This window comes from Teichococcus aerophilus (assembly GCF_014490485.1).
GTDB classification, from domain to species: Bacteria; Pseudomonadota; Alphaproteobacteria; order Acetobacterales; family Acetobacteraceae; genus Pseudoroseomonas; species Pseudoroseomonas aerophila.
Genome location: NZ_JACTVA010000002.1, coordinates 1 through 57,475, shown reverse-complemented (window position 1 = coordinate 57,475; position 57,475 = coordinate 1). Strand labels below are relative to the sequence as shown.

Sequence of the window (57,475 nt, the reverse complement as noted above, 5' to 3'; positions counted from 1 at the left end):
TCGCGCGACTGCGTCCGCAGCCGGTAGGCCAGCCGCTCCCGCGCCAGATCGACCGAGCCTTCGCCGATGATGATGGCGTCATCGGTGTCTATGATCAGCGCCTTGGTCTGCAAGGTGCCGCGCCGCAGCTCCAGATCAGCGATGAAGCACTGCAAGTCCGTCCGCTGCGGCACGCCCAGGGCGGAGAGGATGGCGTTGGCCAGCCGCAGCCCGGAGAGGTCGACCAACAGGGCCGAGAGGTTGCCGCCGGCGGTGCTCAGCGTTATCCGCCCATCCCCGCGCGACAGCAGTTGCGCCAGCGAGGACCCGGTGGAGCGTAGCTCCGCCCGGCCATTCAGCGCACCGCCACCCTGCGAGCCGGCGGCGCTCATCAGGCGCGAGATATCCAGCCGCTGGAACCGCGCCTTCACATCCGCCCGCAACCCGCCATTCTCCACCGGCGCCAGCGTGCCCTCGAACAGCATGTTGCCACGCCCGACGCCGAAGCCGATCGGGTGCAGGGTGATGGTGCCGTCGACGACATCGAACTCGGCGCGAAGGTCATCCAGCGGCATGGTGCGGCCGCCACGGATCTGCTTGGCGCGGTAGGTCACATGCACGTCCGCGGCCGTCAGCCGGGGAATGTTCACCGGTGTGTCCGGCAGCACCCGCTCATTCGCTCGTGCCGGCGCGCCGTTGCCGGGCGTCTCGCCGATGAAGCCGGCCAGGTCGTCCAGGTCGACGCGGTTGGAGGTCAGGTTGATGGTCACGTCGGGCCGTGGGTCGCGCGGCAGCACTGACACGTTGCCCGCCACGTCGCTACGGCCAACCACGCCTTCGATCCGGTCGAAGCGGACCCGGCCTTCCGCATAGTCCAGCGCCCCGGCAATCCGGTAGCGCGGCGTGCGGGGGATGGGCACGCCGGTCAGCGGCGTTAGCAGGCTCATATCCGGCCCGGCCAGGACCAGCTTCAGCGCGGCGCCCTGGAAGTGCAGAGGGTCCCGTAACGTGCCATCGAGCAACACATTGGTCGGGCCGTTATCGATGCGCAGCTCGACCGGCCAGGGCTTCTCCGCATCGCGCAGGGAGAGCAGCGCGCCACCGACGAGGCGTCCCGTGATCGGCTGTCCGGCATAGGTGCCTTCCGCGCTCGCCACGATGCGCGGCTCCTCGCCCGCCGGTTCCTCCGTCGCCATCCGCAACGCAAAGTCAGCGCGGAGCTGAGGCAGCGTCACCTGTCCCTGCCCGTCGCGGATGCGCACCACGCCGATCTGCGGCGCCGGCGAAGCCGGCTCCGCCGTGGCCCCTGGCTCCTGCTGGGTGGAGGTATCGAACAGGTAGTTGGCCTTGCCGTCTTGCGTGGCGGCGACATGCAGCACGGGCCGGTCGGCCTCGATCCACGGCAAGGTCAACGGGGCGCCGCGCCACCAGTCCCAAGCATTGATGGCGGCGCTGAGCCGGCCGACGCGGGCGAAGGGCGTAGGGTCCGGAAAATCGTCGGGGTTGCCGACCACCACATCGTCGGCGGTCACGACAACGGTACGGCCAAGGGAGACATGAAGATGCGCCAACGTCACCGGCCTGCCGATGGCGGCCGAGGCCCGGGGCTCGACAAACGGGATCAGCCAGTCCCACCGGAACAATGCCAGGAACAGGCCGATGATCAGGACTGGGACCCCCAGCCCTATCATCCATTTGCGCCCGCGCGACAACGCCATGGGCCGATGCTCCATCCTTATCCGCAATGAAACGCCGCGGCGATGGTGGTGGTTCCTCCGTTCAAGCTATGGTGAGGCTGTTACCCCGGTTTCGACCACGATCCTGGCCGTGCTGGCCCGGGGCGGCGGATGAGGATGGTGTGGATGGCAGCCGAGCACGGCAGTGACTTATCGAGCGTGGTGACGGTGTTGGCGGCGGGCGTCGTCGCGGTTCCGTTGTTTCGTTGGCTTGGGCTTGGCTCGGTGCTGGGCTACCTGGCCGCCGGGCTGGTGATCGGCCCGTTCGGACTGGCCGTCTTCAGCGACCCACAGGCCGTGCTGCATGTGGCCGAGCTCGGCGTGGTGATGTTCCTGTTTATCATCGGATTGGAGATGCAGCCGAGTCGCCTCTGGGGTATGCGGGGGGACATCTTCGGCTCCGGCCTGACGCAGGTGGCCGTATGCGGCGGCCTGCTTACGCTGCTGTGCTGGGCGGTGGGCCTGTCCTGGCCGGTGGCCTTCGTCGCCTCCATGGGCTTCGTGCTCTCCTCCACCGCCATCGTGATGCAGATCCTGGAGGAACGGGGCGAGACCAACGGGCTGGCCGGCCAGCGCATCGTCTCCATCCTGCTGCTGGAAGACCTGGCCATCGTGCCGCTGCTGGCCGTGGTCGCACTGCTGGCCCCGGTTTCGGTGGGCGAGGGCCGGACGTCGCAATGGGTCACGGTCGGCATCGCCGTCGCGGCCATTGTCGGCCTCGTCACCATCAGCCGCTGGCTGCTGACGCCGGTCTTCTCCCTGCTCGCCAAGGCACATGCGCGGGAGGTGATGACCGCCGCCGCGCTGCTGGTGGTGCTGGGCGCGGCCGTGGCCATGCAGGCGGCCGGGCTCTCGATGGCCATGGGCGCCTTCGCGGCCGGCGTCATGCTGTCCGAAAGCACGTTCCGCCGCCAGCTCGAGGCGGATATCGAGCCGTTTCGCGGCATCCTGCTCGGCTTGTTCTTCATCAGCGTCGGCATGTCACTGGACATCGCGCTGGTGGGGCGGGACTGGCCGCTGATCCTGGCGGGCGTCATCGCCATGATGGCGGTCAAGTCCCTGGGCATCTTCCTGGTGGCGCGCTTCACCTGCTCCGGCACCCGGGGCGCGCTGCACCGGGCCGCGCTGATGGGCCAGGGCGGCGAGTTCGCCTTCGTGCTCTACGCCGCCGCGGCGGCCACAGGGCTGTTCGAGGCCCGGCTGAACGCCGTGCTCACCGCCATCATCGTGCTCTCGATGGCCCTGACGCCGCTGGCCGTGCTGGCGCTGCGCTTCCTGCCCGCTGGCAAGAGCGACCAGGACATGACCGGCGTGGAGGGTGCGGACCAGATCGGCACCGTCAGCGGCCATGTGCTGATGATCGGCTTCGGCCGCTTCGGGCAGGTGGCCAGCCAGTCGCTGCTGGCACGCGGCATCGACATCACCATCATCGAAAGCGACACCGAGATGATCCAGGCCGCCGCCGGCTTCGGCTTCAAGGTGTATTACGGCGACGGCCGCCGCCTGGACGTGCTGCATGCCAGCGGCGCCGAGCACGCCCGCGCCATCCTGGTCTGCGTCGACGACCGCGAAAGCGCCACGGAGATCGTCGAGCTGGTGAAGGGCGAGTTCCCGCTGACCCCGGTGCTGGCCCGTGCCTATGACCGGCCGCACGCACTGCGGCTGATCCGTGCCGGCGTCGATTACCAGATGCGCGAGACCTTCGAGTCCGCCATCGTCTTCGGCAATGCCGCGCTGCGCCAGTTGGGCTTCGAGGAGGACGAGGTGGCGGAGCTGGAAGCGGATATCCGCCGGCGGGACCGGGCGCGGCTGGAACTGGAGGGGATTGGCGACCGGCAGGCCTCCATCGCCCTGATGCATGGCAACCAGATGACGCCGACGCCGCTGGTGCGCCCGAAGCAGGAAGGCCAGGGCCTCAGCGAGGAAACCATCGCCGTGATCCAGGAAGCCGCCCGGCGCGAAGCCTTGCACGCGGACGGACGGCCGATTTAACGCCGTCCGCCCGGGATGGGCTGTGACGGAAGCGCCGCTGCCGCGTTGAAGCTGCCAGACATCGTGCGGGGTTGCTCTATGCGTGGATGGTTCAGGCCGGCTCTGGCCCTGGCTTTGGTCGGCTGGCTGGCTGGTTGTGCCTCATCGCCACCGCCGCCGCCGACCGCACCGGCGTCGACGCTGGGCCCACAGCGGGCACGCCTGGTGCAGGCCGCGCTGGCGGAATGGAATCGCTGGGGGCAACTGACCGTCGATGGCTGGCCCATCGCCCTGCCGCAGCAGGCCGCGCCCGAGCATTACAGCAGTGTCCTGGCCTATTGGGAAACGGTGCCGGAAGGCCCCGCCGTCATTCGCCGGCACCAGCAGACGCATGATGCCCTGCTGGCCGGGCTGACAGAGATGCTGCCCGAGGGTGCGCCCCCGCCGGCCCTGCCGTCCATCTCGCTCTGGGCCTATCCGGCCTGGTCGGCCGCCTTCGTCAGCTATGTCATGCAGCAGGCCGGCGTGCCGGGCTACGTGTTCCCACCCTCCGCCGCCCATGCCTTCTATATCGATGCGCTGATCGCCGCCTCGGCCGGCAATCCGGAGGGCGCAGCCTTCCGGCCGCACGACCCGGCCGAATACGCGCCGGTGCCGGGGGACCTGATCTGCGCCGACCGGTCGCGCAGCCCGCTCTATCACTGGCAGGAACGGGCCATGGAACCCGGGCAGTTCCGGCCGATGCATTGCGACGTCGTCGTCGCCACCGGCGGCCAGTTGGTGCAGGCCATCGGCGGCAACGTGCTGGATGCCGTGGTCCTGCGCCGCTTCCCGGCCGACCGCGCCGGCCGTGCCCTGCCACCGCCGGTGGACAAGGCGCCGTTCTTCGTGGTGTTCGAAAACAGGATGGACCTCACCCGCTGACGCATGGCCCGGCGGGTTACGCCGTCAGCACGGGCGGGTTAGAGACGCCGGCCTGGAGCGTGATGGCCCGAGGTGGAAACACCGAAACCCTGAATCACGCGACTAGGCTAAGGCATGGAGCATGGTGCGTGAACGAATGTGCACGCAGCATGCTCTAAGGAAAGCAGGTATCGCCATGACAGCACAGGCCGGCGCGGCGCCCGTCGCAACTTCTGGAGCCCAGCCGCATCCCGGCATGGGTTTCCGGCAATTCGTCGCCATCATCGCGGCCATGATGGCCACCAATGCCCTTGCGATCGATTCCATGCTGCCGGCCCTGCCGGCCATCGGCGACGCCCTGGGCATCGCCACCGACAACCAGCGGCAATGGATCATCACCGCCTACCTGCTCGGCTTCGGCACGGCGCAGATCGTCTATGGCCCGCTGGCGGACCGGTTCGGCCGCAAGCCGGTGCTGCTGGTGGGGCTGGCCATCTATGTGATCGGCAGCCTGCTGGCCAGCATGACGGGTCATTTCGACACCATGCTGCTGGCGCGGATCGTGCAAGGCGTGGGCGCCGCCAGCACCCGCGTGCTGGCCGTCTCCATCGTGCGGGACTGCTATTCCGGGCGGAAGATGGCGCAGGTCATGTCGCTGGCCTTCATCGTCTTCCTGGCCGTGCCGGTCATCGCCCCCTCGGTCGGCCAGTTGATCGTGCTGTTCGCGCCGTGGCGCTGGATCTTCCTGTTCCTCGCCGTGTTCGGCCTGGCCATCGCGCTGTGGGCCACGCTGAAGCTGCCGGAGACGCTGCACCCGGACGACCGCAACCCCATCTCGCCCCGGCGCATCCTGCAGGCCTTCAAGTTCGTGCTGACCAACCGGATGGCGGTCGGCTACATGCTGGCCATGACGATGCTGCTGGGCGGGTTGTTCGGCTTCATCAACTCGGCGCAGCAGGTGTTCGTGGACACGTTCCAGGCGCCCGGGCTGTTCACCACCATCTTCGCGCTGGTGGCCGTGGCCATGGCGGTGGCCTCGCTGCTCAACGCCAAGCTGGTGGGGCGCTTCGGCACGCGGCGTATCTCCCACACCATGTTGCTGGGCTACATCGCCTTCGCCATCGCCCACGCCGCCCTGGCCCTTTGGGGCTACGAGCAATTGTGGAGCTTCGCCGTATTGCAGGCGGCGATGATGTTTTGCTTTGGCCTGACGGGACCGAATTTCGGCTCGATGGCGATGGAGCCGCTGGGGCACATCGCCGGCACGGCATCCTCCGTGCAGGGCTTCGTCACCACAGTGGGCGGTGCGCTGACCGGCTTCATGATCGGCCAGCAATTCGATGGCAGCACGGTGCCGATGAACCTGGGCTTCGCCGGCTGCGGCATCCTGGCCCTGGTGATGGTGCTCATCGCCGAGAATGGCAAGCTGTTCCGCCCCCACAACAGCCCCAAGGCCCCTGGTTCATAGGAAGCCCGTCGCTACACGAGACGTGAAAGGCCGAGGAAGACATTCCCCGGCCTTTTCATTCTCGGCGCCGGAGCCTTGGTCGAAGGCCACGGCGGCACTAGGTGCTTCGCCTGACCCAGGCTCAAAGCGGCGGCGGACCCAGGCTTCGCCGCCACACGGCCGCAGAACGGCTCAAGCCAATCGGAACGGTCGGCCAAAAGCCCGCATCAAGACGCCAGCAGCTTCAGCCCAGCCGTTCCATCGAGACCCGCACATCCAGCGGCGGCGCGGCGTAGGGGGCGGACGTCACCAGGATATCCGCACCGGCCAGGGCGTAGGCGCCCGCATTGGCCTCGTCCACGCCACCGGTCGCGGCGAGCAGTGGCCGGGACGGGTGGTCGGCCATGGCGCGTGCCACCTCGGCGAATTGCTCGGGGGAGAGCTTGTCGCACTGGACGATATCGACGCCGGCATGGGACAGCAGCACCGCCTCGTCCACGCTCTCCGCCTCGACCACCACCTTGCGGCCGGGCTGCGAGGCCCGCAGGCGGGACACCCAGCGATGCGCCGGTTCCCGCCCCAGGAAGGCACGGTGCTGGGCAAAGACCAGCAGGCTGTCGGAAAGGCCCAGCCGGTGTGGCACGCAGCCAGCTGTCGTGATGGCCTTCAGCATGACATCCTTGGCACCGGGCAGGTGCTTGCGGGTGCACGCCACGACGATATCCGGCCGCGCCGTTCGGGCATTGGCGCGGATGCGGGAAGCCCGCGTCGCCACACCGGAGGAAATTTCCATCAGGGTCTGCGCGGCCTTGGCGGCCAAGTGCAGCGCGGTCGCGGGGCCGATCGCCGTCAGGATCGTCCCGCCCTCTTCCAGCAGCGCGCCGGAGGCGGCGACGCGGTGCACATCGGTGCAGCCCGCGAGGCGGAACATCGCCTCGGCTTCCTCGGCACAGCAGAGCACCATGGTCGCACCGGCCCGTAGCACAGCCTGGCCACGGGCATCGCCGATGCCCAAAGCCAGGGTCGTCAGGTCGCCGTAGGGGGCATCCTCACGCAGCATCGCCTCCAGCCGGGCGGTGGTGATGCGGAAGGTCATGCAACGTCACACGAGATCATGGGGGCATCTCCTCAAGCGTCTTGCCCGAGGTTGTACGATAAGCCTCCCCCGCGCCCAAGCGGGCCCGAGACAACGGGCGGCACACATGCTCCGCGCTCATGCCTCGGGCAGCGGCGTCAGTCGGGCTGGAAGTTCATCGCGACGCCGTTGATGCAGTAGCGAAGATGGCTCGGCGGCGGGCCGTCCGGGAACACGTGGCCCAGGTGGCTGCCGCATGTCGCGCAGTGGACCTCGGTCCGCACCATGCCGTGGCTGCGGTCGGTGGTGGTCTCCACCGCGCCTTCCAGCGGGTCGTCGAAGCTGGGCCAGCCGGTGCCACTCTCGAACTTGCGGCCAGAACGGAACAGCGGCTTGTCGCAGCCGGCACAGGTGAAGCTGCCGGCGCGCTTCTCGGCCAGCAGGGCGCAGCTGCCCGGCCGCTCGGTGCCGTGAGCGCGCATCACGCGGTACTGTTCGGGCGTCAGGCGCTGGCGCCACTCGGCATCGGTAAAGGTCACGGGGTAGGTTCGGGTCTGGGTGTCCATTGGGACTCTCCCTCCATGGCAGGTGAGGAAGATGGGGGGCCGGACCGCCCGCGTCTACCCGGCCCGGCCGATGCCACCGGGCTGCGCGGCGAGCAGCACTGCCCGGCGGCGAATGACGGCGGCAAAGGCTTTGCCGCGGCCCCGGCTGGGCCTATGTGCCTGTGAAGACACCAGGGTGCGGACAAGTCGGATGACGCGGTCGGATTGGCGCAAGAGAACAGACCCGCCCCATGTCTGAGGCTTTGATGCTCCCGGTGCCGATCGCACCGGCAGAGGCGATCGCACCGGATGCCCCTTATGCCCGGGACGAGCTGCTGCATGAGATCCTGGCCGCCACCGCCGCACGGGACCCCGCCGCGCCCGCGCTGCGCCTGACCGACCCCGACCCGGAAATCCCCCGCCGCAGCGTGCTGACCTATGGGGAGCTGCGCCAGCGCGCCTCCCGCTTCGCCCACTACCTGCGCGGGCGCGGCATCCAGCGGGGCGACCGGGTGCTGATCTGCCTGCCGCGTGGGCTGGACCAGTACCTGGCCTTGCTGGGGGTGCTGGAGGCCGGCGCCGCCTACGTGCCGATGGACTGGTCCGTGCCGCAGGACCGTGCCGACTATGTCTGCACCGATGCCGCCGTGGCCCTGGTCGTCACCGGGGAGGAGCGGGCCGCGTCCTTCCGCGCCCACGGCGCACCGGTTCTCGACATGGGGGCCGAGCTGGGGGACATCGCCGCCTCCCCGGACACCCCGCTGGGCCGGGTGGAAACCGGGGCGGAACCGGCCGACCTCGCCTACATCATCTACACCTCGGGCTCGACCGGGCAGCCCAAGGGCGTGGCCATCCGCCACGACAATATCTGCCACCTCGTCCGCGCCGAGGGCGCCATTCTCGACCTGAGGCCCACGGACAAGGTGTTCGGTGGCTTCTCGCTGGCCTTCGACATGTCGATCGAGACGATGTGGTCGGCCTTCCTGGCCAGCGCCGAGCTGCTGGTCGGCTCGGAGGCCCTGAACCGCGCCATCTCCGACCTGCCGCAGGTGCTGGAGGAACAGGGCGCCACGGTCTGGCACGCCACCCCTTCCCTGCTGGCCGTGGTCGAGGCGCCGTTGCGTGGCATCCGTCTGATCAATCTGGGCGGCGAAGCCTGCCCGCCGGATTTGGTGCGCCGCTGGGCGGCGCTGGACCGGCGGCTGCTGAACACCTACGGCCCGACAGAAACCACGGTCACGGCCACCTGGGCCGAACTGCACCCGGGCGAGCCGGTGACCATCGGCCGTCCCCTGCCCGGCTACACCGCCTGGATCGTCGACGAGGCGCTGCATCCGGTGCAGCCCGGCGAGGAAGGCGAATTGGTGATCGGCGGCCCGGGCGTCGGTGCCGGCTACCTGAACCTGCCGGAGCAGAACGCCGCCCGCTTCGTGGCGCTGCCCTTCCCTGGCGCGCCGGAGCGTGCCTACCGCACCGGTGACCTGGTGCGATTGGATGGGGACGGCCAGATCGAATATCTCGGCCGCATCGATACCCAGGTGAAGATCCGCGGCTTTCGCGTCGAGCTGGGGGAGATCGAGGGTCTGCTGGGTACCGACCCCGCGGTCGCGCAGGCAGTCGTGAACCTGTTCCAGGAAGCGGACGGCACTGGCCTGCTGGCGGCTTTCGTGGCGCCCCGCGCCGGCACCAGCATCGATGTGGCACGGCTGCGTAGCCTGGTGCGCGAGCGCCTGCCCACCTACATGCGCCCCGCCGCCTACGAGGTGCGGGACAGCCTGCCCACCCTGGTCTCCGGCAAGGTGGACCGCAAGGCACTCGCCCGCCCCAACCGGCTGGATGCACCGGGGCGCGCCCTGGCGGCGCCAGAGACCGAGATCGAGGAAAAACTGCTCGGCATCTGGAGCATCGTCTTCGCGCCGACCGAGGTCTCGGTGCTGGACGATTTCTTCGAGGATCTCGGTGGCCACTCGCTGCGCGCCGCCCGCATGGTCTCGCTGGCCCGGGCGGAAGCGGGGCTGGAGCGGCTGTCGATTCAGGACCTGTATGCCGCGCCCAGCATCCGCAAGCTGGCAGCGCGGGTTGAGGACGCGGCGGCCGCGCCCGCGCATGCCGCCGTGCCGCCGCTGCCCTTCGCGCCTGTCTCCAGTTGGCGGCATGCGGTGTGCGGCGCGGCGCAGTTGCTGGCCCTGCTGCCGATCTATGCCTTCGCTGGCATGCAGTGGCTGCTGCCCTACCTGGCCTATACCGCCTGGGATTCCTGGTACGAGAACCGGTTGCAGGGCATTGCCGTGGCAGCTCTGTGCTTCGTGCTGCTGCCGCCGCTGCTCATCCTGGTCTCGATCGGGGTGAAGTGGCTGGTGCTGGGCCGCGTGCGGCCGGGGGATTACCCGCTCTGGGGCAGCTACTATTTCCGCTGGTGGCTGGTGCGGCGGGTGCTTTCCGTCATCCCGACCCGGTACCTGGCCGGTACGCCGATGATGCGGCTGTATTACCGCCTGCTGGGCGCGCGGATCGGCAAGGACGCCTATCTGGGCCTGCCGCAGATCGACGCGCCGGACCTCGTTTCCATCGGCAGCGGCGCCATCGTCAGCGAGGGCGCGGTGCTGGCCACCACATCGGTCGAGCACGGGCGGCTACGGATCGGCACCGCGACGCTGGGCAACAATACCTTCGTCGGCGTCATGTCCGTGGTCGGCCGCAATGCCAGCCTGGGCGACGGCGCGGCGCTGGAGGATCTCTCTGCCCTGCCGACCGGCGAGCATATCCCGGCCGGCGAGTTGTGGAGCGGTTCACCAGCCGCGAAGCAGGGGCAGTACGGGGCCAAGCAGCCGCCGATGGTCGCGGCATGGCGGCGGGCGGTGGTCACGCTGGGGCTGTTGCTCTCCGCGCCTTTGTTGCCGCTGGCAGCCGTGTTGCCGATCATGCCCGGCGTGGTGGCGATGGTGGAGTGGCAGGATTCCAGCAGCAGCCATACCTACCTGGTGGCCGCGCCGCTGCTGGCGTTGCTCTACGTCGTGCTGATGTGCGGCCTGACCATCGCGGCGAAATGGCTGCTGCTCGGGCGGGTAAAGCCCGGCACGCATTCGATCTGGAGCTGGTTTTACGTCCGCTACTGGTTCGTCCGCCAGTTGGGTGAGCTGGCACTGGAAATGCTGCACCCGATCTACGCCACGCTCTACGTGCTGCCTTGGTACCGCGCGATGGGTGCCAAGGTCGGCGCGCGGGCCGAGATCTCCACCGCCACCGCCGTCATCCATGACCTGATCAGCATCGGGCCGGAGAGCTTCATCGCCGATGGCGTGGTGTTCGGCGCGGCGCGGTTGGAACCAGGCGCGGTGCGGCTGGCGCGCACGCGCATCGGCCACCGCAGCTTCATCGGCAATTCCGGCCTGCTGCCGACCGGCGCCGCCGTAGGGGACGATGTGCTGATCGGCGTCCTCTCCAAGCCGCCGGAGGAGCCGGGACGCGCGATGGAGGCCGGGACCACCTGGTTCGGCTCCCCCGCGCTCCGCCTGCCGCGGCGGCAGAGCTTCGCGCTGTTCGACGAGGGCTCCCGCTTCCGCCCTTCCCGCCGCCTGGTGCTGATGCGGCTGGCCATCGAGTTCGTGCGCGTCATCCTCTCCACCACCGTCAGCATCGCCCTGTTCGTGCTGATGCTGGATTTCGCCAGCGATGTGCTGGACGAGGATGGTGGCGGCTGGTTGCTGACCATGGCCTTCCCCTTCCTCTACCTGGGCATGGCGCTGGCGGCGGGGGCCTTCGTGCTCGCGCTGAAATGGCTGGTGGTGGGCCGCTACCGCCCGATCACGGCGCCGCTGTGGAGCCCGTTCGTATGGCGGTCCGAGCTGGTGACCTCCACCTACGAGAACTTGGTGGTACCGCTGCTGCTGACGCCGCTGCGCGGCACGCCGTTCATCAATATGTATCTCCGCCTGCTCGGCGCCCGCATCGGCCGCCGCGTGTTCACCGACACCACGGACATGACGGAGTTCGACCTCGTCTCGGTCGGCGACGACGCCGCGTTGAACGAGGATGCCGGGCTGCAGACCCACCTGTTCGAGGACCGGGTGATGAAGGTTTCGGCGCTGGAGATCGGGCCCCGCGCCTCGGTCGGCTCGCTCGCCATCGTGCTTTATGACAGCAGGATGGAAGCGGAAACGCAGCTGGGCGACCTCTCCGTGCTGATGAAGGGTGAGACCTTGCCGGCGGGCACGTCCTGGGAAGGTTCGCCCGCCCGCCCGGCGCGCGCATGAACCTGCGGGGCCGGTCTTGCGAGGCCGGACCCGCATCGCGATCTAAGGGACATGTCCCATGCAAAGGCCCAGGACCGGACGGCCCGCTTCCGGTTCGACAACAGCTACACCCGCCTGCCGGAGCGCTTCTACGCCGCGGCGTCGCCGGCCCCCGCATCCGAGCCTCGGCTGATCCGTCTCAATAGCGCCTTGGCGGAGCAGCTGGGCCTGGACCCCGCCGCCCTGGCGCAGCCGGAGGGCGTGCAGGTGCTGGCGGGCAACAGCATGCCGGAAGGCGCGGCCTCGGTCGCTCTGGCCTATGCCGGGCATCAGTTCGGCCAGTTTGTGCCGCAACTCGGCGACGGCCGAGCGCTGCTGCTGGGCGAGGTGGTGGACCCTGAGGGCCGGCGCTGGGACCTGCAACTCAAAGGCTCCGGGCCCACCCCCTTCTCCCGCCGTGGCGATGGCCGGGCGGCGATGGGGCCGGTGCTGCGGGAATACATGATCAGCGAGGCCATGGCGGCGCTGGGCGTCCCGACGACGCGCGCTTTGGCGGCCGTTGCCACGGGAGAGGCCGTGATGCGAGAGCGTGTGCTGCCGGGCGCCGTGCTGACCCGGGTGGCCGCCAGCCATATCCGCGTCGGCACCTTCCAGTACTTCGCCGCGCGGCGGGATCTGGAAGCGCTGCGACTGCTGGCCGACCACGCCATGGCCCGCCACGACCCAGCTGCCGCCCAGGCGGAGAAGCCGTATCAGGCATTGCTCACGGGTGTCGTGCAGCGGCAGGCGGAGTTGGTGGCGCGCTGGCTGCACCTCGGCTTCGTCCACGGGGTGATGAACACGGACAACACCTCCATCTCCGGCGAGACGATCGACTACGGCCCCTGCGCCTTCATGGAAGCCTATGACCCGGCGACGGTGTTCAGCTCGATCGACCATACCGGGCGCTACGCCTACGGTAACCAGCCGCGCATCATGCACTGGAACCTCGCGCGGCTGGCGGAAGCCATGTTGCCGCTGCTGGGCGAGGACGAGGACACTGCCCTGGCCGCCGCGCATGAAGCGCTTAACCATTTTGGCCCGCGTTTCGAAGCCGCTTGGCTGGGGGGCATGCGCCGCAAGATTGGCCTGTTCACGCAGGAGGATGGCGATGCCGCGCTGATCCAATCCTTGCTGGACGCCATGGCCGCCAACGGGGCCGACTTCACCTTGACCTTCCGCCATCTGGCCGATGCGGCGCTGGGGCCGCAGGGCGACGCGGCGTTGCGGGTGCTGTTTCAGGACCCCGCCGCCTACGACGCCTGGGCACAGCCATGGCGCCAGCGACTGGAACGCGAGGGCGAAAGCCCTGCCGCGCGGCGCGACGCCATGCGGGCGGTGAACCCCGCCATCATCCCGCGTAACCACATGGTCGAGGCCGCGCTGGAGGCAGCGATGGAACGGCAGGATTTCGCGCCATTCGAAGCCATGCTCGATGCGACGTCGCGCCCGTATGACGACCGGTCGGGGCTGGAGCGTTACACCGTGCCGGCCCAGGCGGAGGAACGCGTCCTGCAGACCTTCTGCGGGACCTGAGGGCGGGAGCCCGGGCTGAAGTCAGTCCAATATCGAGGCGTCCACTTTCAGCCGACCGGCCCAGTCCCGCAGCGAGGCGACGGCCGGCGGGGAAAGCGGCACGCCATCCGCCTCGGCCCGCGCGATGTTGCCGGCTGCCTGCTCGCCCGGCAGGCGTACGGGCCGCGCGGGGTCGATCGGTGCGTTGGCATGGCACTGATCGGCCAGGAAATCCATCTGCGCCATGAAGGCCTCCCGGCCGGCGAAGGCCTCCGGGTCGATGAGCTGCAGGTAGACGCTGGCGCCCCACTGCTTCGGCGCGTCCCGCCGGCCGTGGCCGGACAGGCCCTGGGTCAGGGCCTCGACCATCAGTGCCAGGCCGAAGCCCTTGTGGCCGTACTCCTGGCCACCCAGCAGCAACAGGCTGCCCTTGTCGGTCTCCCGCTCCATGACCGTCGGATCCCGCGTGGGGCGGCCTTCGCTGTCCATCAGCCACGGCTGGTCGAACTGCGTTCCGGCCGCCGCCTTCTCCCGCGTCATCGACACGGTGGTGATGGAGGCGGAGATATCCACCAGCACCGGGAACTGCGTCGCCGGGAAGCCAACGGCGAAGGGGTTCGGGCTGAACAGTGCTTCCTTCCCGCCGTAAGGCGCGACGATGCGGCTATGCGGGCCGGAGGATGCGAGGAAGGCGAAGTAGCCGCGTTCCGTCGCCATCCGCGCCAGTGCCGCCAAGCAGCCGATATGGTGGCTGCGGCGAATGGCGAAGGTGACGACCCCATGCGCCGGAAGCCGGGTGAAGCCGGTGTGCAAGGCCTGCTCCACCAGCCAAAGGCCTGGCAGGTAGCCGCCATCCCACACAAGGGTGGAGCCACGGTCCTGCAGCACCTCGGGCTCGCCCGATTTGGCCATCAGCCCTTTTGCGACCTGGTCCAGATAGGACCCGCACTGGGCCAGGCCGTGGGTGTGGCGCCCCATCATGTCGGTCAGCACCAGCAGGCGGGCGACACTCTCCGCCTTGTCCCGCTGCATGCCGACTGCGGCGAACAGGTCGGCGGCAAGCCGGGTCAGCGCTGCTGCGGGACGCAACAGCGGACGCGGCGGAGAAGCGGTGCTCATCATCAAGGCTCTTTCTGGTCTCGGTCGCCGGCTTATTCAGGCCGGATGTTGTGCTTGCGGACGATGGCACCGTAGGTCTCGGTAGCCTGGGTCAGCCAGGTGCGGAAGGCATCAGGGCCTTCCGGCCGCGGCTCACCACCCAGGTCGGTCAGGCGGGTTACCATCGCCGGCTGGCCGAGGATGTCACGCAATTCCTTGTACAGCCGCTCCACCAGCGGCCTCGGCGTATTGCCCTGCACCATGATGCCCTGCCAGGTGCCGGCATCGGCCATCGGCCATCCCAGTTCCTTGAAGGTCGGCACATCCGGCAGCGCCGGCAGGCGCTTGTCGCCGGAGACGCCGATACCCTTCATCTGGCCATTGACCAGATAGGGCTGGGTGGCCGTGGCGCCGTTGATGATCATGTCGGCCTCGCCGGCCGCCACCGCCATCAGCGCCGGGGCACCGCCGCGATAGGGCACCTGCGTGCCTTCCACCCCCAGATGCGCCAGCACTTCCACCGCGGTCAGGTGCGTCAGGCTGCCGACGCCTGCATTGGCGATGTTCAGCCCGCCGCCATGCGACTTGGCGTAGGCGACGAGGCTGGCGGCATCCTGCACCGGCAGCGCCTTCTTCACCGCGACCAGATAGGGCGCGTAGATCACCATGCTGACCGGCGCCAGGTCCCGCTGCACGTCGAACGGGATACGGGGGAACAGCGCGGGGTTGATGGCCAGGGTGGCCACGTCCATCAGCAGCAGGGTGTGGCCGTCCGGCGCGCTCTTGGCCACGGCGTCGGCGCCGATATTGCCAGCGGCGCCGGCGCGGTTCTCGACCACGACGTTCTGGCCCAGCGCGCGCGTCAGCTCCGGCGCCAGCAGGCGGGCCAGGATGTCGCTGGTGCCGCCGGGGGCATTCGGCACGATGATGCGCAGCGTATGGTCGAAGCCTTGCGCCCGCAGGGCCGGGGCGGCCAGCGGCGACAGGGCGGGCGCCAGCAGCGAGGCGCGCAACAGGGTACGGCGATTCATGGTTCGGCTCTCCCAACAGGCGGGCTTGCCGCATGAGGCGGTGCCCGGGCCGCCCTTCGGCGATCATTACCTCGGCGTTACGCCACGGACGCGACACCCGTCCACGCTTGATTCGGCATCGGCTGATACTCATGCTGTATCAATGATCGGCCTTACCCAGCTTCGCTGCTTCGTCGCCGTCGCCGAGGAACTGCATTTCCGGCGCGCGGCGGCCCGGCTGAACATGACGCAGCCGCCGCTGAGCCGGCAGATCCAGCTGCTGGAGCACGAGCTGGGCGCCATCCTGTTCGAGCGTGGCAGCCGCGGCGTGACGCTGACCGCCGCCGGCGATGCGCTGTTCCGGGATGCGCGCCGGCTGCTGTTGCTGGCGGAGGAAGCCGCCCGCACCGCCCGCCGCATCGCCAGGGGTGAGGCCGGGTCGGTGACCATCGGCTTCACCGCCGCCTCCAGCTACCACGTGCTCCCCGGCCTGGTGTCGTTGATCCGGGAGAAGCTGCCGGAGGTCGCCCTGACCTTGCGGGAGAAGGTGTCCCACGAGCAGATCGAGGCCCTGCGTACCGGACAGTTGGATTTGGGCCTGCTGCGCCCGCCCGCATCCCTGCCCGGCATCCGCGCCGTCCGGGTGCATCGGGAACGGCTGATGGTCGCCCTGCCCCGCCACCACAAGCTGGCGGCAGCGGCGCAGGTGGAAGTCACGGCGCTGGAAGGGCAGCCACTGATTACCTACCCACCGCTGGATGGCCGCTATCTGCACGACCTGGTGATGGGCGCGCTGCGGATCGCCGGCGTCTCCCCAGGGCCGGTGCAGCATATCAGCCAAACGCATTCCATCCTGGCGCTGGTCGGCGCCGGCATCGGCATCGCGTTGGTGCCGCAGGCGGCGGAGCGCTTCTGCCCGGTGGAAGTCGTGCTGCGGCCGCTGGACGCCGCCGCCATGGGCCATGCCGATCTGCTCTGCGCCTGGCAGGACGATGCCAGCAACCCGGCCCGCCAGGCCGTGCTGAAGATGCTGCGGCAGGAATGGCCGCCGCTGCGTGCCGCGATGGAAGCGGCCCAGGGCACCGCGACGCCGTAAGTCACACCGGAACGAACCGGCGCCGGACAAGGCTCAGCAATGAAGCGGGATGCGCACCCGCATCCCGCTTCCTCAGTCGGCCGCTCCGGCCCGGGTCAGTTCCAGCGCCTGCCGCTCGAACAGCCGGCGGTACAGGCCGCCCTGGCGCTGCACCAGGGCGTCATGCCGGCCCTCTTCCACCACCGCGCCACGGTCGAACACCAGGATGCGGTCCATCGCCCGCACCGTGGCCAGCCGGTGGGCGATGACGATGGCGGTGCGGCCGCGCAGCAGCCGCTGCATCGCCTCCTGGATCGCCGCCTCGCTCTCCGAATCCAATGCCGAGGTCGCTTCGTCCAGGATCAGGATCGGCGCGTCGGCCAGGAAGGCGCGGGCCAGGGCGACACGCTGCCGCTCCCCGCCGGAGAGCTTCACGCCGCGCTCGCCCACCAGCGTCGCGTAGCCACGTGGCAGGCGGTCGATGAAGTCATTGGCATTCGCCAGCGCCGCCGCCTGCCGGATCTCGGCCATCGTGGCAGCCGGCCGGGCATAGGCGATATTCTCGGCCAAGGTGCGGTGGAACAGCACCGGCTCCTGCTGCACGATCGCGATGCGCGTCCGCAGGGATGCCTGCGTTGCCAGGCGGACATCCTGACCGTCGATCGTCACCCGGCCATCGGTCACGTCATGCAGGCGCTGGATCAGCTTCACCAGCGTCGTCTTGCCGGAGCCGGACGGACCGACCAGCCCCACGCTCTCGCCACTGCGGATACGCAGGTTCAGGCCGCGATACAACGGCGTCGTGTGCCCGCCATACTGGAAGGTGACATTCTCGAACGCGATCTCGCCGCGCGTGATGGCAATCGGCTGCGCGGTGGCCTGGTCCTCGATGCCGAGGGGCGTGTCGTGCAGCGCGACCAGTTCCTCCATCTCGTTGATGCCGCGCTGGAGATTGCTGATGTGGAAGCCGACATCGCGCAGATAGCCCTGCACCATGAAGAACATAGTCAGCACCGTCGCCAGATCGCCCGCGCTGGCCTCGCCTTGCCACCAGAGCCAGAGCGCCGCGCCGACGATGGCGATGCGCAGCAGCAACAGGGTAAGAATCTGCAAGGCTTCGGAGCCGGTGCCGCGCCGCCATGTGCGCGTCGTGCGGTGCCGCCACTTGCCGATCAGCGTGGCCAGGCGGGCATCTTCCCGCGCTTCGGCGCCGAAAGCCTTCACCACGGCATTGGCACCGACCGCATCGGCCATGGCACCGCCGAGCTTGGTGTCCCATGCGTTCGACAGGCGCGCGGCCGGCGCCACCCAGCGCAGCGACAGCAGCATCGTCAACCCGACATAGAGGATGCCGCCACCCGCCACCAACGCGCCCATCAGCGGCCATTGCCAGCCCAGCAGCAGCGTTGCCCCCAGCAGCACCACGGCGGACGGCAGCAGCGCGATGAGGATGGTGTCGTTCAGCAGGTCGATGGCCCACATGCCGCGGCTGATGCGGCGCACCGTGGAGCCGGCGAAGCTGTTGGCATGCCAGTCTGCCGAGAAGCGCTGCACGCGCTGGAAGGCCTCGCCCCCCACCGCGCTCATGATCCGCAACGTCAGGCCGATGACGCCGAGGATGCTGGCGATGCGCCCTGCCAGGACCAGCACGCCCAGCGCCGCCAGCATTGCCAGGGCATGGAGCGCCTGCGCCAGGGCGGTATCGCGCGAGGTCTCCTCCACCCGGGCCACGGCGTCGACCAGCCGGCCGGCAAAGATGGGCACCAGGACGTCGGCCACCGTGGCCAGCAGCATGCCGCCCAGCACCGCCACCAGCATGGCCGGATGCCGGCACCAGTGGCGCCAGAGGAATGTCAGCACGGCACGAAAGGGATTCGCGCGCTTCTGTTGGGTCACGTGTGTCATCCGCCCGCCACAGCAGGCAGCCCTGTCAGGCCAGCGGCATCGTGGGGATGCCGGGCTCGGTCAATCTCGAACGGGGGAAAAGGTCCGGCGGCGGCAGCCGCGGAAACCTAGTGGCGCGTCACCAGCACCGGGCCGGGACGGCCGCATGGTGGCGGGAGAGGCGTTTGCGGATGACGGAATGCGATCATGCTGCCCCTCCCTGCACGGATGGTTACGAGGTGGTCACGTATAGATGAGGGGCGGCCAACGCCGCAAGAGACATCGTGAACACGCAGTCGGAAGCAACAGCGTTCGGTGCGGCAATGGCGCAGCACTGGCACGTGATGACGCAGCATCACGCGGATGCTTGCACCCCGAGCCAGGAAGGCAGGAACGCGACCGCCGCAACGGGTAAGTTCCTAAGGCGCCAGACCGCGCAGGATCAGGTCCAGATGTGCGTCGCGCATGGCCGTTGCCGAGGGGGCGTGATCCGGGCCCAGCATCATGCGCCAGACCGACCCCATCAGCACGGGCGCCAGCAGGACATGTGCCAGGCCGGGCTCATCGGCCGCGCCCGGGCGGAAGTCGCCGGCGGCGGAACCGGCTTCCACCACCTGCCGCGCCAGGTCCAGCGCCGGTTGCAGCATAGCGGTCCGGTAGAGTTCCGAGAGTTCGGGGAAGCGGTCGGCCTCGGTCAGCAGCAGCTTCATCAGGATGTGCTCACGCGCCTCCATCTCCTGCCGGCCGTAACCGAGGTCGATCAGCGATTCCAGCAGGGTGCGCCGGCTGCCGGTGAAGCCATCGGCCAGGCGATGCGCTTCCTCCAGCAGCGGGTTGACGCAGCCGGCAATGGCAGAGCGGAACAGGTCCAGCTTGCCGCCCGGGAAGTAGTGGTACAGCAGGCCCTTCGTCACGCCCGCACGCGTGGCCACCGCCGCCATGCGGGCGCCCGCGAAGCCCCGCTCGGCGAATTCCTCCACCGCCGCGTCCAGGATCTGCGCCTGCCGCTCGGCGGAGGGCAGGCGGCTGGCGCGGGCGGGGGCCGTGTCGGAATCGTGTGGCGTATCGGTCATTGTCTGCTTCAAGTGGTTATTGACCATTTGGTCAACAAGAACGATATAGCGGCACAGGCCAGTTCTCCGCTGGCATGGCAGGAAGGGCAGTGCAGGTCCATGCTTGATAGCCCGTCGACCGGGATCGAAGTCCGAGACACCCCGCGCCGGCGCTGGCTGCGGCCCGTCCTGGTCGTCGCCGTGCTGGGCGGTGCCGCCTGGCTGGGTTGGCACGTCCTGGCCCCGTCCGGCACGCCTGCCACGCCCCCCACCGCGGCGGCGCAGCCGGTTGCGCCGCCTGCCCTGACCGTGGCCGTCACTCCGGCGCGGCCTCGCGCGTTGATGCGCACCGTCTCCGGCGACGGCAGCGTCGTCGCGTGGCAGGAGCTGGTGCTGGCAGCCGAGACCGGTGGGCTTCGCGTCGCCGAAGTCGCTTTCGAGGAAGGCGACCACGTCACCGCCGGGCAGGTCCTGGTGCGGTTGGAGGACGCCGTGCCCGCCGCCCAGTTGGCCCAGGCCGAGGCCGCTGTTGCCGAAGCCGAGGCCGCGCTCGGCATCGCCCGCGCCGACCTGAACCGTGCGGTGGAGCTCTCCCGCACTCAGAACACGCCGCGCCAGGTGCTGGACCAGCGCCAGGCGGCCGCGCGGCAGGCGGAAGCCCGCCTCGCTTCCAGCGGCGCCGCGCGCGACGAGGCCCGGGTGCGGCTGGAACAGACCCGCCTGCGCGCGCCCTTCGATGGCATCGTGCTGAAGCGTGCCATCCTGCCCGGTGCCGTCAGCGGCGTTGGCCAGGAAATGGTCCGGCTGCTGCGTGATGGGCGGCTGGAGCTGGATGCGCGCGTGCCGGAGCTGGACCTCGCCACCGTCACCCCCGGCCAGCCGGTGCGTGTCCTGCACGGCGCGCGCGAGATCGTGGCCACCGTGCGCGCCATCGCGCCCACCGTATCCGCCGAAAGCCGCCTGGGCGTGGTGCATGTGGCGCTGCCGGCCGATTCCGGCCTGCGCCCCGGCATGTTCGCCCGCGCCGAGATCCGCGCCGAGGCGCCATCCCGCATCGTCGTGCCGCAGGAGGCCGTGGTGTTCCGGGACGGGGCGCCGAGCGCTTTCGTCCTGCGGGGCGAGCAGGTCGCGCTGCGCCGCCTGACCACCGGCGCGCGGCAGGACGGCGTGGTGGAAGTGCTGCAAGGCCTGGCGGAGGGCGATCAGGTAGTGACCACTGGCGCCGGCTTCCTGGCCGAGGGCGACCGCGTGCGCGTCGCCGCACCCGTGGCGGGGCGCTGAGCCATGCAGACGCATGACCACCGCAACATCTCCGCCTGGGCCATCAACAACCCGGTGGCCACCATCGTGCTGTTCCTGCTGCTGACGGTGGCCGGGCTGGTGGCCTACCCGATGCTGCGCATCAACAACATGCCGGATATCGACCTGCCCGTGGTCGTCGTCACCGTCATGCAGCCGGGCGCCGCGCCGTCCGAGCTGGAGACGCAGGTGACACGCCGGGTGGAGGATGCGGTCGCCGGCCTCGGCGATGTCCGCCACATCATGTCCACGGTGATCGACGGCACGTCGACCACCGCCATCGAATTCGCGCTGGGCAAGAATGTCGACCGCGCCACCAATGACGTTCGGGACCGCATCGCCCGCATCCGCACCGACCTGCCCGCCGATATCCGCGAACCGGTGGTGACGCGGGTGGAGGCCACGGGCGGCGCCATCCTGACCTACACCGTCGCGGCCCCGCGCATGAGCGAGACGGAGCTGAGCTGGTTCGTCGAGGACGTGGTGGCCAAGGCGCTGCTCTCGGTGCGCGGCGTGGCGGAGATCAACCGCATCGGCGGTGTGGCGCGCGAGATCCGCGTAGCGCTGCGGCCGGACCGGATGCTGGCGCTGGGCATCACCGCGGCGCAGGTGAATGAGCAGCTGCGCGCACTGAATGTCGATCTGCCCGGTGGGCGCGGCACGCTGGGCGCGGCGGAGCAGACCATCCGCACGCTCGGCTCCGCCGCCACGGTGGAATCGCTGCGGGACCGTAGCATCGTGCTGCCGAATGGCCGCACCGCGCGGCTGTCGGAACTCGCCGAAGTGACCGACGCCAATGCCGAGATCCGCACCGCCGCCCGCCTGGATGGCCGCCCGGTCGTGGCGTTCGAGGTGCTGCGGACCAAGGGCTCGTCCGAGGTCTCGGTGGCCGAAGGCGTCGCCACCCGCGTGCGGCGACTGATGGCGGAGCATGAGGGTGTGGAGGTCAAGCTAGTGGCCTCCACCGTCACCTTCGTGCTCGATGGCTACCACGCCGCGATCGAGGCGCTGGCTGTCGGCGCTGGGCTGGCCATGCTGGTGGTCTGGATCTTCCTGCGGGACTGGCGGGCGACGTGGATTGCCTCCATCGCCATGCCGCTCTCCCTGATCCCCACCTTCGCGGTGATGTGGATCCTCGGCTTCTCCCTCAACAACGTCACCCTGCTGGGGCTGACCCTGGTGGTCGGCGTGCTGGTCGATGACGCGATCGTCGAGGTCGAGAACATCGTCCGCCACCTGCGCGCCAACCCGGAGCGCGGCGTGCGCCGGGCGGCGCTGGATGCCTCGGCCGAGATCGGCCTGGCGGTGGTGGCCACGACCGCCACCATCCTGGCGGTGTTCGTGCCCGTGGCGTTCATGCCGGGCATCCCGGGCCAGTTCTTCCGCGAGTTCGGCCTGACCGTCGCAGCCGCCGTCGCCTTCTCGCTCGTGGTGGCCCGTTTGCTGACACCGCTGCTAGGGGCGCATTTCCTCAAATCCAGCGGCCAGGCGCATGACGAGGACGCTCGCGGCTGGTTCGGCCGCCGCTACCTGCCGCTGCTGCAATGGTGCCTGCGCCACCGGTTGGTGACGGTGGTGGCCGGCATCGGCTTCCTGGGCGTGTCGATCGCACTGGTACCGTTCATCCCGCAGGATTTCGTGCCGGGGGCCGACCGTGGGCGCACCGCGCTCTCTATCGAGTTGGCACCGGGTTCGACCCTCGCCGACACCGAGGCGGCCGTGCAGCAAGCCACCGCCATCCTCCGCGCGCGGCCGGAGACGCGCAGCGTCTTCGCCTCCCTCGGCACCAACAGCGATGGCCAGATGGGCATCGGCAGCGTGACCCATTCGGGCGACCCGCGGCAGGCCAACCTGATCGTGACGCTGGCGCCGCGCGGCCAGCGCAGCATCACCCAGCAGCAATACGAGACGCTGGTGCGGCCGGCGCTGGAGCAGATTCCGGGCGCCCGCGTACGCTTCGGCGCCGATGGGCAGAGCGGCTCCAAGCTGGAAGTCACCCTGGTGGGTGAGGACAGCGTGGCGCTGGCGGCCACGGCGCGGGAGCTGGAGAGGCAGATGCGCGGCCTGCCCCAGTTGGCCGGCGCCCGTTCCACCGCGAGCCTCGCCCGGCCGGAGATTCAGATCGTGCCGCTGGAAGGCCGTGCGGCGGATGCCGGCGTGTCGGCCGCCGCCATCGCCGCCACCGCGCGCATCGCCACCACCGGCGACATCGACCAGAACCTGGCGCGCTTCAACCTGCCGGACCGGCAGATCCCCATCCGCGTCATGCTCGATGAGCAGGCGCGCGGAGACCTGGAGCGGCTGCGGGCACTGAAGGTCGATGGCCGCATGGGCGGCGTGCCGCTGGGCAGCGTCGCGGAACTGCAGCACGGCTCCGGCCCCGCGCAGATCGACCGGTTGGACCGGGTCCGTAAGGCCACCGTGCAGGCAGAGCTGAACGGCCTGCCGCTGGGTGCCGCCACGGCGCTGGTGAACGGCCTGCCAATCCTGCGGCAACTGCCGCCCGGCATCCGCCAGCAATCCGTCGGCGATGCCGAAGTGATGCGGGAGCTGTTCTCCGGCTTCGGCATGGCCATGGGCGCCGGCGTACTGATGGTATACCTGGTGCTGGTGCTGCTGTTCGGCGGCTTCCTGCAACCGCTGACCATCATGTCCGCGCTGCCGCTTTCCCTCGGCGGGGCGCTGATGGCGCTGCTGATCGCGCAGAAATCGCTGGGCGTCTCGGCGGTCATCGGCGTGTTGATGCTGATGGGTATCGTCGCCAAGAACTCGATCCTGCTGGTGGAATACGCCATCCTGGCGCGGCGGGACCGTGGACTGGGTCGCGATGAGGCGATCCTGGAAGCGGCGCGCAAGCGTGCCCGGCCCATCGTCATGACCACCATCGCCATGTGCGCCGGCATGGCGCATATCGCGCTGGGCCTGGGTGCGGATAGCGAGTTCCGCTCCCCCATGGCACTGGTGGTGATCGGTGGCCTGATCACCTCCACCCTGCTGAGCCTGGTCTTTGTGCCCGTCGCCTATTCCTACATGGACGGGGTGGAACAGTGGCTGGAGCGGGTAGTGCGGCGCCGCCGTGGCGTTCCAAAAATAAATCCTGCCTCATAAAATTTACGTTTTAAGACCACTCGTTTTTTCTCTCCGGTAATTTATAAGGGCGGGCGTGGCCACGCGGTCATCAATCAGCGAGGCCTCGACCCATGCCAGCCGGACCGCCTTCCAGCCCGACAGAAGCCGCCCGCCTGCGGGCGACATGCCGCGGAGAAGCGCCACCGGCCCGGAATAGCTTTGGCGGGAACGGAAGCGCGGCATGATCTTCGCCTCCTTCGAGTTCGTCTTCCTGTTCCTGCCGGTCTATTTTACCCTCTATTTTCTGACGCCCGCGAAGTGGCGAAACTGGCCGGTCCTGATCCTCTCCTGGCTGTTCTATGCCTGGTGGCGGGTGGATTTCCTGGCTTTGCTGGTGGGGGTGACGGTGTTCACCTTCGCCGTGGCCCGCCTGATGGACGCATCGGGCGTCGAATCACGGCGCGGCAGGCAGTTGTTCCTACTGGGCATCCTCGGCAATCTGGGTGTGCTGGGCTATTTCAAATACGCCAATTTCGGCGTGGCCACGCTGAATGACCTGATGTCCGGGCTGGGCTTCCGGCCGATGGGCTGGAACGAGATCCTGCTACCCATCGGCCTGTCGTTCTACGTGCTGCAATCGGTCAGCTATCTGATCGACCTGCGCCGCGGCGTCGTGCCCGTCAGCCGCAGCTTTGTGCAGTACGCGACCTACAAGGCCATCTTCAGCCAGCTGATCGCCGGCCCCATCGTCCGCTATGCGGAGATCGCGCCGGACCTGAAGGAGCGGACCCACAGCCTGGCGCTGTTCGGCGCCGGCGCGCGCCGCTTCATGATCGGCTTCGCCATGAAGACCATTCTGGCCGATACGCTCAGCCCGATGGTCGATGCCATCTTCGCGCTGCCGGCACCGACCCTGGTGGAATCCTGGACGGGCGCGATCGCCTACACGCTGCAGTTGTTCTTCGATTTCGCCGGCTATTCGGCCATGGCCATCGGCTTGGCGCTGATGTGCGGCTTCCACTTCCCGCAGAACTTCAACCACCCTTACCTGTCCGGCAACATCCAGGATTTCTGGAACCGCTGGCACATGACGTTGGGTCGGTTCCTGCGGGACTACCTCTACATCTCGATGGGCGGCAATCGGCGCGGGCCCATCCGCACCTACGTCAACCTATTCATGACCATGGTGATCGGTGGCCTGTGGCACGGCGCAAACTGGACCTTCATCCTGTGGGGCGTGTGGCATGGCGGCATGCTGGCCCTGCACCGCTTCTGGAAGAACCTGGGCTTCCGGCCGATCCCCTACCTCATCGCCAACCCCATTCTGATGCTGTGCATCGTGCTGGGCTGGGTCACCTTCCGCGCACCGACGATCCACAGCACCTTCGGCATGTATGCCGGCATGCTGGGCCTGAACGGCACCGGCTTCACCGATGCCATCGCCTGGCAGATCACCCCCGACCAGCTCTGGACGATGGCGATCGCCGCCGTGCTGGTCTACTGGCCGGTGCTGACCGCCCGCACGCCGCTGGCGCGCCCGCCGGAGGAGAATGGCTGGGCCCTGCGCGCCGCCTGGACCGTGGCGCCGATGCTGGGCTTCGTGCTCGGCCTGATCCTGCTCTACAGCCGTGCCGCCGTCCCCTTCCTCTACTTCCAGTTCTGAGGCGACGATGAACCAGCCGGAAAGCCGCTTCCGCCGCGTTGCCTCTGCCGGGCAGGGTGCCGCTGTCATCGCCCTGCTGGGCTGGGGATTCTGGCAGGGCATCACCACCATCACCGCGCCCGCGGCGATGGAGCGCATCCGCCAGACCCTGTCCATCGAAGCGCTGCTGAAGGGCGAGACGGCAGCGGCGGTCAACCACGCCATGGCGAACAACCTGCCGGTGGATGCCGAGTTCCGCGCGGCGGGTGGTGTGTTCCGCTGGATGCTGTTCGGCTCAGGCGGGCCGCAGGTGCGCGCGGGCTGCGATGACTGGCTGTTCCTGACCGAGGAACTGCGCCCCTGGCCGGATGCCGAGGCACATCAGGCCACCCGCATCGCCGCGCTGCAACGGGCGACGGCGATGCTGGCCGCTCGGAACATCCAGTTGCTGATCGCCGTGGTGCCGGACAAGGCGCGGCTCTATGCGGGGGAATTGTGCGGGGCACCGTGGTCCCGGCAATCGCAGCAGCGCTACAACAGCTTCGTCACAGGCCTGCGGGCCGCCGGGCTGCAGCATGTCAGCCTGTTGCCGGCCTTGCAGGATGCCGCGCGGACGGCGCCGGCCTTCTACCGCACCGATACGCATTGGAGCCAGCATGGCGCCGCCGCCGCCGCCACTGCCCTGGCGCCGACCGTCCAGCAAATGGGCATCCAACCGGCCGAGACCTTCCGCACCGCCGCCGCCCCAACCGAGACCAACGGACCCGGCGACCTGCTGCGATTGATGAGCCTGGACAAGGTACCCGACTGGCTGCGCCCCACCCCCGACCGGCAGCACCTGGAGACGACGGAAGCCGCCCAACCCCCAGAAGCCGGCGGCGGCCTGCTGGACGAGACACCGGCGCCACCGGTGACGTTGGTGGGGTCTTCCTACTCGGTGAACGCCAATTTCCATGGGCGGCTGCAGCAGGCGCTGGGCGTCACTGTGGCCAATTTCGCCCTGGCTGGCGGCGGATTCTTCCGCGCCGCGGACGCTTACTTCACCGGCCAGGCGTTTCGCGAAACGCCGCCGCGGCTGGTGATCTGGGAAATTCCGGAACGCGTCATCAACCAGCCCATCGAGGCTGCGGAACGCCGCATCCTCGACCAATGGTAAGGCCATGCCGCTGAACGCGTCTCGCGCTCAGCGGCCTCTTGCCAGTTTCAGCCGCCCGGCGGGCGGCGCCAGGGGGTCACGACGTCCTTGGCCAGGAAGGCCTGTGGGCCACCCTGCCCCGGCATCATCCAGATGCTGTACATGTTGCCGGCCTCCAGGCCTTCCAGCGTCACCGGCAGCGGCGGCCGGCCCTCGCAGGTGGCATTCACCACCGCGTTGACCGGATTAACGCTGCGGACGCTGCCGGAGCCCGGTGCAACATCGCGCATCACCGCCGAGTTGTTGGAAGCCAGGGCGAGCCCGGCGGCCGGGCAATCCGTTGTGGCATTGTAGAAGGACAGCCGGGCGCGCAACTGGTTGAATTCGGCATTGTCGGTCCAGGCATGCAGCATCGGGGCGCCATCCGGGCCGCGTTGCAGCAGCACCGTCTGGAAGCTGCCGCTCCTGATCGGCAGGGTCAGTTCGACGCTGCGGCCACCGGATTGCGCCGTCAGCCGCACCTGCCGGCCCTCGACGGCTTCGACCACGGTATAAGGGCCGATGCGCTGTGCCTGCGCGGTGCCCAATGCCTGGGCCGGCCTGGTATCCACCTGCGCGGTGGCTTCGGCCGGCAATGTGTTCACGAAGCGCAGATAGGCGGAATCACGCGGCGGCAGCGCGCCGTACAGTGCTTCCTGCGCCGTCGCCGGCCCGGCCAGCAAGGTCGCCGCCAGCAGGGCGGAACGGAAGGTCACCGCCCGCATCACGCGCCCACCCGCTTGCGCACTTCGCTGATGAAGCTCTGCGCCGTCATGCTGTTCTGGCCCCAGATCTCGGTCAGGCTCGGCTCGTTCTCCAGGTCCATCTCATGGATGTTCCAGACGATGAGCTTCGGCCGCTGCTGGCGGAACATGTCGCTGGCCAGATAGCGCAGCAGCATCTGGTAGGGGCCGACCTGGTTGACGTCCCACATCAGCGAGACGGGGCGCTGCAACTGGTAGGACAGCATGGGGGAGAAGCCGTATTTCGGCTGCATGTAGCTGTTGCCGACCACCGCGACATCCGCCTTGTCCTCCTCCGTCAGCGAATCCTGGGCGGAGACGGGCGGGCGGAACATATAGGTCTGCAGCGGGAACTGGTCCCGCTGCGGCGCTGGCAACAGCCGGGCCAGGTCGTTGACATGCTCCATCTCCACCGGCGTGCCGAACTGCGTGCCCGGCTGGGTGGAAGCCGGCAACCCGGCCTTGGCGATGACCTCCCTGGCGAAGGCCAGGGCAGCGGCCTCGGCGCCCGCCGGCATCCAATGGGTGTCGGCCTTGAAGAACAGCGGCACCTGTGGCTGGGCGCGGCGTGCATCCGCCAGGGCGGTGGCCAGATCCGGCACCAGCGTGCCCGGCGCGCGCAGTTCGCGCAGCGCCTGGCTGTAGCGGGCCACCACTTCCGGCTTCAGCACCAGCCCGTCCGGCAGGAACTCGCCATAGAGGCGGGAGCGCGCCGGCAGCAGCGTGACGGCCGTGGCGATGCCCTTGGATTTCAGGATGCCGATAGCCTCGTTCATGATCGAGGTCACGTTCGTCACCAGGCGTGGCACCACCGGGTGCAGCACATCCCATGTGGCGAACAGCCAGCCGGACTTGCCGATCACCACGCCGTTGATGGCGGTGGGCGCCGCGGCGCTGGCGAGGCGTGGCGTCCCCGCCAGCAGGGCCGCGCCACCGAGCAGCGAGCGGCGTGACAGCTCAAGACGTTCACCGGGCGAAAGGACACGCATGCAACTCTCCTACCACTGCCGTTCGACAGGGCCGGGCTTGGGCCACCCTCGCCTGTCTCCCCCTATAGCGACATTGCCCGGCGCTCGCAGCGCACCGGGCACGGGCCAGTCTCAACGCCCCAGCAAGGCACGCACCGATGGCTCGATCGCCGTCGAGAGGATGGAATAGCCCGCCGCCGTCAGATGCAGCCGGTCAGCCGCCATACGCTCGGACAGGTTGCCGTCGCTATCCAACAAAGAGGCGCCGGGATCGACGAAGAAGATATGTTGCTGGTCGGCGCAGGAAGCGATCAAGCCGTTGATCTTGGCGACCGGCGTGCGGAACCAGTCCTGCGCCGTCGCCCCACGCGGCAGGATGCCGATCAGCAGGATCTTGCTCTCCGGCACACGTTGCCGGATCAGCCGGATGGTCTGGGCGATGCCGAAGGCGACGTCCTCGGTCTTCGGATTATGCGCGTTGTTGGTGCCGATCATCAGCACCACCAGCTGCGGCTTCAGCTGCTGGCCCAGCGGCGAGCGGCCCAGCCGCCAGAGCAGGCCCTGGGTCGTGTCGCTTGCCACGCCCATATTGAGCGCGGCGCGCTGGCCGTAATAGCGCTGGAACACCTGCGGGTCCCAGATCTGCGTGATCGAATCACCGAGGAACAGCAGCTTCACCCGCGAGAGGTCGGTGGAGCCGATGATCTTATCCAGCTCCTGCACCCGCTGGTTCCAGTAGGGCACGGGCACCGGCGCGGGAATCGCCTCCACTGGCAGGGTCGGCAGCGCCGGCACCGCCGGGCACACCGCGGGTGCCTGGGCCTGGGCCTGGGCCGACCCGGCCGCCATCACGCCAGCCAGGGCGAGGCCGAGCGTCAGGCGGCGGAATGACGACCAGAAAGTCACGGCGCCACCGTGGAGAGGTCCGGCCCCGGCTGCTCGAAGGCATAGCGCAGCCGCAGCAGGCCGGTGAACTGTTCCCAGTTGCCGGCACGATCGTAGCTGCCAAGGGCAGTCAGGCGCAGTTGCGGGGTGATGGCGTATTCCGCTTCCGCCCGGACGCCGCCGATCAGGCCATTGCTGGAATCGCTGGCGTAACGCGTCGTGATGGTCGGGTCCGCAGCCGCGGCGGCGACCAGCGAGGCCTGCAGCGCGGCATCGTTCGGGAACACGTCGCTGGCGTCCTCGCGATAGGTCTGCCAGCCAAGCGCGCCACCCAGGCGCAGCCGCCAATCGCCATAACGCTTGCGCCAATCGCCCTGCAGCACCGCCGCGAATTGCGATTGCGGGCTGAAATAGCCGCCCTGGCCCAGGGTGAAGTTGCGCAGATTGCGGTCGTAGGAGGTGTAGCGGGTGTCGACGCCCAGGACGAATTCCTCGTCCGGGCGGCGCAGCAGGGTCCAGGCCAGGCCGCCGCCGACTTCGAAGCGCGTGTTGCCGGCGACGTTGCGGCCATCCACGCTGGCATAGCTGCCGCCACCGTACAGGACGGTGTTGTTGGTCAGCATGTATTCCAACTGGGCACGGCCGCCGGTGCGGGCCACGTTGCCCCAGGTTGTGCCGGTCCGGCTATCCCGCATCCCGCCATAGGAGAGCAGGCTGTCATCAACGGCGCGCCGCTCCGCCGCCACGCGCAGGCGCAGCTTGTCGGTCAGAGCCGGTGCGTATTCGACGCCGCCAACCGCCGTTGCCATGCGGAAGCCGAGTGGCGTGGAGCCGATATCGGCGCGCACATCGCCGTAGGCATAGGCCACGTTCAGCGCCACGCCGGTGGCCCGCGACGAAGGGCGCGCCGTACTTCCGGGCGCCGCCAATGGATTGGTGCCGAAGCTGCGCTGGCTGTTGAAGTCGCTGCCGAGCGAGCCGGCGCTCAGCGCCACCGTCTCCGCCCGCGCGGTGACGCGGCCGCCGATGCCCGGCACAGGGGTCGAGGCCTCGACGGGCGCCGTCACTTCGGACAGGCGGCTGAGGCCGCCCTGGCCGGAACGCTGGCGGTAGCCGACGCCGGCCTGGATCCAGGTCACGGTTTCCTTGCGCGCCGCCGCCAGTTCTGTCGCGATCTGCGAGGCCATGGTGTCGGAGATTTCGGCACCACCTGCATTCTCGTTGCCGCTGCTGCGCAGTTGCGCTGCCAACAGGTTGGCATCCGTGCCCGCGCTGCCGCCACCATTGGCCTGCAACTGCGCGTAGCGGCGCACGCCGGCGCTCTCCAGCGACCGCAGCGCACGGCGATGGTCGCCCTGTGCCCGCGCCAGGCGCGCATCCATCAGCATGATGGCCGGGTCGGCCGGGTAGCGGCTGCGGCCTTCCTGCAACAGCGCATCGGCACGCTGCCAGTCCCGGCGCGCCAACGCCGCATCGGTCGCGACCGAGAGGGCTTCCAGATTGCCGGGGTTGCGCGCCAGAACCGCGTCCGCGATGCCCTGGGCATCGGCCGCACGGTTGCTGGCCAGGTAGACCCGCGCCAGGGCGAGGTTGACCGCAACATTGTCCGGCGCCCGCTGCAGGGCGGGTTGCAACTCGGCCAGCGCGCCTTCCTGGTCACCCTGCGCGTTCAGTTCATAGGCTTGCGCCACCGCCGCGCCGGCGCTGAGCGAGGCGATCTGCCGGCGCTGTTCCTCGGTCACGTTGCCTTCGGCCAGCAATTGCTGGGTCATGGCCCGTGCATCCTGCAGGCGGTTGGCGCCCAACAGCGCCCCAGCCAGTTGAATGCGGAAATCGGGCGAGGCGCCCGGGTTGGCGGCCATCGCGGCGCGTGCCGCCTGCAACGCGGCATCCTCCTGCCGCAGCCGGCCGAGTGCCCGCACCACGCCGGCGGCCGTCGTGCCGCTCGGGTCCGGCCTTCCGGCCAGGGCGACCAGCCGCGGCACAGCGTCCGACCGCGGCTGGGCCCGGGCGAACTGTTCCAGGCGGGCGATATCCTGCTGCTGGCGGCCCTGCGTCAGCAGGCGGTTGGCATCGGCGGATCGGACGCGGTTGGGAATCGCCTCGAGCCGGGCGATCACGTCGTCGTAGCGCTCATTCTCCAGCGCCAGCAGCGCGGCGGCGTAGGCGGCATCGTTGCCGCCCAATGCGATGAGCTCCCGCTCCTCCTGCGCCGCCAGGTCTTCCCTGCCCTGGTCGCGCAGCACGCGCGCCAGGTCCAGCCGCACCCAGGGGTTGCGGGGGTCGATCGTCTTGGCCCGGGCCAGCAGCTCGGCCGCTTCGTCCGACGATTCGCTGCGGCTGGCGGTGTCCCGCAGCACATAGGCCTGGCGCGTGGCGGCGCCGGCCGGCACCTGCAGGCCGGTTTCCTGTTGCAGGGCCTCTGCCTCGGCGAAGCGGTTCTGCCGTTGCAGCACCTCGTAGAGGCCGACCAGGGCTTCCGGCAGGCGCGGGCGGCGCGCCAGGGCCGAGCGGAACCGGTACTCGGCCGTGGGCAGGTCGTCACGCTGCAGGGCGACGCGGCCCAGGATCACCTCCGCCGCCAGCTGCTCCACCGCCGGGCCACGGCCGGCGCGGCGCGCCAGGTCGTCGGCACGGGCGAGGTCGCCGCGCTCCAGTGCCCGGCGGGCCAGGACGGAGGGCGGCAGGCCGCCGCCGGCCCGGGCATTGCCGCGCGGCGCGGCCGTTTCCAGCCCGCCGACGATGCTGGTGATCTCGCGTTCGCGGGTCCCGGCCTTCTCCAGCGCCTGGGCACGGAAGGCGCGGGCCTCGGCCACCTTGCCCTGCCGCATGCGGATGACCGCCATGCCCGCCAGGGCGCCGGCATCCTCGGGCGAGCGCGCCAGGGTGCTCTGAAAGATGTTCTCAGCGCCGGCGACGTCCCCGGCCTTCAGGAAGGCGTAGCCCAGCCCGAAGAACATGTCGTCGATCTGGTTCTGCCGGTCCGCCGGCGTCGCGGCCAGCGCGCGGTCCCGCAACACGCGGGCTTCCTGCAGGCGGCCCTGCTGCATTCGCACGATACCGAGGCCACCCAGCGCGGTCGGCTCGTTCGGTTCCTGCTGCAGGACGCTGGCGAATTGCTTCTCGGCTTCCTGCGGATTGTCCAGCAGTTCGAAGCCACGCATGCGGGCCAGGCCCAGCGCCTCGACCTGATAGGCCGCTTCCGCGTCGCGTAGCTTGGCGACCAACTGGGGGTCGGAGGGGTTGACCGCCAGATAGGCCTTGATGGCGCCCACCAGCTCGCTGTTAACGCCTTCCCACAGCAGCGCATCGCGCCACGCAGCCCGCGCCGCCGTCGCCACCTGCGGGTTGGCGGCCAGGGTCTTGAGGGTAGCGATGCCCTGGTAGCGGGTGGTGTCCCGGTAGGTCTGGATCTGCGCCAGCGCCAGCCGCAGGCGCAGGTCGTTAGGCGCGCGGCGGATCGCATCCTCCAGCGCCGTCGTCGCTTCCCGGAAGCCGGTCAGCGAGGAGTTAGCGAGGGAGGAATAGAATTCCAGCCGAAAATTATCAGGGATATCGGCATCGTTGGGGAACAGGACGCGATAGCGCGCCACCGCATCGGCGTGCCGCCCGGCTTGGGAAAGGCTGCGCGCTTCGTCCAGCGCCGCGCGGTCGGCATCGGTGAAGCTACGCTGCCGCTCGATCCCGGCGATGCGCGAATCATTCGGGGCGACACGGCGCAGGGTGGCCAGGTAGCCCTCCGCCTCGCTGGTCCGGCCGAGCTGTCCGGCCAGTTCGGCCGCGATGACGAGGGCGTTGGGATTGTTCGGGCTGGCGGCCAGGATGCGCTCCACGGCCGGCATCGCCATGTCAGGCCGGTTCTGGGCGCGCCAATACTCGACCTGCTCCAGCAAGGTCGTGAGGGCGGTGTTTTCCTCAGCCGGCGCCGCTGCCGCTGGCGCGGCGGCGGGGGGGATGGGGGCTCCGGGCGCGCGCGAAGCGGGCGGTGCCAGCGGCGGCAAGGCGGGGGCGGCGGATGGCGCGGGCGCCTGGGCCGCGGCCGTGCCGCCCAATATCATCACCCCCAGCATCGCGCCGACCAGCGGGCGATGTGAGGCATTAAGGCCCTCAATGGCGGCACGCGCCGTGCCTGGCGCCAACAGGGTGGCGCTACGCCGCTGAGAACCTTTTGTCATCCGATCGACCCACCGACGTCTGTTAGGTGCAACGTCCAGCTTTCCTCCGGCGTCAAGCACGCATCACCGGAGCATCGACCGCGCACTCGTCGCAATTTATCAACAAACCTATCATTTTGGAAAGCGTAACTTCGGAGAAGGTGAGCTTTTTACGCGGATCGCATCGCGCCATCTCAACACGATCTTTATCGGCTTTGCCGGAGTCGCTGCCTGTGGCGGACAGAGGACAGCAGCCTAGGCGAGTAACGGCATGCCAGTTAAAGCGCCGGGTTTCCAAATCCAGGCGCTTCACTCGCCATATATCTTTACAGAATTGCCACTTCGTCTCGCTTCTGCACGATTTTAGGCCGATCTGGTCACGGTACCACACACCATTTACGCGGAGGATAAACAACTTTTGGTTGCATGCAGACGGTTACTGAAGGTCTGTTCATCTGATCTTCACAGTCGATGGCGCCACAACGAATCGACGCTGAGAGCAGCTTTGCAGCTGAATGTGGGGGACGCACCAAGGACGGCATCAGGGTGATCGTCGGTCACAGTCTCAGGTAGCGACCCTGAACCGTTCCTGAGCATCGGCCCTCATCGTCATCCGAACCCAGCAAACTACCTGCCCCTCTGGCAGCCCAGAAGAATCCGTGGGTACCATCGCCAATGGCCGCGGCCATGGTAACTGGCGTCATAGGGGCAACGCATGCGCGCACGCATTCGCGATACTGAGATTTACTTCGACGTCGAAGGCATGGGCCTGGTGCCGGACGGCCCGCGCATGCGTGAACGGCCGGTTGCCTTTGTCCTGCATGGCGGACCGGGTGGCGACCACAGCGGCTTCAAGCCCGGCTTCTCGCCTTTGGCGGAGCGGATGCAACTCATCTACATCGACCACAGGGGCCAAGGACGCTCCTCCAAGGGCGACGCCGAGAGATACAACCTGGACGAGAATGTCGAGGATCTGGAGGCGCTGCGGCAGTATCTGGGCCTGGGGCCCATCGTCTCGATCGGCACCAGCTATGGGGGCATGGTGGCGATGGCGCATGCGGCCCGCTATCCCGAATCGGTGTCCCACCTGATCTGCGTCGTGACGGCGGCACATTCCGGCTTCCTCGCCCGCGCCCAGGAGATCGTGCGTGAGCGCGGCACGCCAGAGCAACAGCGCGTCTGCCAGATGCTCTGGGATGGCGCGCTCGACACGGTCGAGAAGCTGCAGCGCTATTACGAGGTCATGGGTCCGCTCTACTCGACGACCTTTGACCCCGAGGCCAGCCATGACGGACGGCGGCGGACGCTGCATGAGCCGGTGGCGCTGAACAAGGCCTTCCAGCCCGGCGGCTTCCTGCACCGCTACGATCTGCGGCCCGAGCTGAAGCGCATCACCGCCAGGACCCTCATCCTCGCGGGACGGCATGACTGGATCTGCCCACCGGAATTCTCCGAGGAGATCCACCGGCTGATCCCCGGCTCCGACCTCCGCATCTTCGAGCGCAGCAGCCACTCCATCCGGGCCGATGAGCCGCAGGCGATGATGGACGTCATCAAGGGCTTCATCGTCTACTGAGCAGGCGGTGCCGGCTCAGGCCGGCGTCACCCGGGCATGGCTGGCCAAGGTCGCATCGTCCAACTCGTAGAGCCCGTCCAGGATCGCCACCTGGAAGCTGCCGGGCGCGCTGGCCTTGGCCGCCGCCAACTCGCCCACCACGCCCAGCACCGTCAGCCCGGCCAGGGCAGCCTGCATGGCGGTGAAACCGGCGCCCAGGAAGGCGCCGATCAGCGCGGTGGCGGTGCAGCCCGTGCCAGTGACGCGCGTCAGCATCTTGTGGCCATTGGCGATGGCCCAGGTGGCCTGTCCATCCGTCACGTAATCGACCGCGCCGGTGACGGCGACGACCGCGCCGTGTTCCTTGGCGATGTGCCGTGCCGCCGCCAGCGCCGCACCGGAGCCGTGCGTACTGTCCACGCCCTTGGAAGAAACGGCCTCCCCCGCCAGGGCCAGGATCTCGGACGCATTGCCGCGCACCACGGCGGGCTGAAGCTGTACCAGGCTGCGCGCCGCCTGTAGGCGGTACGGCGTCGCGCCGGCGGCCACAGGGTCGAGAATCCAGGGCACCCCCGCCTCCCCCGCCGCCCGGGTGGCGATGTGCATAGCGGCCAGCTGCGGCGCTGTCAGCGTGCCGATATTGACCACCAGCGCCGCTGCCAGCCGGACAAAACTGCCGACCTCTTCCTCCGCCTGGACCATCGCGGGGGAGGCGCCGATGGCCAGCAGCGCATTGGCGGTGACGTTGGCCACAACCTGGTTGGTGATGTTGTGCACCAGCGGCGCCGCTTCCCGCAGACGCGACAGGGCGTGGGTCAGGTCAGGTTGCTGCATCGGGGCAATCCTCAGTCATGGTCTAGGGTCGTGCGGGCCAGGGCGTTCCAGAATGCGGACATAGCCCGGCCGCTGGCGTGGAGACAGGCCATGCCAGCAACGCCGCCAGCGCGACGCTGGCGGGTTGGTGCGGCCTCAGCCGCGCTTCACGCCCCAGAAGGCGGTGAAGCCTTCCGGCACGCCGGTGACGTCCCGCCGATAGGCGGTGCGCTGCATCAGCTGGCCGAGCGGAATGTATGGCAGGTCCTGGAAAGCCTGGCGCTGCATCTCGGCGGCGATGGAGACTTGCTGCGCCTCGTCCGGCGCTCGCAGCCAGCGGTCGCGCAGGCCTTCCAGGGCGGCGCTGGTCGGCCAGCCGCGGCCCGCATCGCGCCCATTGGCGCGCAGGGAGGCGTTCACGGCCGGGTTCATCTGGTCGAGGCCGGACCAGAAGGTGTGGAACACGCTCCAGCCCCCCTGCTCCACCGGCTCGGTCTTCGCCAGGCGCTGCAGGGCGGAGCCCCAGTCCAGCGCCTGGTAATCGACCTTGATGCCGATGCGCGTCAGCAGGTCCGCGCCGATATCCGCCAGCGCCTTCAGGTTGGGGAAATCCGATGGCGCCAGCAGCACCGCGGGCTCTCCGCTATAGCCGGATTCGGCGACGGCGCGGCGCGCGCGGTCCAGGTCCCGCGGCGAAGTGAGCACGTCCATGCCGGCATCGCTGGCCATCGGCGTACCGGGGCAGAAGAAGCCGACATGCTGCCGCCAACCATCCGGAAAGTCGCCCGCCACCGCCGTCATGAAATCCGCCTGCCGCAGCGCCGGCAGCACGGCGCGGCGCAGGGTGGGGTTACTGAAGGGCGGCTGGAGGTGGTTCATCCGCATGGAGCCGATGAAGCCAGTGGCATCCATGATCTCGATGCGGATGTCCTGGCTGCGCGCCAGCAGCGGCAGCAGGTCGAACCCCGGCGCTTCCCACCAATCGACCTCCCCGGCGCGCAGCGCCGCCGCCGCCGTGGAGGGATCCGGCAATACATGCCACTCGACGCGGTCAAGATAGGCGTGCTTCGGCCCGGCGGTGAAGCTTGATACGCCGTCCCGCGCCACATAGGCCGGGTTACGGTCGTACACGACGCGGGCGCCCGCCATGCGTTCCGCCGCGTTGAAGCGGAACGGGCCGCTGCCGACCATCTCGGTCACCGGCTTGAACGCGTCCGTCGCAGCCAGGCGCTCCGGCATCATGAAGCAGGCGGGGGAGCCGGGCTTGCCAAGCGCGTAAGGCAGCAGGGGGAAGGCCTGCCGCAGCCGGAAGCGGATCGTCTTGTCGTCCACAGCGACCAGTTCGTCCGTGAGGGCCAGCAGGGTCTGACCCAGCGCATCCCGCACACCCCAGCGGCGGATGCTGGCCACGCAGTCCCGTGCCAGCACCTGCGTGCCGTCATGCCACAGCAGCCCGTCGCGCAGGGTCAAGGTCCAGACCCGACCATCGGCCTGGGTGGTATGGCCAGCCAGCATCTGCGGCTGGATGCGGAAGTCGGCATCCATGCCGTAGAGCGTATCGAACACCAGCATGCCGTGATTGCGGGTGACGTAGGCGGCCGTCAGGATCGGGTCGAGCACCGCGAGGTCCGATTGCGGCACGAAACGCAGCACGCTGGCGCCCTGGGCACGGGACAAGCGCGGCGCCGCGAGCGCGGATGCGGCAAAGGCGGACGCGCCCGAGAGCGCCATTCGGCGGGTCAGTGACATGACAGGCAATCCCACGCTGACGCCGGGCCTGATGGCCCATCAACACAAGGGATATACCGTTTTACCCGTTTATCAAACGTCCTTTCCCCGCGAACGCTTGGCCGTGCCAGCGCCCTGCGGCATCATCGGCGCATGAGCCTGAATCTCCTGACCGATATCGCCGGGCTGCGCGTCGGCCACGCAACCGACCTGGCGCTGGGTTCCGGTGCCACGGCCATCGTGTTCGACCGGCCCGTCACGGCTGCCGTGCATGTCAGCGGTGGCGCGCCGGGGACGCGCGACACGGATCTGCTGCGCACGGACATGACGGTGGAACAGGTCGATGCCATCGTCCTCTCCGGCGGCTCGACCTTCGGGTTGGACGCCGCAGGCGGTGTGCAGGCGGCGCTGCGCGAAGATGGCCGTGGCACGATGTTCGGCAGTATCGCCATCCCGCTGGCACCGCAGGCCATCCTGTTCGACCTGCTGAATGGCGGCAACAAGGACTGGGGACGCTTCAGCCCCTATCGCACGCTGGGCTATGAGGCGGCGCGGGCCGCGTCCGAAGGCGTATTCGCGCTGGGCAGCGTGGGCGCCGGCACGGGCGCGACGACAGCGACGGTCAAGGGCGGCCTGGGCTCGGCCAGCGCCGTTACGCGGCATGGCCACACGGTGGCGGCGATCGTCGCGGTCAATGCGGTGGGCTCGCCCCTGGTCGGCGATGGGCCGTGGTTCTGGGCGGCACCGTTCGAACAGGGCGAGGAGTTCGGCGGGCTGGGGCTGCCGCCGCGCTTCCTGCCGGAGCATCAGCTGTCACGATTGAAAGGTCAGGCGGGCACCGCCACCACGATCGGCCTGGTCGTCACCGATGCGGCGCTGAGCAAGGCCCAGGCCCGCCGGCTGGCCATCATGGCCGATGACGGCCTGGCCCGCGCCATCCTGCCCGCGCACGCGCCGACCGATGGCGATACGGTGTTCGCCGCTGCCACGGCGGCGCGGCCGATGGCCAACCCTATCGCCGAATTGACCGAGCTGGGGCATGTCGCGACCCAGGTGATGGCGCGTGCGGTGGCGAAAGGGGTCTACCACGCCCAGGCATTGCCCTGGGCCGGCGCGCAGGCATCCTGGGGCAGCCGCTTCGGCCCGAATCAGCCAACATCGTAGGCCCGGGCGGCTGTCACGCCGAGTTGGCAGCGCTCCCCGGGGCGCAGGGGCGAGGCGGGCAGTTCCACCTCCACCACATATTCACCGATAGAAAGCTCCAGCCTGACGCCACGGCTGACCGGATGACGTGACCGCACCGTGGCGTTGGTCTCCTCCTGCGCCGTGACCGACCATTCGTGCGGCCGGATGAAGGCCACTGCCGGCCCTGGCCTAGTCGGCGCAAGACGGAGCGCCGAGGCGGGCAAGGACGGTAGCTGCGCGCCGCTGAAATGCAGGGACGTGCCATCCCATTCCGCCGGCAGCCGCGCGGCGTCGCCAAGGAAGCCGGCAACGAAGGCGTTGACGGGCCGGTCCATCAAGGCTTCCGGCGTGTCGTACTGGACGATCTGCCCATCCCGCATGATGGCGACGCGGTCGGCCAGTTCCATCGCCTCTTCCTGGTCGTGCGTGACGAACAGGCTGGTCAGGCCTAGGTCCCGGTGCAGGTCGCGCAGCCAACGCCGCAATCCCTTGCGGACCTCGGCATCCAGAGCACCGAAGGGTTCGTCAAGCAGCAGCAACCGTGGCTCGATGGCCAGGGCGCGGGCCAGGGCGGCGCGCTGGCGCTGGCCGCCGGAGATCTGGTCCGGTCGCCGGCGCGCCAATTCGGCAATCTGCACCCGCTCCAGCAACCCGTTCACGCGCTGGACGATTTCGGCCTCCCGTGGCGGCTCGCGGCGGATGCGCAAGCCGAAGGCGACATTCTCGAAGATCGTCATATGGCGGAACAGCGCGTAGTGCTGGAACACGAAGCCGATGCGCCGGAGCCGGGCGGGGATATGCGTCATATCCTCCCCATCGATGCTGACGGTTCCGGCATCGGCGATGTCGAGGCCCGCAAGGATCCGCAGCAGCGTGGTCTTGCCGGAACCGGACGGGCCCAGCAGCGCCACGAACTCACCGGCGGAAACGGTGAGGTCCACGGCACGCAGCGCGGCGGAGGCGCCGAAGCGGCGCTCCACGCCACGGACCAGCACACTCACAGCAGGCTCGCCCGGCTGGAACCGTGCCGTTCCAGCAAAGCCTTCGCACCGAGCGTGACCAGGGCCAGCAGGGCGAGCAACGCGGCCACGGCGAAGGCGGCGACGAACTGGTACTCGTTGTAGAGAATCTCGACATGCAACGGCATGGTGTTGGTTTCGCCCCTGATGTGGCCTGATACGACGGACACCGCCCCGAACTCTCCCATGGCCCGGGCATTACAAAGCAGAATGCCGGAGAGCAGGGCCCAGCGGATATCCGGCAGCGTCACGCGGCGAAAAATCTGCCAGCCGCTGGCGCCCAGCGTGGCCGCGGCTTCCTCCGCCCCCCGGCCCTGCTCCTGCATCAGTGGCACCAACGTGCGTGCCACGAAGGGGAAGGTGACGAAGATCGTCGCGAGCACCAGGCCCGGCAGGGCGAAGATGATCTGGATATTCCGCTCCTGCAGCCATTCGCCGAACCAGCCATGGGCGCCGAACAGCAGCACCCAGACCAGGCCGGAGATGACAGGCGAGACGGAGAATGGTAGCTCGATCAGCGCCAGCAGGAACCTGCGTCCAGGGAACTCGAACTTGGCGATGCACCAGGCGGCCGCGATGCCGCCCACCGTGTTGACCGGCACGGCGATGGCGGCCACCAACAGGGTCAACTGGATCGCCGCCCACGCATCAGGGTCGGCCAGAGCCTGCAGCGCGACCGGGATGCCGCGACGAAGCGCCTCGGTGAACACGGCGGCGAGCGGGAGCAGCAGGATGACGCAGGCCAGCGCGATCGCTACCAGCAGCACCGACAGGCGAAGGAAGTGGTTGCCGTCTCTGAGCCGCCTCATCCGCGATTCCGGCGTTGCAGCAGGTTCAGTGCCAGCAGGATGATGAAGGCCAGGACCAGCATCGCCAGCCCGACGGCCGATGCACCGGCATAGTCGAACTGCTCCAACCTGACCACGATCAGCAACGGGGCGATCTCGCTGACCATCGGCCGGTTGCCCGCGATAAAAATGACGCTGCCATACTCGCCGACCGCCCGGGCGAACGCCATGGCGAAGCCTGCCAGCAGCGCGGGCAGCAGCGCGGGCAGGATCACGCGCCACCAGGTCTGCACCCCATCGGCGCCCAGCGTGGCCGCGGCTTCCTCCGCCTCCCGTGGCAGGTCCCGCAGGACGGGCTCGACACTGCGGACGACGAAGGGCAGGCCGACGAACAGCATGGCGACGCCGATGCCCAGCGGCGTGTAGGCCACTTTCAGCCCGACCGCCGCCAGCGGGGCGCCAAGCCAGCCATTGGGGGCGTACAGCGCCGTCAGGGCCAGGCCCGCCACTGCCGTTGGCAGGGCGAAGGGCAGGTCGATGGCGGCGTCCAGCCAGCGGCGGCCGGGAAAATTCTCCCGCACCATCACCCAGGCGAGCAGCAGCCCGATGGGTACGTTGACCGCCGCCGCAGCCAGGGCCGAGAGGAAGGACAGGCGCAACGCGGCCAGCACGCGCGGGTCCGCCAGCGAGTCCAGCACGCCCTGGAGGCCGAGCGTCCAGGGCCGCGCCGCCAGGGCGGAAAGTGGCAGCAGCACGATGAGGCCAAGCCAGAGCAGCGCGACGCCGAGGCTCAGGCCAAAGCCGGGCAAGGGGCCGGGCCACGGCCATAGCCGCCGCCGGTAAGCCGGTGGCGGATGTTGACCGGCGGGCTCAGCGGCTCGGGCGATAGACACGGTCGAAGCTGCCGCCATCGTCGAAATGCCGCCGCTGCGCCTCGGCCCAGCCGCCGAACTCGCCATCGATCGTGACCAGCTCCAGCCTGGGGAAGCGGTCGCCGGCCGCGGCCAGGGCCGCCGGGTCGCGCGGACGGTAGAAGTGCTTCGCCACCAGGGTTTGCGCTTCCGGCGTATAGAGGCCTTGCAAATAGGCTTCGGCCACGGCGCGGGTGCCACGCCGGTCGACTATGCGGTCCACCACCGCCACCGGTGGCTCCGCCAGGATGGAGAGCGGCGGGTAGACGATCTCGAACTTGTCGCGGCCGAATTCCTCGAAGGCCAGATGCGCCTCGTTCTCCCACGCCAGCAGCACATCGCCCTGGTCGCGCTGGGCGAAGGTGGTGGTGGAACCGCGTGCGCCTGTGTCCAGCACAGGGACGTTGCGGTAGAGCCGTCCGAGATACGCCTCGGCCGAGGCATCGTCGCCGCCGGGTTGGCGCCGCGCCCAGGCCCAGGCGGCCAAATGGTTCCAGCGCGCACCGCCGGAGGTCTTGGGGTTTGGGGTGATCACCCCCACGCCGTCCCGCGCCAGGTCTCCCCAATCGCGGATTGCCTTCGGGTTGCCCTTCCGCACCAGGAAGACGATGGTGCTGGTATAGGGCGCGCTGTTATGCGGCAGCCGCTTCTGCCAGTCAGGCGCCAGCAGCCCTCGGCTGGCGATGACGTCGATGTCGTAAGCCAGTGCGAGCGTCACCACATCCGCTTGCAGGCCATCGATCACCGAACGTGCCTGGCGGCCGGAACCACCATGTGAGGTGCGGATCTGCACCCCCTGCCCGCTCTGCGCCTTCCACTGCTCGATAAAGGCCGCGTTGTAGGCGCGGTAGAGTTCCCGCGTCGGGTCATAGGACACATTGAGGAGTTGCGAGGCCCCCTGGGCCTGCACAGCCCGGCCGCCGAGGCCAAGACTCAGAGACGCCCCCAGGAGGGAACGGCGGGCAAGAGGCGAAGACAGAACGCCCTTGGAAGCCATGGCGAAGTCTCCTTCCGAGGCTGAGCCGCGCCCTGAGGCAGGCGGCCGATGCTGCGGTCGCGTTGAGTGTTCCCTGCCCGGTGGCGCGATACAACATCAATCGCACGCCGCGCCGAGGGCCAAGGCATATACGCTCATACTCAGCGGGTAATTATAATTCCACTTGAAAATTCGTTCGCGGCGTGGGATAGAAGGTTGGCTACCTTCTTATAACGGGCTTCGGCCCCGCGGGGATTTGACCCATGCAGCTTGCACCGCGTCACCAAACGCTAAAGCGCCGTCCCGCCCGCCAGATCCTGGCCCGGCCCGATGGCTGCCGGATGCGAATGTGTTGTTGGGGCTGACGCCACCAAGGCCATTCCCATCCACCATCGCAGCGTTGCCTTCCCGCGCCTGAGGCGCGGAGGCCAGGAACAGTATGATGATTGCTTCTCGCCCGATCGATATCGGCGGCCGCTTTGTCGGCGTCGCCGTTTCCCACCATGCCGGCTGGCGCTTCCGCGCCGTTGATCCAGTGGTCGACGACCTGGATGGCGCCACCTTCCCCAGCCTGGTGGAAGCCGCGCGCGTGGCCAAGCTGGTTCTTGCCCGCACGCAGGACTGGCCGCATGCCGGCCAGGTGCTGGCGGCGGAATAACCTCTTCAGGCTGGCCAGTAGAAAGGGGCGCCGGAGAAATCCGGCGCCCCTTCTGCGTCTCAGGCCTTATGGATCGGGTCGATCCAGGGCACGTTCTCCGGCTTCTCCACTGGCTCGATATCCAGGTTCACCACAACGGCCTCGTTGTCGCTGCGCACCAGCACGCATTCCAAGGTCTCGTCGGTGGACGCATTGATCTCCTGATGCGGAACATAGGGCGGCACGTAGATGAAATCGCCCGGCCCGGCTTCAGCCACGAATTCCAACTTCTCACCCCAGCGCATACGGGCGCGGCCCTTGACGATGTAGATCACGCTTTCCAGCGCACCGTGATGATGAGCGCCGGTCTTGGCATTGGCGTGGATATGCACGGTGCCGGCCCAGATCTTCTGTGCACCGACGCGGGCCAGGTTGATGGCGGCACGGCGGTCCATGCCCGGCGTCTGCGCCGTGTTGCTGTCCAGGCTGCCACCGGGAATGACGCGGACGCCGGAATGCTTCCAGGCGTCCTGCGGCGCCGCGTCCGGCTCCAGCGATGAATGGTCGTGCCCGTCATGCGGCATCGGGAGGCTCCTTCAGCTTTCCGCCGGTTTGGCGGATATTCAGCGAAATCATATCGCGTTTATCGGCAATGCACTAACTTGTCATCATAGCGTGGATATCGCCACGACGCTCCAACACCGCCATGCCGACCTGGGACTGAACGCGCCCCAGCCCGACATCCAGCTGCGCATCCTGCACACGCAGGTTCCGCAGCACCACCCTCTCCAGGAACCCTGGCAGCACCGGACGTTGGAAGAGGACACGCCCGCGTTCCGGCTCGAACCCAAGCCCGAGGCAGGAGGCCAGCAGGGAGAGCGGCGCCACCGCCGCCCAGGCCTGCGGGGCGCAGGCCACCGGGTAGGGTGTCGGCCCTCCACCGTTTCGGCGGGGGAAGCCACAGAACAATTCCGGCAGGCGGTGCAGGTCCAGGTGTTCGGCGGCGGCGAACAGGCCTTCCAGCAGGCGGGCGGCCTCTGCTTCGAAGCCGTAGCGCGCAAAGCCCTCGGCGATCATTGCGTTGTCGTGCGGCCAGACGGAGCCGTTGTGGTAGCTCATCGGGTTATAGCGCGCCTCGCCCACCGCCAGGGTACGGATGCCCCAGCCGGAGAAGCTGGCGGCGTTCATCAACGTGCCGACCAGCCGCCGTGCGCGTTCCGGCTTGGCAATGCCGGCGAACAACGCGTGCCCGGCATTGGAGCTGCGGACGCGGCAGGGTTGCTTCTGGCCATCCAGCGCCAGCACATAGGTACCCAGCTCCTCATCCCAGAAGGCGGCATCGAAATGCTCCCGCAGCGTCTCCGCCCGCTGTTGGAAGGAATCAGCCTTGGGATGATCGTCCATCGCCCGGACAATGCGCGAGGCGGAGAGCCAGGCGGCGTAGACATAGGCCTGCATCTCAACCAGGGCGATCGGCCCTTCGGCCAAGGTGCCATCGGCGTGGAAGATGCTATCGCCGCTGTCCTTCCAGCCCTGGTTGACCAGGCCTTGCGGCGTGCGCCGCTGGTACTCGACGAAGCCATCGCCGTCCCGGTCGCCGGAATGTTCGATCCAGCCGAGCGCGGCTTCAATGTTTGGCCAGAGCCGGCGCAGCGCCGCGATGTCGCCGGTGCGGTCCAGATAGGCGCCGGCCAGCATGACGAAGAGCGGCGTGGAATCGACGCTGCCATAGTAGCGCCCGTAGGGCACTTCCTTCAGCCGGGCCATTTCACCATCCCGCATTTCGTGCAGGATCTTGCCGGGCTCGGCATCGTTGGAAGCGTCTTCGTGATCCGCCTGGGTTTCCGCCAGGAAGTTCAATACGCCCAGCGCGATCGACGGATCGAACCATAATGCCTGCCAGGCGGTGATCAGCGCATCGCGGCCGAAGGCGGTGCTGAACCAGGGAATGCCTGCATAGGGGTACGGCCCACCTTTCTTGTCGGTCAGCAGCATATTCAGGTCGGCGGTGGCACGCCGCAGCGCGTCATTGAACACCTCGTGCGAGGTCTCGACCGTCGCCGCGCGGGCGCGGGCGTGCCGCTCCCTTCGCCGCGTGTCGCGCAACGCGGTATGGAAGGCGCGGTCGGCGGCGACAGGCGAGGCCTCGACCCGCTCGCCGACACCGATGGAGAGGAAGAACACCTGCTGTTCCCCCGGCGCCAGGGTGCGGAGATAGACGGCTTCGTGCGGCCCGATCTTCTCTGGCGCGGGGGCGAAGCGCAGCGCCGTATGGCGTGTAGCGGCATCGAGCCCGGTATAGGAAATGGTGACGCTATCCGTCGTCAGTTGCGACGGATGCGTAGTGCCGCGCGCCGGGCGGCTGCGGCCACGGACTTCGAACAGATCGGCGAAGTCGGCACCGAAGGCGATGTCGATGCGAACTTTCTGCGGTGCGTCGCTGAAGTTGCGGATAGCGAAGCGCTCGTGGCAGGCCGCGTTCCAGATGAATTTGGACCGACGCAGATGCAGCTGGCCACGCGCCAGATCCTTGGCGTCGGTGTTCGTCAGGTCGCAGGTCAGGGTGGTGTTGTCGGCGCTGAGGGCCGAGCCGAGCAGCACGGGCGTGCTGCCGTTCAACTTCACGCGCAGGCGGGAGAGATAGCGGGTGTCCAGATGGAACAGCCCCTCGGGGCTGCCACTCTGGCCATCCAGATCTCCGGCACGACCGAACAGGCCGAAGCTGTCACCGTGCTTCAGCGTGCGCGGCCGGCGTTCCTGCAAGGAGGTCCGGGCCGCGGGGGCAGGTTCGGCGGATGGCTTCGGTGTGTGCTGCAAGGCGTTGTCTCCAACCTCCTGCAGCATGTCGACCGGAAGCGGCCAATGTCCAGCCCCCGGCGGCGCCATGGATGCGCCGCTGGGGCGGCTCGTCAGGATGTGTAGCGGGTGGGGATGCCGGCGGGGGTTAGTCCCCCGCCACCCATCACGCTGCGGTGCGGGGCGCCAGGGATGGCTTCCAGCCCAGCAACCGCAGGGCATTCAGCGTCACCAGCACCGTGGCGCCGGTATCGGCCATGATGGCGGGCCACAATCCGGTAATGCCCAGCAGCGTCGTCACCAGCAGCACCAGCTTCAAACCCACGGCAATGGCGACGTTCTGCCGGACATTCGCCAGCGTCGTGCGGGAGAGCTGGACCAGTTCGGCGACGCCGGAGACCTGCTGGCGCAGCAATGCGGCATCCGCCGCTTCCAGTGCCACATCGGTACCGCCACCCATGGCGATGCCGACCGAGGCAGCGGCCAGCGCCGGGGCATCGTTGATGCCATCCCCCACCATGGCCACCGGTCCCGCCTGCTTCAGCGCGGCGATGTGGCGCAGCTTGTCCGCCGGCAGCAGCCCGGCCTCGACATCCATGCCCAGCAGGCCGGCCACCGCCGCGCCGGTGCGTGGATTGTCGCCGGTCAGCATCACCGGCCGCAGGCCAAGGGCGCGCAGGGCGGCGATGCCGGCCACCGCATCCTCGCGCGGCTCGTCGCGCAGGGCGACCAAGGCCAGCGGCACCTGGCCCTCCAGCACCACCACCACGGTCTTGCCTTCTGCCTCCAGCACGGCGATGCGGGGGTCCTCGATGACCGCACCGGCCTCCACGGCGTGGCCGGGGCTACCGACGGCGATCCGCCGGCCTTCCACCACGCCCCTGGCGGCCTTGCCCGGCACGGCGCCGGCCTCGGTAACGTCCGGCAAGCGCAGGCCGCGCGAGGCGGCTTCCGCCACGATGGCGCGGGCCAGGGGGTGCGCCGAGCCTTGCTCCACCGCACCGGCCAGCCGCAGCGCCTCCAGCGGATCGGCGTCACCCAGGGGCAGCAGGTCGGTCACGCGGGGCTGCCCGGCGGTCAGCGTCCCCGTCTTGTCGAAGGCGATGGTGCGGGCGCTGCCAATCGCCTCCAGCGCCGCGCCGCCCTTCACCAGCAGCCCGCGCCGTGCGCCGGCCGAGAGGCCGGAGGCCATGGCGGCGGGCACCGAGATGACCAGGGCGCAGGGGCACGCCACCAGCAGCAGGGCCAGGCCGCGATAGAACCACGTGCCCCAATCGCCGCCGAACAGCAGAGGTGGCAGCAGCATCGTCACCAGCGCGGCGATCATGGCCGCCGGGGTCCACCACTGACTGAAGCGCTCGATGAAGCGCTGCGTCGGAGCGCGGGAGGCGGTGGCTTCCTCGACCAACCGGACGATGCGGGCCAGGGTGTTGTCAGCCGCGCCACGGGTCACGCGCACACGCAGGGCGCCATCGGTGCTGATGGAGGCGGCGACCACCGGCTCGCCCGGGCCGCGTGGCACCGGCACGCTCTCGCCAGTAACGGGGCTTTCATCCAGGGCGGCATGGCCTTCCAGGATCTCGCCGTCGCAGGGCACGCGGTCCCCGGGGCGCAGGCGGACGATATCGCCAACGCAAAGCGCGGTGGCGGCAACCTCCTCCACGGTCCCGTCCCCGGCCTCCCGCCGCGCCGTGCGGGGCAGCAGGGAGACGAGGGCGCGGATGCCGGCGCGGGCGCGGCCAGCGGCCACGTTTTCCAGCAGCTCGCCCAGCGCGAAGAGGAACACCACCAGGGCGGCTTCCTGCGTGGCGCCGATCAGGATGGCGCCGAGGGCCGCCACCGACATCAGGGTCTCGATGGAAAACGGACTACCGGCCCGGGCCAGGGCGACGGCGCGGCGGCCGAAGGGCCATAGCCCGGCCAGCGTGGCCGCCAACCAGCCCCAGCGCGCCAAATCCGGCCATTCATGCCCGACCAGCCAGGCCAGCACGACCAGCCCGCCGATCAGGCCAACCAGCCGTGCCTTGGCGGTGCGCCACCAAGGAGTACCCGCTGCCAGTTCCTCATCCTCCGCACCATGAGCATGGGCGTGCGCCGGGCCCTCATCAGGGCCATGAGCGTGGCTGCGGCCATGGCTGTGGTCGTGGTCGTCGTGCGTGTGGCCGCCGCAGTCGCAAGCCGTCGGGGCAGCTGCGGCCATTGGAGGGGCTTGGCCGGCAATGCGGCGGGCCTTGTAGCCAAGGGCCTGCACCTGCTGCTCGACAGCCTCGGCCGTGCTGCCATCGGCGCCCCGGCGCAGGCTCAACCGCTCGGCCATCAGGTTGACGTTGATGTCGGTCAGGCCCGGCAGGCGGCCGACGGCACGTTCCACCTTGGCCACGCAGGCGGCGCAGTCCATGCCCTCGACGCGCCAAGCCAGAACCTCGCCTTCCTCATCATGCCGTGACATCGGGTCGTCTCCACATTCGTCTCGGCCCCTGGTATGGGACCTCCAGTCGCTGGAGGTTCAAGGGGTAATATGCGCCCGCCTGCCGCCCCGCAGTCCGAGATGAGGTCCTAACCATGTCTTCCGCGCTTTCGATCGGCGATCTCGCCCGGATGACGGGCGTGAACGTCCGCACCATCCGCTATTATGAGACGGTGGGCCTGTTGCCGGAGCCGTCCCGCACCACCGGTAACCAGCGCGTCTATGGGGAGGCGCAGCGCCGGCGCCTGGCCTTCATCCGGCATGCGCGTGATATGGGCTTTTCCATGGAAGCCATTCGCGACCTGCTGCGGCTGGCTGAGGCAGGGCCGGATGCGCCCTGCGCCGATGCGGATGCCATCGCCCGGCAGCAATTGGCCGCGGTCACCAGCCGCATTGCCCGGCTACGCTCGCTTCAGCCGGAACTTGAGCGCATGCTGGAAGCCCATTGCCAGACCATTGGCCATTGCCGGGTCATTGAGGTTCTGGCCGATAGCAGCCACGCCCAGTGCCTGGACCCGACCCACGGCCGAGGCCAAGAAGACGAGAGCCATATTGATTCTTTGTAATCAAGCCCCGATCTGGAAGAGATGATCGACGCGAAATCGCTTCTCGACCGGTTCCTTGGCCCCAACTCGCAGGGTGGCGGCCAGATCGGCAAGATCCTGGGCCAGATGGGCGGTGGTGACAGCCGCCCACAACAGCCGCAAGGCCGCGGCAGCAGTAGCGGGTTGCCCATGGGCTTCCTGGGCGGCGCGGCCAGTGGCGGGCTGGTTGGCATGCTGCTGGGTGGCAAGAAAAAGAAGGGCTTCGGCGGCGTGCTCAGCCATGGCGGCGCCGCCGCGCTGGGCGCCCTGGCCTACCGCGCCTGGCAGAACTACCAGCAGGGCCAGGCCCCGGCCTCTGCGCCCGTGGCAACGGCTGGGGACATGCGGGAAGCCGATGCCAGCTTCCAGCCGCAGGTGGCGACGCAATCCTTCAACCTGGCGCTGATACAGGCGATGATCGGCGCCGCGAAGGCGGACGGCCATATCGACGCCGACGAACAGCGCGCCATTTTTTCACATGTCGAGCAGGCCGGGCTGGATGCCGAGGCGAAGGCCTTCGTGTTCGACGCTCTGTCCAAGCCCACCGACCTTGCCGCCATTACCGCCGGCGCGACCACGCAGGAACAGGCGGCGGAGCTTTACCTCGCCACTCGGCTGGTCATCGATGTCGACCATCCGGCGGAGCGGGCCTATCTGGACGCGCTGGCGCACCGGTTGAAGCTGCCGCCGCAGCTGATCGAACATCTCTCGGTGCAGAGCGACGCCGCCTTGCAGGGCAAGGCGCTGGGCTGAGGGTGGCTGGCAGGGGTCGGTGACCTCTGCCATGCTGGCGGCCCAGTGCAGAGGATGAGCCGCGATGAATGACCTCCCCCAGCCCCTTCAGCCGGACGCCGAAGTCATCGCGGCGCAGGCCGCCGTCAAGGCACGCGGCCTGACCAACGGCGACGTGCTGCGCCAGCCCATCAACGACGCGCGGGCCGCCACCTATCTCTACCAGACCTTCCTCAACGAGGGTGGCCCCGAGGCCGAGATCACCGAACATCTGCTGCCGACCGAGCCGCCGACGCCGGTGCGCATCTACCGGCCCAAGGGCGTCAGCGGTGTGCTGCCCGTCTACCTGCATGTCCATGGCGGCGGCTTCGCCATCGGCGATATCAACACGCTGGACCGCTGGAAGCGCGAAGTCGCCGCATCCTCGGGCGCCGTGGTGGTGGGACTGCAATACGCGCTCTCGCCCGAGTATCCGTACCCGACAGCGCTGGACCAGGTGATGGCGGTGCTGGAGTGGCTGCGGCGCGACGCGGCGACGCTGGGCATCGATGCAGAGCGCATGGGCATCGGCGGCGATTCCGCCGGCGGCAATCTGGCCCTCGCCGCGCTGTTGCGCCTGCGGGATGCGCATCAGGCCATGCCGCGCTTCGGTGCCATCAATTATGGCATGCTCTCCTCCAACCACGGCACGCCATCGCACCTGGAATTGGGCGATGGCCGCTTCGGGCTCTCCACCGAGAAGCTGGACTGGTTCTGGACGCAGTATCTGGGCGGCGATGCCAGCCTGCGCACCAACCCGGATGCCGCGCCACTCTCTGCCGAGTTGCGCGGGCTGCCGCCGCTGCTGTTGCTGGCGGCTGCGCTGGACCCGTTGCTGGACGACACGCTGAACCTGGACCGCCGGCTAAGCGAAGCCGGCATCCCGCACGAGACCAAGATCTATCAAGGTGTCCCGCACGGCTTCCTGGGCCAGACCGCGTTGCTGGAAAAGGCACGGCAGGCGCAGGCGGATATCGTCGCCGCCATTGGCCGCTATCTGGCGTAGATCCAGACATAGCAAGAAAAGAAGCGCCGGGAGATGATTGCCAGCCTCTTACTGGTGCCTGGATGGGGTCTGGATGGCGACTGCTGAGTGCGCCCCTGCTCTAAAATTCCGGAGACTCTAAACTCGCAGAAAAAAGAAGGGGACCGGGGAATGCCTTCCCCGGCCTTCACCTTTTTCTCAGCGTAGCGTCTGCATGGCCGGGACCATGGCCGGCAAACTGACCCTGCTTCAGCTCTTCGACGGCTTGTTGCCGTGGGAGACATCCGGCGTGCCGCGGAACAGCGACATATGCGTGTGGGTCGCGATCCAGGGCTGGCCAATTGCTGTCCGCGCGAAAGACACGGTGGCGCGGCCCTTGCGGTCGAAGGCCTGGCCATCCGTCAGGTAGCCGGTGGAATCCCACACGGCCAGGCCGACCGCGAACAGGCGGTCCGGCGAGACCAGTGCCTGCACGTCGTCCAGCCGCCACAAAAAGCTGTCGATGGTCGGCCAGACCTTACGCCACTGGTTCGCCTCCGCATTGTCACGACCGAAGACGAAGTTGCTGAAAGTGCCGAAGGCAATGAAATCCTCGGCGAAGAGATGGCGGGCAGCGGCGAAATCCACTGCCTGCACGTGGTCGGACAGTTCCTTGAACCAGTCGCGCACCAGCGCGTGGTCCTGCGTGTCGACGGGGGCGGTAGCCTGGACGGTCATGGCGTGATCCTGCACGGAAGGGCTTTACTGCGGCTCGAACTTGGCAAGGCGTAGCAGTTCGGCACTGTGGGTGACATCCTTCTCGATCGCGGCCTCGATCTGCGGGATGGTCTCGCGCACCGGCTCGAAGCCCTGGCCGTTCAGGCGCGTCACCATCTCCGGCTCGTGCAGGCCATCGACGACGATGCTGTTGATGCGTTCGGCAATCTCGCGCGGCAGGGCGCGGGAGCCCCAGAGCCCATACCAGGAATAGAACTCGAAGCCCGGCAGCCCCGACTCGGCCAGGGTGGGCAGTTCCGCCGCCAGATTGGTGCGGGCGGGCGTGGCGATGCCGAGGCCCTTCAGCTGCCCGCCCCGGACCATCGGCAGGGTCGCCAGCACTGGGTCGAACATCAGCTGCACATTACCGGCCGCCACGTCGGTCAACGCGGGGGCGGAACCGCGATAGGGCACGATCTCGATATCCAACCCGGCGGCGTGGTTGAATTCGATGGAGGCCAGATGGCCGGCGGCGCCGAGGGAGGAGGTGGCGAAGGACCATTTGCGCGGCTCCGCCTTCGCAGCCGCGATGACCTCTGCCACCGAGGTCTGGGGCAGGCGCGGGTCCATCACCAGCACGCAGGGGCCGCGCGCGGTACGGGCCAGGGGCAGGAAATCCGCGATGGGGTCGTAGGGCACGGCCTTCATGACGTGCTTCGCCATGGGGTGGATCGAGGCGGAGCCCATGATCGTGTAGCCGTCGGCCGGAGCCTGCAGCAGCAGCTGCCCGCCCAGCGTGCCGCTGCCGCCCGGGCGGTTCTCGACGACGACGCTGACGCCAAGCTTCTCCTGCATCTTGAAGGCGGCGAGCCTGGCCATCGCGTCGGTGGCGGCGCCGGGGGTGTAGGGCACGATCATCCGGATGGTGCGGTTGGGCCAGGTGCCGCCCTGGGCCCAGACGGCCGGGGCGGCCAAAGGCACGAGCCCGGCCGCGAGCAGGAAATCACGACGCTTCATGCCGAAAACCCCTTTGCGCGAATTTGAATAGCGATTTAGACGGCGAGATGCCGCGCCACGGTGAATTGCGCAATGGTCGTGGTGCAAAATTTATTCCACCGGTGGCTGGGCCGCCGTAGGGCCTCGCCATTGTGCCTGGACAGAGGGCCCCCGCCTGACCCAAATCCCACCCTCCAGCCGTGATGGAGGCCCCGCGATGACCCCGACCCAAGCTCTGCCCCCCCAGGTCACCGTGGTTCGCCACCCGCTGGTACAGCACAAGCTGACCCTGATGCGGCAGAAGGACGCTTCCACCGGCGAGTTCCGCCGCCTGGCCCGCGAGATCAGCTTGTTGATGGCCTATGAGCTGACCCGCGACCTGCCGCTGGAACAGACCACGATCGAGACGCCGCTGGAGACGATGCAGGCGCCGCTCCTGGCTGGGAAGAAATTGTGCATCGTGTCCATTCTGCGCGCCGGCGACGGCATCGCGGAGGGCATGCTGGACCTCGTGCCCTCCGCCCGCGTCGGCCATATCGGCCTGTACCGGGACCCGGCGACGCTGAAGCCGGTCGAGTACTACCTGAAGCTGCCGGAGGATATTGGCGAGCGGCTGGTCATCGTGGTCGACCCCATGCTGGCCACCGGCCACTCCGCCGCCGTGGCGATCGAGCGGCTGAAGCGGGCCGGGGCCACGCAGCTGCGCTTTGCCTGCCTGCTGGCGGCGCCCGAGGGGGTGGGGGTGCTGACCGCCGCACATCCGGACGTGCCGGTCTTCACGTGCTCCGTCGACCGGGAGCTGGACAGCCACGCCTATATCCGCCCTGGCCTGGGCGATGCGGGGGACCGGCTCTACGGCACGAAGTAGCCGGCGCGGCGGCAAGGCCATCTTGAAAGGCCCACCCGCCACCCAAAAAAAGATCGCGTACCCCGCGTGGGGTTGGCCGTGCTGCTCCGTATCAAGGAGGAGAACCACGGCGGCCCCATGTTCCTCCTCAGCCTTCCATTCACGGCCCCGCCCGGCCGGAGCGAGCCCCTGACCCCGCCCCGTACCGAGGCCCAGGCCGTCCTGAACCGTGACCGTGCCGCTGCCACGGACGAGGCCCTGCTAGCCTGGTCCGCGGCGGGGGACCGGCTGGCGTTCGACCAGCTGTCCCTGCGCCACCTGCCCCGGCTGTACCAGTTGGCCCACCGCATCACCGGCGATGCGGCGGCGGCCGAGGACGTGGCGCAGGAGGCGATGCTGCGCGTCTGGCAGGCCGCGGCGCGCTTCGACCCGGAGCGGGCGAAGTTCGGCACCTGGCTGCACCGCATCGCCACCAACCTGGCGATCGACCGGACCCGCCAGGCCCGCCACACCGCCCCGGCGCCGGATGACACCCTGCCCGCCCCGGGCCCAAGCCCGGAGCAACAGGCCGCCACGCGCCAGCAGCGGGACCGGGTCGTCGCCGCCTTGCAGGAGATGCCGGCGCGGCAACGCGCGGCGCTGGCGCTGTTCTACGACCAGGAGATGGAAGGCGCGCAGGCCGCTGCCGCACTTTCCGTTTCCACCCGTGGGCTGGAGGGATTGCTGCGCCGGGCGCGGCGGTTCCTTGCTGGAAAGCTGGAGGATTGAGCCCGATGGACCTCACCCGCTTTCTTCGGCTGCTGGAAAGCCATGGCGCCGACCTGCGGCGCTGGCCGGCGGACGATGCCGCCGCGGCGCGCGCCCTGCTGGCCCAGTCCGCCGAGGCCCGGACGTATCTGCAACGCGCCGCTGGCGTGGAGGACGCGCTGCGCGCCAGTCGCTCCCTGCCCGACGCCGCGGCGCTGGAGCGCATGCGGGCCCATGTGGCGCGGCATGTGGCGCGGGCGCCGCTGCCGGTGCGCCCCGGCCTCCTGCACTGGCTGCGGCCCCTGCTGCCCATGGGCGGCGGTGCCCTGGCGGCGCTGGCCGCCTGTGGACTCTGGCTGATGCTGGCCAGCCCCGTGCCGCTTGACGACGCCGGCTTCAATGCTCCGCGCCAGCTGGCGATGATTGAAAGTACCGACTGATGCGCCTCTCCGCTTCCCTGATCCTGAAGGCGGCGCTGGGGGCGTCCCTGGCGCTGAACCTTGTCTTCGCCGCGCTGCTGTTCTGGCCGGACACACCGCGCCCGCGCGGCGTGCGCAACCTGCAGGCGCGGATGGAACGCGTGCTCTCCGGCGAGGACCGCGACCGGTTCCGCGCCGTGATGGAGGCCAACCGGCCGGCCTACGAGGCCGCGCAGCAGGCCATGCGGCAGGCCCGCCCGCTGGTGCCGCGCGCCATTGGTGCCGAGCCGTTCTCGGAGGAGGCGCTGCGGGCGGCCATGGCGACCAACCGGGAACGGTGGCAGGCTTTCAGCGAGGCGTTCGAAGGCAGCCTCGCCCAGGCGACTGCCGCGATTTCGCCTGAAGGCCGGCGCAAGCTGCTTGCCGATATGCCGGAGAATCACTGAATGCCTGCTCTGCGCCTGTGCGGCAGCAGCCTGTTGGCGCTGCTGGCCCTGGCCGGCTGCGCCACGCGCCCGGATGCCACGACCTCCGGGCTCGCCCTGCCGGCACAGTTCCAGCAATCCCGGCAGCCGGCGCAATGGCCCGATCCGTATTGGTGGCGCGGCTTTAATTCCAATGAGCTGGACCGGCTGATGGCGGCCGCCACGACCGGGGCGTTCGACATCGCCAGCGCCGCCGCCCGGGTGCGGCAGGCGGATGCGCAGGCCCGCATCGCCGGCGCAGCGCTGCTACCGGCGGTCAGCGGCGGGCTGGACACTGGCCGGCGGCAGACTGGTGGCGGCAACCGGCGCACCACCAGCTACGACGCCACGCTCTCCGCCAGCTACGAGGTGGATTTCTGGGGGCTGAACCGCAACAACGCCGACGCCGCTGCCTTCGCGGCCCGCGCCAGCCGGTTCGATGCGGCGACGGTGATGCTGACCACACAGGCCAGCCTGGCCAACACCTATTTCGACATCCTCTCCACGCGCGAGCAGTTGCGGGTGCAGACCGAGAACCTGGAAGCGGCCAGGCGCATCCTGACCGTCATCCGCGCCCAGGTAGCGGCCGGCACCGCCACCGGGCTGGACCTGGCCCAGCAGGAGACGCTGGTGGCGCAGCAGGAGGCGCAGATTCCCTCCCTGCGCCAGAGCATTTCCCAAAGCACGAACGCGCTGGGCGTGCTGCTGGGCATGCCACCGGAGCAGGTGGCCGTGGCGGCGGGCGGGCTGGAACAGCTGATGATCCCCTCCACCAACCCTGGCCTGCCGAGCGAGTTGCTGGCTCGGCGCCCGGACGTGCTGTACGCCGAGGCGCAACTGGCCGCCGCCAATGCCGATGTGGCGGCGGCGCGCGCGGCGTTGCTGCCCAGCGTCACCCTCTCCGCCAGCGGCGGCTTCAGCAGCGCGGTGCTCGGCACCCTGTTGCGGCCGGAGGCTCAGGTCTGGTCGCTCGCTGCCAGCCTCACGCAAAGCATCTTCGACGGCGGCGCCCGGCGCGGCCAGGTGGCGCTGAGCGAGGCGCAGGCGGAGGAGCTGGTCATCGCCTACCGGCGCGCCATCGTCACCGCGCTGGCGGATGTGGAGGACGCGCTGGTGGCGCTGCGCGAGACCACGGCGCAGGAAGCACTGCGGCAGGAAGCGGCCACCCTGGCCGGCCGCGCGGCCGGCATCGCCGAGGCGCAGTTGCGTGCCGGCACCATCAACCTGATTACCCTGCTGAATACGCAGCAGAGCCTGTTCTCCGCCCGTGTCAGCCTGGTGGAAGCCCGGCTGGCGCGCCTGCAGGCCGCCGTCGGCCTGTTCCGGGCGCTGGGTGGCGGCTGGCAGCAATGACCCGAGGCAGCTTTATGGCGCGTGTGTTCCGTTTCCTGCTGTTCCTGCTGCTGCTGGCGGCCGTGTTGGCCGGTGGCTGGTGGTGGTGGAACCGCTCCGCCACGACGGCGCAGGAGGCACCGCGCGCACGCGCCGGTGCGCGCGGCCCAGGCGGCGCGGGCGGCATGCAGGTGCCCGTCACCATCGCCACGGCCGCGCAGCGCGACCTGCCGCTGACGCTGGATGCGCTGGGCACGGTGCAGGCGCTGGCCAGCGTCGTCGTCCGCCCGCAGGTGGAAGGCCAGTTGATGGAAGTGCTGTTCCGCGAAGGGCAGGACGTCAAGGCGGGCGAGATTCTCGCGCGCATTGACGACCGTACCTATCGCGCCGCACTGGCCCAGGCCGAGGCGAAGAAAGCTTACGACGCCGCGCAGCTGGCGAATGCGCGCGTCGACCTGACGCGCTACCAGCAATTGCTGCAGGCCAGCGGCGTGACCCGCCAGCAGGTGGATACCCAACGCGCCCAGGTGGCGATGTACGAGGCGCAGATCCAGCAGGACCAGGCCTCGATCGATTCCGCGCGCACGCAGCTGGACTACACCACTATCCGCAGCCCGATCGATGGCCGCATCGGCCTACGGCAGGTGGATGTCGGCAACATCGTCCGGTCCTCCGACACCAATGGCATCGTCACCGTCACGCAGCTGCGGCCGATTGGCGCCACCTTCAGCCTGCCGCAGCAGGAATTGCCGCGGCTGCTGCGCGCCATGGCGGCCGGGCCGGTGCCGGTGGAGAGCATCCCCGGCCTGCAAGGCGAGGTCGTCGAGCGTGGTACCGTGCTGACGGTGGACAACACCGTCGATGCCACCACCGGCACGGTGAAGGTGAAGGCCACCTTCCCGAATGACAGCGGGCGGCTGTGGCCCGCCGCCTTCGTCAATCTGCGCATCCGCATGGAAGTGGTACAAGGCGCCATCGTGGTGCCGCTGGTCGGCGTGCAGCAGGGGCCGCGCGGCGCCTATGCCTTCGTCGTCAAGCCGGACAGCACGGTGGAGATGCGGGACCTGCAACTGGGCGCCGTGACGCAGACCGAGGCCGTGGTGCGGCAGGGGCTGGCGGTGGGCGAGCAGGTCGTGACCTCCGGCGCGCTGCGGCTGAATGCCGGCACCCGCGTGGTGGTGGCGGAGCCGGCTTCGCCCGCCCCCCGCACCGCGCCCGCCGCCGGCGAGCCCAGCGGCCAGCGCCGCCGCCCGCGTGACAGCCA

General features: G+C 69.1%; 46 protein-coding genes (1 of these 46 cut by a window edge). 22 read left to right on the top strand and 24 right to left on the bottom strand.

The genetic code is table 11. The features are described 5' to 3' along the window. Positions 1-1,697, bottom strand: partial view of an AsmA family protein gene (locus IBL26_RS01430; RefSeq protein WP_187782661.1) — the 5' portion only. 226 nt of this gene lie to the left of the window's left edge; the window shows 1,697 of its 1,923 coding nt (coding positions 1-1,697); the start codon lies at positions 1,695-1,697; its stop codon lies beyond the left edge, outside the window. A 144-nt stretch (positions 1,698-1,841) separates the two neighbouring features. Between IBL26_RS01430 and IBL26_RS01425 the strand changes: the two genes are divergently transcribed. The 3 genes from IBL26_RS01425 (at position 1,842) to IBL26_RS01415 (ending at position 6,057) form a co-directional block, all read left to right on the top strand. Further along, positions 1,842-3,707 carry a monovalent cation:proton antiporter-2 (CPA2) family protein gene (locus IBL26_RS01425; protein WP_187782660.1) on the top strand — a complete coding sequence of 622 codons (1,866 nt, stop codon included), beginning with the start codon at positions 1,842-1,844 and terminating at the stop codon, positions 3,705-3,707. Between the two features lie 204 nt (positions 3,708-3,911). Continuing rightward, complete coding sequence (locus IBL26_RS01420) at positions 3,912-4,610, top strand: DUF2272 domain-containing protein (RefSeq protein WP_367615343.1); 699 nt, start codon at positions 3,912-3,914, stop codon at positions 4,608-4,610. 175 nt (positions 4,611-4,785) lie between these two features. After that, positions 4,786-6,057, top strand: coding sequence for a multidrug effflux MFS transporter (locus IBL26_RS01415; protein WP_241748862.1), 1,272 nt, complete (start codon positions 4,786-4,788; stop codon positions 6,055-6,057). 223 nt (positions 6,058-6,280) lie between these two features. Here the strand turns inward: IBL26_RS01415 and modD are convergent, their stop codons facing one another. Beyond that, on the bottom strand, positions 6,281-7,132 hold the full coding sequence (gene modD / locus IBL26_RS01410) for a ModD protein (protein WP_187782659.1): 852 nt from the start codon (positions 7,130-7,132) through the stop codon (positions 6,281-6,283). 137 nt (positions 7,133-7,269) lie between these two features. Next, positions 7,270-7,677 carry a peptide-methionine (R)-S-oxide reductase MsrB gene (gene msrB / locus IBL26_RS01405; RefSeq protein ID WP_187782658.1) on the bottom strand — a complete coding sequence of 136 codons (408 nt, stop codon included), beginning with the start codon at positions 7,675-7,677 and terminating at the stop codon, positions 7,270-7,272. A 230-nt stretch (positions 7,678-7,907) separates the two neighbouring features. On the opposite strand from msrB, the gene IBL26_RS01400 reads away from it, so the two are divergent. Both IBL26_RS01400 and IBL26_RS01395 read left to right on the top strand, forming a co-directional pair. Continuing rightward, on the top strand, positions 7,908-11,909 hold the full coding sequence (locus tag IBL26_RS01400; protein ID WP_187782657.1) for a Pls/PosA family non-ribosomal peptide synthetase: 4,002 nt from the start codon (positions 7,908-7,910) through the stop codon (positions 11,907-11,909). A 51-nt stretch (positions 11,910-11,960) separates the two neighbouring features. Beyond that, the gene (locus IBL26_RS01395; RefSeq protein ID WP_187782656.1) at positions 11,961-13,463 is read left to right on the top strand and encodes a protein adenylyltransferase SelO; all 1,503 of its coding nucleotides are present in this window, start codon (positions 11,961-11,963) and stop codon (positions 13,461-13,463) included. 21 nt (positions 13,464-13,484) lie between these two features. On the opposite strand, the gene IBL26_RS01390 is transcribed toward IBL26_RS01395, so the two are convergent. Then, positions 13,485-14,561, bottom strand: coding sequence for an Ldh family oxidoreductase (locus IBL26_RS01390; protein ID WP_187782655.1), 1,077 nt, complete (start codon positions 14,559-14,561; stop codon positions 13,485-13,487). Between the two features lie 32 nt (positions 14,562-14,593). Next, positions 14,594-15,571 (bottom strand): Bug family tripartite tricarboxylate transporter substrate binding protein, encoded by a 978-nt coding sequence (locus IBL26_RS01385; protein WP_187782654.1) that lies wholly within the window; start codon positions 15,569-15,571, stop codon positions 14,594-14,596. Between the two features lie 142 nt (positions 15,572-15,713). On the opposite strand from IBL26_RS01385, the gene IBL26_RS01380 reads away from it, so the two are divergent. Beyond that, positions 15,714-16,646, top strand: coding sequence for a LysR substrate-binding domain-containing protein (locus IBL26_RS01380; RefSeq protein ID WP_187782653.1), 933 nt, complete (start codon positions 15,714-15,716; stop codon positions 16,644-16,646). Positions 16,647-16,718: 72 nt separating this feature from the next. Here IBL26_RS01380 and IBL26_RS01375 read toward each other — a convergent pair whose 3' ends face one another. Together IBL26_RS01375 and IBL26_RS01370 are read right to left on the bottom strand one after the other, a co-directional pair. Continuing rightward, complete coding sequence (locus IBL26_RS01375) at positions 16,719-18,530, bottom strand: ABC transporter ATP-binding protein (RefSeq protein WP_187782652.1); 1,812 nt, start codon at positions 18,528-18,530, stop codon at positions 16,719-16,721. Positions 18,531-18,928: 398 nt separating this feature from the next. Beyond that, on the bottom strand, positions 18,929-19,582 hold the full coding sequence (locus IBL26_RS01370) for a TetR/AcrR family transcriptional regulator (RefSeq protein ID WP_187782651.1): 654 nt from the start codon (positions 19,580-19,582) through the stop codon (positions 18,929-18,931). Between the two features lie 99 nt (positions 19,583-19,681). Between IBL26_RS01370 and IBL26_RS01365 the strand changes: the two genes are divergently transcribed. Next, positions 19,682-20,842 (top strand): efflux RND transporter periplasmic adaptor subunit, encoded by a 1,161-nt coding sequence (locus tag IBL26_RS01365; RefSeq protein WP_187782650.1) that lies wholly within the window; start codon positions 19,682-19,684, stop codon positions 20,840-20,842. Positions 20,843-20,845: 3 nt separating this feature from the next. Continuing rightward, on the top strand, positions 20,846-23,968 hold the full coding sequence (locus tag IBL26_RS01360; protein ID WP_187782649.1) for an efflux RND transporter permease subunit: 3,123 nt from the start codon (positions 20,846-20,848) through the stop codon (positions 23,966-23,968). A 3-nt stretch (positions 23,969-23,971) separates the two neighbouring features. On the opposite strand, the gene IBL26_RS01355 is transcribed toward IBL26_RS01360, so the two are convergent. Then, entirely contained in the window at positions 23,972-24,172 is a 201-nt protein-coding gene (locus tag IBL26_RS01355) for a hypothetical protein (RefSeq protein ID WP_187782648.1), read from the bottom strand. On the opposite strand from IBL26_RS01355, the gene IBL26_RS01350 reads away from it, so the two are divergent. Together IBL26_RS01350 and IBL26_RS01345 are read left to right on the top strand one after the other, a co-directional pair. After that, positions 24,171-25,592 carry an MBOAT family O-acyltransferase gene (locus IBL26_RS01350; protein ID WP_187782647.1) on the top strand — a complete coding sequence of 474 codons (1,422 nt, stop codon included), beginning with the start codon at positions 24,171-24,173 and terminating at the stop codon, positions 25,590-25,592. The genes IBL26_RS01355 and IBL26_RS01350 overlap by 2 nt on opposite strands. Positions 25,593-25,599: 7 nt before the next feature. Continuing rightward, complete coding sequence (locus IBL26_RS01345) at positions 25,600-26,727, top strand: alginate O-acetyltransferase AlgX-related protein (RefSeq protein WP_187782646.1); 1,128 nt, start codon at positions 25,600-25,602, stop codon at positions 26,725-26,727. 47 nt (positions 26,728-26,774) lie between these two features. Here IBL26_RS01345 and IBL26_RS01340 read toward each other — a convergent pair whose 3' ends face one another. The 5 genes from IBL26_RS01340 to IBL26_RS01320 all read right to left on the bottom strand — a co-directional run bounded on the left by IBL26_RS01340 (position 26,775) and on the right by IBL26_RS01320 (position 33,808). Continuing rightward, a complete protein-coding gene (locus tag IBL26_RS01340; RefSeq protein ID WP_187782645.1) occupies positions 26,775-27,461 on the bottom strand; it encodes an alginate O-acetyltransferase AlgF in 687 nt (228 codons plus the stop codon). Between the two features lie 8 nt (positions 27,462-27,469). Further along, positions 27,470-28,477: an alginate O-acetyltransferase AlgX-related protein gene (locus tag IBL26_RS01335; protein WP_187782644.1), complete on the bottom strand. Its 1,008-nt coding sequence runs from the start codon at positions 28,475-28,477 to the stop codon at positions 27,470-27,472. Positions 28,478-28,588: 111 nt separating this feature from the next. Next, complete coding sequence (locus tag IBL26_RS01330; protein WP_367615342.1) at positions 28,589-29,362, bottom strand: GDSL-type esterase/lipase family protein; 774 nt, start codon at positions 29,360-29,362, stop codon at positions 28,589-28,591. Next, the gene (locus IBL26_RS01325) at positions 29,359-33,516 is read right to left on the bottom strand and encodes a cellulose biosynthesis protein BcsC (RefSeq protein ID WP_187782643.1); all 4,158 of its coding nucleotides are present in this window, start codon (positions 33,514-33,516) and stop codon (positions 29,359-29,361) included. The genes IBL26_RS01330 and IBL26_RS01325 overlap by 4 nt, the downstream gene beginning before the upstream one ends. 52 nt (positions 33,517-33,568) lie before the next feature. Beyond that, a complete protein-coding gene (locus IBL26_RS01320) occupies positions 33,569-33,808 on the bottom strand; it encodes a hypothetical protein (RefSeq protein ID WP_187782642.1) in 240 nt (79 codons plus the stop codon). A 402-nt stretch (positions 33,809-34,210) separates the two neighbouring features. Here IBL26_RS01320 and IBL26_RS01315 point away from each other — a divergent pair, with 402 nt between their 5' ends. Further along, a complete protein-coding gene (locus IBL26_RS01315; protein ID WP_187782641.1) occupies positions 34,211-35,071 on the top strand; it encodes an alpha/beta fold hydrolase in 861 nt (286 codons plus the stop codon). Positions 35,072-35,086: 15 nt separating this feature from the next. On the opposite strand, the gene thiM is transcribed toward IBL26_RS01315, so the two are convergent. After that, complete coding sequence (gene thiM / locus IBL26_RS01310) at positions 35,087-35,884, bottom strand: hydroxyethylthiazole kinase (protein ID WP_187782640.1); 798 nt, start codon at positions 35,882-35,884, stop codon at positions 35,087-35,089. 135 nt (positions 35,885-36,019) lie between these two features. After that, positions 36,020-37,606: an ABC transporter substrate-binding protein gene (locus tag IBL26_RS01305; protein ID WP_408901892.1), complete on the bottom strand. Its 1,587-nt coding sequence runs from the start codon at positions 37,604-37,606 to the stop codon at positions 36,020-36,022. Positions 37,607-37,744: 138 nt separating this feature from the next. On the opposite strand from IBL26_RS01305, the gene IBL26_RS01300 reads away from it, so the two are divergent. After that, positions 37,745-38,755, top strand: a complete 1,011-nt coding sequence (locus tag IBL26_RS01300) for a P1 family peptidase (RefSeq protein WP_187782638.1) — start codon at positions 37,745-37,747, stop codon at positions 38,753-38,755. On the opposite strand, the gene IBL26_RS01295 is transcribed toward IBL26_RS01300, so the two are convergent. The 4 genes from IBL26_RS01295 to IBL26_RS01280 all read right to left on the bottom strand — a co-directional run bounded on the left by IBL26_RS01295 (position 38,740) and on the right by IBL26_RS01280 (position 42,491). Next, positions 38,740-39,777 (bottom strand): sulfate/molybdate ABC transporter ATP-binding protein, encoded by a 1,038-nt coding sequence (locus tag IBL26_RS01295; RefSeq protein WP_187782637.1) that lies wholly within the window; start codon positions 39,775-39,777, stop codon positions 38,740-38,742. The genes IBL26_RS01300 and IBL26_RS01295 overlap by 16 nt on opposite strands. Next, positions 39,774-40,604: a sulfate ABC transporter permease subunit CysW gene (gene cysW / locus IBL26_RS01290; protein ID WP_187782636.1), complete on the bottom strand. Its 831-nt coding sequence runs from the start codon at positions 40,602-40,604 to the stop codon at positions 39,774-39,776. The genes IBL26_RS01295 and cysW overlap by 4 nt, the downstream gene beginning before the upstream one ends. Continuing rightward, the gene (gene cysT / locus IBL26_RS01285; RefSeq protein WP_456316393.1) at positions 40,601-41,392 is read right to left on the bottom strand and encodes a sulfate ABC transporter permease subunit CysT; all 792 of its coding nucleotides are present in this window, start codon (positions 41,390-41,392) and stop codon (positions 40,601-40,603) included. Before cysT ends, cysW begins: the two co-directional genes overlap by 4 nt. A gap of 61 nt (positions 41,393-41,453) precedes the next feature. Beyond that, positions 41,454-42,491 carry a sulfate ABC transporter substrate-binding protein gene (locus tag IBL26_RS01280; protein WP_187782634.1) on the bottom strand — a complete coding sequence of 346 codons (1,038 nt, stop codon included), beginning with the start codon at positions 42,489-42,491 and terminating at the stop codon, positions 41,454-41,456. Between the two features lie 421 nt (positions 42,492-42,912). Between IBL26_RS01280 and IBL26_RS01275 the strand changes: the two genes are divergently transcribed. Continuing rightward, on the top strand, positions 42,913-43,128 hold the full coding sequence (locus IBL26_RS01275; RefSeq protein ID WP_187782633.1) for a hypothetical protein: 216 nt from the start codon (positions 42,913-42,915) through the stop codon (positions 43,126-43,128). Positions 43,129-43,187: 59 nt separating this feature from the next. Here the strand turns inward: IBL26_RS01275 and IBL26_RS01270 are convergent, their stop codons facing one another. From IBL26_RS01270 to IBL26_RS01260, 3 genes are all read right to left on the bottom strand, one after another. Further along, complete coding sequence (locus tag IBL26_RS01270; RefSeq protein WP_187782632.1) at positions 43,188-43,691, bottom strand: cupin domain-containing protein; 504 nt, start codon at positions 43,689-43,691, stop codon at positions 43,188-43,190. Positions 43,692-43,764: 73 nt separating this feature from the next. Next, positions 43,765-45,924 (bottom strand): amylo-alpha-1,6-glucosidase, encoded by a 2,160-nt coding sequence (locus IBL26_RS01265; protein ID WP_241748860.1) that lies wholly within the window; start codon positions 45,922-45,924, stop codon positions 43,765-43,767. A gap of 145 nt (positions 45,925-46,069) precedes the next feature. Continuing rightward, a complete protein-coding gene (locus tag IBL26_RS01260; protein WP_241748858.1) occupies positions 46,070-48,352 on the bottom strand; it encodes a heavy metal translocating P-type ATPase in 2,283 nt (760 codons plus the stop codon). A 113-nt stretch (positions 48,353-48,465) separates the two neighbouring features. Between IBL26_RS01260 and IBL26_RS01255 the strand changes: the two genes are divergently transcribed. The 3 genes from IBL26_RS01255 to IBL26_RS01245 all read left to right on the top strand — a co-directional run bounded on the left by IBL26_RS01255 (position 48,466) and on the right by IBL26_RS01245 (position 50,731). Continuing rightward, positions 48,466-48,936 carry a MerR family transcriptional regulator gene (locus IBL26_RS01255; protein ID WP_187782630.1) on the top strand — a complete coding sequence of 157 codons (471 nt, stop codon included), beginning with the start codon at positions 48,466-48,468 and terminating at the stop codon, positions 48,934-48,936. Positions 48,937-48,957: 21 nt separating this feature from the next. Further along, positions 48,958-49,707: a tellurite resistance TerB family protein gene (locus IBL26_RS01250; protein WP_187782629.1), complete on the top strand. Its 750-nt coding sequence runs from the start codon at positions 48,958-48,960 to the stop codon at positions 49,705-49,707. A 64-nt stretch (positions 49,708-49,771) separates the two neighbouring features. Continuing rightward, the gene (locus IBL26_RS01245) at positions 49,772-50,731 is read left to right on the top strand and encodes an alpha/beta hydrolase (protein ID WP_187782628.1); all 960 of its coding nucleotides are present in this window, start codon (positions 49,772-49,774) and stop codon (positions 50,729-50,731) included. Between the two features lie 228 nt (positions 50,732-50,959). On the opposite strand, the gene IBL26_RS01240 is transcribed toward IBL26_RS01245, so the two are convergent. Then, a complete protein-coding gene (locus IBL26_RS01240) occupies positions 50,960-51,427 on the bottom strand; it encodes a YybH family protein (protein ID WP_187782627.1) in 468 nt (155 codons plus the stop codon). Between the two features lie 24 nt (positions 51,428-51,451). Continuing rightward, positions 51,452-52,423: a Bug family tripartite tricarboxylate transporter substrate binding protein gene (locus tag IBL26_RS01235; RefSeq protein WP_187782626.1), complete on the bottom strand. Its 972-nt coding sequence runs from the start codon at positions 52,421-52,423 to the stop codon at positions 51,452-51,454. Between the two features lie 196 nt (positions 52,424-52,619). Between IBL26_RS01235 and upp the strand changes: the two genes are divergently transcribed. From upp to IBL26_RS01205, 6 genes are all read left to right on the top strand, one after another. Continuing rightward, on the top strand, positions 52,620-53,270 hold the full coding sequence (upp, locus tag IBL26_RS01230) for a uracil phosphoribosyltransferase (RefSeq protein WP_187782625.1): 651 nt from the start codon (positions 52,620-52,622) through the stop codon (positions 53,268-53,270). Between the two features lie 78 nt (positions 53,271-53,348). Then, positions 53,349-54,017, top strand: a complete 669-nt coding sequence (locus IBL26_RS01225; RefSeq protein ID WP_367615341.1) for a sigma-70 family RNA polymerase sigma factor — start codon at positions 53,349-53,351, stop codon at positions 54,015-54,017. Positions 54,018-54,022: 5 nt separating this feature from the next. Further along, positions 54,023-54,436: a hypothetical protein gene (locus IBL26_RS01220; RefSeq protein ID WP_187782624.1), complete on the top strand. Its 414-nt coding sequence runs from the start codon at positions 54,023-54,025 to the stop codon at positions 54,434-54,436. After that, a complete protein-coding gene (locus IBL26_RS01215) occupies positions 54,436-54,861 on the top strand; it encodes a periplasmic heavy metal sensor (protein WP_187782623.1) in 426 nt (141 codons plus the stop codon). The genes IBL26_RS01220 and IBL26_RS01215 overlap by 1 nt, the downstream gene beginning before the upstream one ends. Beyond that, a complete protein-coding gene (locus tag IBL26_RS01210; RefSeq protein ID WP_187782622.1) occupies positions 54,862-56,232 on the top strand; it encodes an efflux transporter outer membrane subunit in 1,371 nt (456 codons plus the stop codon). Positions 56,233-56,246: 14 nt separating this feature from the next. Continuing rightward, on the top strand, positions 56,247-57,475 hold a 1,229-nt coding region (locus IBL26_RS01205; RefSeq protein ID WP_187782621.1), incomplete at its 3' end, for an efflux RND transporter periplasmic adaptor subunit.

What these genes read in the sequence shown, in the direction of transcription:
- IBL26_RS01425 (WP_187782660.1), top strand. Translation starts at nt 1,842, where the DNA reads ATGGCAGCCGAGCACGGCAGTGACTTATCGAGCGTGGTGACGGTGTTG.
- IBL26_RS01415 (WP_241748862.1), top strand. Translation starts at nt 4,786, where the DNA reads ATGACAGCACAGGCCGGCGCGGCGCCCGTCGCAACTTCTGGAGCCCAG.
- modD (WP_187782659.1), bottom strand. Translation starts at nt 7,132, where the DNA reads ATGACCTTCCGCATCACCACCGCCCGGCTGGAGGCGATGCTGCGTGAG.
- msrB (WP_187782658.1), bottom strand. Translation starts at nt 7,677, where the DNA reads ATGGACACCCAGACCCGAACCTACCCCGTGACCTTTACCGATGCCGAG.
- IBL26_RS01400 (WP_187782657.1), top strand. Translation starts at nt 7,908, where the DNA reads ATGTCTGAGGCTTTGATGCTCCCGGTGCCGATCGCACCGGCAGAGGCG.
- IBL26_RS01395 (WP_187782656.1), top strand. Translation starts at nt 11,961, where the DNA reads ATGTCCCATGCAAAGGCCCAGGACCGGACGGCCCGCTTCCGGTTCGAC.
- IBL26_RS01390 (WP_187782655.1), bottom strand. Translation starts at nt 14,561, where the DNA reads ATGAGCACCGCTTCTCCGCCGCGTCCGCTGTTGCGTCCCGCAGCAGCG.
- IBL26_RS01385 (WP_187782654.1), bottom strand. Translation starts at nt 15,571, where the DNA reads ATGAATCGCCGTACCCTGTTGCGCGCCTCGCTGCTGGCGCCCGCCCTG.
- IBL26_RS01380 (WP_187782653.1), top strand. Translation starts at nt 15,714, where the DNA reads ATGATCGGCCTTACCCAGCTTCGCTGCTTCGTCGCCGTCGCCGAGGAA.
- IBL26_RS01375 (WP_187782652.1), bottom strand. Translation starts at nt 18,530, where the DNA reads ATGACACACGTGACCCAACAGAAGCGCGCGAATCCCTTTCGTGCCGTG.
- IBL26_RS01370 (WP_187782651.1), bottom strand. Translation starts at nt 19,582, where the DNA reads ATGACCGATACGCCACACGATTCCGACACGGCCCCCGCCCGCGCCAGC.
- IBL26_RS01365 (WP_187782650.1), top strand. Translation starts at nt 19,682, where the DNA reads ATGCTTGATAGCCCGTCGACCGGGATCGAAGTCCGAGACACCCCGCGC.
- IBL26_RS01360 (WP_187782649.1), top strand. Translation starts at nt 20,846, where the DNA reads ATGCAGACGCATGACCACCGCAACATCTCCGCCTGGGCCATCAACAAC.
- IBL26_RS01350 (WP_187782647.1), top strand. Translation starts at nt 24,171, where the DNA reads ATGATCTTCGCCTCCTTCGAGTTCGTCTTCCTGTTCCTGCCGGTCTAT.
- IBL26_RS01355 (WP_187782648.1), bottom strand. Translation starts at nt 24,172, where the DNA reads ATGCCGCGCTTCCGTTCCCGCCAAAGCTATTCCGGGCCGGTGGCGCTT.
- IBL26_RS01345 (WP_187782646.1), top strand. Translation starts at nt 25,600, where the DNA reads ATGAACCAGCCGGAAAGCCGCTTCCGCCGCGTTGCCTCTGCCGGGCAG.
- IBL26_RS01335 (WP_187782644.1), bottom strand. Translation starts at nt 28,477, where the DNA reads ATGCGTGTCCTTTCGCCCGGTGAACGTCTTGAGCTGTCACGCCGCTCG.
- IBL26_RS01325 (WP_187782643.1), bottom strand. Translation starts at nt 33,516, where the DNA reads ATGACAAAAGGTTCTCAGCGGCGTAGCGCCACCCTGTTGGCGCCAGGC.
- IBL26_RS01315 (WP_187782641.1), top strand. Translation starts at nt 34,211, where the DNA reads ATGCGCGCACGCATTCGCGATACTGAGATTTACTTCGACGTCGAAGGC.
- thiM (WP_187782640.1), bottom strand. Translation starts at nt 35,884, where the DNA reads ATGCAGCAACCTGACCTGACCCACGCCCTGTCGCGTCTGCGGGAAGCG.
- IBL26_RS01300 (WP_187782638.1), top strand. Translation starts at nt 37,745, where the DNA reads ATGAGCCTGAATCTCCTGACCGATATCGCCGGGCTGCGCGTCGGCCAC.
- cysW (WP_187782636.1), bottom strand. Translation starts at nt 40,604, where the DNA reads ATGAGGCGGCTCAGAGACGGCAACCACTTCCTTCGCCTGTCGGTGCTG.
- IBL26_RS01280 (WP_187782634.1), bottom strand. Translation starts at nt 42,491, where the DNA reads ATGGCTTCCAAGGGCGTTCTGTCTTCGCCTCTTGCCCGCCGTTCCCTC.
- IBL26_RS01275 (WP_187782633.1), top strand. Translation starts at nt 42,913, where the DNA reads ATGATTGCTTCTCGCCCGATCGATATCGGCGGCCGCTTTGTCGGCGTC.
- IBL26_RS01270 (WP_187782632.1), bottom strand. Translation starts at nt 43,691, where the DNA reads ATGCCGCATGACGGGCACGACCATTCATCGCTGGAGCCGGACGCGGCG.
- IBL26_RS01260 (WP_241748858.1), bottom strand. Translation starts at nt 48,352, where the DNA reads ATGTCACGGCATGATGAGGAAGGCGAGGTTCTGGCTTGGCGCGTCGAG.
- IBL26_RS01255 (WP_187782630.1), top strand. Translation starts at nt 48,466, where the DNA reads ATGTCTTCCGCGCTTTCGATCGGCGATCTCGCCCGGATGACGGGCGTG.
- IBL26_RS01250 (WP_187782629.1), top strand. Translation starts at nt 48,958, where the DNA reads ATGATCGACGCGAAATCGCTTCTCGACCGGTTCCTTGGCCCCAACTCG.
- IBL26_RS01245 (WP_187782628.1), top strand. Translation starts at nt 49,772, where the DNA reads ATGAATGACCTCCCCCAGCCCCTTCAGCCGGACGCCGAAGTCATCGCG.
- IBL26_RS01240 (WP_187782627.1), bottom strand. Translation starts at nt 51,427, where the DNA reads ATGACCGTCCAGGCTACCGCCCCCGTCGACACGCAGGACCACGCGCTG.
- IBL26_RS01235 (WP_187782626.1), bottom strand. Translation starts at nt 52,423, where the DNA reads ATGAAGCGTCGTGATTTCCTGCTCGCGGCCGGGCTCGTGCCTTTGGCC.
- upp (WP_187782625.1), top strand. Translation starts at nt 52,620, where the DNA reads ATGACCCCGACCCAAGCTCTGCCCCCCCAGGTCACCGTGGTTCGCCAC.
- IBL26_RS01220 (WP_187782624.1), top strand. Translation starts at nt 54,023, where the DNA reads ATGGACCTCACCCGCTTTCTTCGGCTGCTGGAAAGCCATGGCGCCGAC.
- IBL26_RS01215 (WP_187782623.1), top strand. Translation starts at nt 54,436, where the DNA reads ATGCGCCTCTCCGCTTCCCTGATCCTGAAGGCGGCGCTGGGGGCGTCC.
- IBL26_RS01210 (WP_187782622.1), top strand. Translation starts at nt 54,862, where the DNA reads ATGCCTGCTCTGCGCCTGTGCGGCAGCAGCCTGTTGGCGCTGCTGGCC.